This is a genomic window from Staphylococcus sp. ZWU0021, from assembly GCF_000798895.1.
GTDB classification, from domain to species: Bacteria; Bacillota; Bacilli; order Staphylococcales; family Staphylococcaceae; genus Staphylococcus; species Staphylococcus saprophyticus.
Genome location: NZ_JTLN01000005.1, coordinates 79,810 through 137,480, shown reverse-complemented (window position 1 = coordinate 137,480; position 57,671 = coordinate 79,810). Strand labels below are relative to the sequence as shown.

Genomic DNA, 57,671 nt, shown 5'->3' with positions numbered 1-57,671 from the left:
AAAACTTTTGGCAAGACGCTTGGGCACAGCTTAAAAGAAACAAGCTTGCCGTCGTAGGGATGATAGGTTTAATCATCATTATCTTACTAGCATTGATTGGACCTTTATTAAGTTCTCATGATTATGCAGAGCAAGATGTAGAGAGACGTAACTTACCTGCAAAAATTCCTGTATTGGATCAAATTCCATTTTTACCTTTTGATGGTGAAGGAGCACAGGGCGTAGATGCATATAAAGAAGCAGGTGTGAAAGAAAACTTCTGGTTTGGTACAGACCAACTTGGAAGAGATTTATGGTCTAGAACTTGGCAAGGTGCACAAGTATCCTTATTCATTGGTGTTGTAGCAGCGTTACTAGATATATTCATAGGCGTTGTATATGGGGCAATATCCGGTTTCTTTGGGGGACGGATAGATAATGTCATGCAACGTATTATTGAAGTAGTTGCGTCTATACCTACACTAATTGTTGTTATTTTATTCGTACTAATATTTGAACCGTCTATTTGGACAATTATATTAGCCATGGCAATTACAGGATGGATTGGCATGAGTCGTGTGGTTCGTGGTGAATTCCTAAAGTTAAAAAACCAAGAATTTGTATTAGCATCTAAAACTTTGGGAGCATCTAAAATAAAATTAATATTCAAACATATTTTACCTAATACATTAGGTGTTATCGTAGTTACATCTATGTTTACAGTACCTAATGCAATATTCTTCGAGGCTTTCTTAAGTTTCATTGGTATTGGGGTACCAGCACCTAGAACATCATTAGGTTCTTTAGTGAATGAAGGTAGAGCCATGTTATTAATTCATCCGCATGAATTATTTATTCCAGCACTTGTATTAAGTTTATTAATCTTATTCTTCTATCTATTTAGTGATGGATTACGTGATGCATTTGATCCTAAAATGCGTAGATAACAAAAGGGGGCAACATATATGTCAGAAAGAGTATTGGAAGTTAGTAATTTGCATGTTTCCTTTGATATCGATGCAGGGGAAGTGCAAGCGGTAAGAGGCGTGGACTTCTTTATCAATAAAGGAGAAACCCTTGCAATTGTTGGTGAATCTGGTTCTGGGAAGTCAGTTACAACCAAAGCGATCACTAAGTTATTCCAAGGAGACGCTGGACGTATTAAAAAAGGTGAAATTAATTTTTTAGGGGAAGACTTAGCTAAAAAATCAGAGCAAGAATTAATCAAATTACGTGGAAAAGACATTTCAATGATTTTCCAAGATCCAATGACATCATTAAATCCAACAATGAAAATTGGGAAACAAGTCATGGAACCACTTATGAAACATAAGAATTACAGTAAAACAGAAGCTAAAAAAAGAGCGTTAGACATATTGAATTTAGTTGGGTTACCAAATGCAGATAAAAGATTTAATGCATATCCTCATCAATTTTCAGGCGGACAACGTCAAAGAATTGTTATCGCAACCGCGCTTGCTTGTGAACCTAAAGTGCTTATTGCAGATGAACCAACAACAGCGCTTGATGTAACAATGCAAGCTCAAATATTGGAATTAATGAAAGAACTACAAGATAAGATTAGTACCTCCATTATATTTATCACGCATGACTTAGGGGTCGTTGCGAATATTGCTGACCGAGTAGCGGTCATGTATGGAGGACAAATGGTAGAAACAGGGGATGTGGATGAAATATTTTATGATCCTAAACATCCATATACATGGGGATTATTATCATCTATGCCAGATTTGACAACTGGTACAGAGACTGAATTATTAGCTATTCCAGGTACACCACCCGACTTGTTACATCCACCTAAAGGTGATTCGTTTGCAGAAAGAAGTCAATTTGCTTTAGATATTGATTTTAAAACGCCACCGCCATGGTACCAAGTGTCACCAACACATTTTGCAAAATCTTGGTTATTAGATGAACGCGCACCACATGTGGAACCACCGGAAATGGTGAAAAAACGTTTGCGTAACATGCCAAATAATTTCGATAAGCCACAACAGGTAGAAAGGGTGTCGTTAGATGGAAAATAAAAATGAACTGTTATTACAAGTGAAAAATTTAAAACAGTATTTTAACGAAGGTAAACGCAATGAAGTAAGAGCAATTGAAAATATTTCATTTGACGTTTATAAAGGTGAAACTTTCGGCCTAGTTGGAGAATCTGGTTGTGGTAAATCAACGACAGGTAAAGCGATTATTAAACTAAATGATATTACTGATGGTGAAATTTTATATGAAGGTATAGATATTCAAAAAATTAAAAATCGTAAAGATTCATTGAAATTTAATAAAAAGATACAAATGATTTTTCAAGATCCATACGCATCGCTCAATCCAAGACTTAAAGTAATGGATATTGTGGCAGAGGGGATTGATATTCATAAACTTTCTACAGGTGTCAAAGATCGTAAAAGACGTGTCTACGATTTATTAGAAACTGTGGGACTAAGTAAAGAACACGCCAATCGTTATCCACATGAGTTCTCTGGAGGACAAAGACAACGTATTGGAATTGCACGTGCACTTGCCGTTGAACCTGAGTTTATTATTGCGGATGAACCTATTTCAGCATTAGACGTTTCAATACAAGCACAAGTTGTAAATTTATTACTTAAATTGCAAAAAGAACGAGGCATTACGTTTTTATTCATCGCTCATGACCTTTCCATGGTTAAATACATTTCGGACAGAATTGCAGTGATGCACTTTGGTAAAATTGTCGAAATTGGTAGTGCGGATGAAATTTATAATCATCCTATGCACCCTTATACGCAATCACTACTGTCGGCTGTACCTCAGCCAGACCCAGAAAGTGAACGTGTGAGAAAGAGAACACTTTTTAAAGAAGACGAGACTAAAAATGACCAACGTACATTGCATGAAATCAGACCGAATCATTTTGTATTTACAACAGATGACGAAGCGGAAGATTTGAAATCACATACACAAGAAGCATCTGTATAACATGGGAAAGGGGGATTACGATGAGAAAATTCAAATTATTTATTATTCTGATTGCACTATCGGTTGTATTAGCTGGTTGTGGTAGTGCGGAAGGGGTATATTCTGATAAAGGACAAGTTTTTAGGAAAGTACTGCCATCAGATATTTCAACATTAGATTCTGCATTAGCTACAGATACGGTGTCATTCGATATTTTCAATCAAATATACGAAGGCTTATATACATTAGATAAAGATGATAAAGCACAACCAGGGGTAGCAAAAGCAATGCCAAAAGAAAGTAATGGGGGAAAAACACTTACAATCAAGTTACGTAAAGATGCCAAGTGGTCAAATGGGGATCCAGTAACGGCACATGATTTTGAGTACGCTTGGAAACGTGTGGTGAATCCAGATACGGCATCTGAGTATGCTTATATCATGTATGATTTGAAAAATGCTGAAGCAATTAATATGGGGAAAAAGGATGTCGATGAGCTAGGTGTGAAAGCGGTTGATGACCATACATTAAAAGTTGAGTTAACAAAACCGATTCCATATATTAATGAAATGTTCGCATTTGGTACGTTTATGCCACTGAACGAAAAAGTAGTGAAAAAAAATGGTGACCAATATGGGACAACAGCAGCAAAAACAGTATTTAATGGGCCGTTCAAAGTGAAAGAATGGAAAGTAGAAGATAAGATACAACTTGTAAAAAACGAAGATTATTGGGATAAAAAGCAAGTACACTTAGATCGTGTAAACTATAAAGTATTAAAAGATCAGCAAGCTGGTGCCTCACTTTATGATACTGGTTCAGTTGATGATACGACGATTACAGCAGATCAAGTGGATAAATATGCTGACAACCCAGGCTTGAAAAAACGTTTATTAGCAAGTACATTCTACATTAAAATGAACCAAGATAATGTACCTGAATTTAAAAATAAAGACTTAAGACTGGCAATTGCACAATCTATTGATAAAGAAGGATATGTTAATTCAGTTAAAAACAATGGGTCAGAAGCAACAAATGGTTTCACTGCGAAACTAACAGCAGAGACACCTGATGCTAAAGATTTTTCTGAGTCTATTGATTCGCCATTAACTTATAATCCAAAAGCAGCTAAAAAACATTTTGAAAAAGCTAAAAAGGATTTAGGCGTTAAAAATATAACCTTTACGATGAACACTGAAGATACACCAGATGCTAAAATATCTGCTGAATATATTAAATCACAGGTGGAAAGCACTTTACCTGGTGTTACTTTGAAAATTAAACAATTACCATTTAAACAGCGTTTAAATCAAGAATCAACAGAAGCGTTTGAAGCTTCATTATCTAGTTGGGGTCCTGATTATCCTGATCCACTAACATTCTTAAATATTATGACAACAGGTAACTCTAATAATAATACAGCATGGAGTAGTAAGGAATACGATAAACTTGTTAAAGATGCTAACGGAAAACTATTGAAAAAACCTGAAGAACGTAATGCAGCTATGAAACAAGCTGAAGAATTAATGTTAAATGATGCCCCAGTTGCACCAATTTATCAAAAAGGGGAAGCGCATTTAACAAATCCACAAGTTAAAGGTTTGGTATATCATCAAATCGGTGGTGATACAACACTTAAAGATGTAACCATTGATAAAGATATCGATCCTAAAACTGGTAAAAAGAAAGACTAATAAAAAATTAAAAAGTAACATAAAAGGAGCATCCAACTTAATGGATGCTCCTTTTTAACTTGCGGGATTTGAGATAAGTAACTTATCTTTTACGACCTAAGCCCATTGCTTTTTCCATTTTTTTCAACGTTTTGAATGATACTTGTTGTGCTTTGTCTCTACCATTATCTAAAATAGTGTCAAGTTCTTCTGAATTTAAATAGTATTCATATTTTTCTTGGAAAGCAGTTAAGAAATCACTCACGATTTCTGCTAAGTCTGCTTTAAACACACCATAATTCGAATCTTTGTATTTTTCTTGAAGCGCATCAATTGATTCGTCAGTTAAACTTGAATAAATAGATAATAAATTAGAGATACCTGGTTTATTGTCGCGATCGAATTTAATAATACCATCTGAATCAGTTACAGCACTTTTTATTTTTTTAGCCGCAACGCTTGGTTGGTCTAGTAAAGAAATGAAGTTTTTTTGATTATCATCACTCTTACTCATTTTTTTCGTTGGATCTTGGAGACTCATTACGCGGCCGCCAACTTTAGGCATACGAATCTCAGGCTTAACTAAAATGTCGTTGTAGCGAGAATTAAATCTATCAACTAAGTTTCTTGTTAATTCCATGTGTTGCTTTTGGTCATCACCAACGGGCACGATATTTGTGTTGTATATAACGATATCCGCTGCCATTAAAGGAGGATATGTTAATAAGCCGGCAGGGACACCTTCCGTTTGTTTAACGGCTTTATCTTTAAACTGAGTCATACGTTCCAATTCACCGATAGAAGAAATGGTTGTTAACATCCAACTTGCCTGAACATGCGCTGGCACTTCTGATTGAATAAATAAAGTTGATTTTTCTGGATCGATGCCAGAAGCTAAATAAATTGCAGCTAGTTGTCTTGTTTGTTTACGTAATTTCAAACGATCTTGTGGTACCGTAATTGCATGCTGATCTACGATACAAAAGAAACAATTGTAATCGTCTTGAACTTCACCGAATTGTTTTAAAGCACCAATATAATTACCAATTGTAGGAATACCACTAGGCTGGATACCCGAAAATAATGTTTCCATATTACAATGCCTACTTTCTTAAATTTAATTTTTTACATAATAGGTTTATTATAACAGTATTTCAATCATTTGTAAGTTATGTTAGACTATAGACATATCAATATTTTTAATTGAATTTATTGAGAAATACTTTTAATTTAAAATTTTTGAAAAAATTAGAGAATTCTCATTTAATTTTAATGTTGAAAGGGTATACTTTCATTGTAAGGTTAAGGAAGGCGAAATTACTTAAGCAATTTCTTAATCAAATAAATATTGAAATCAAATGAATTTACATTCATGAAAAATAGGAGAGTGAGATGTATGGTAACATTATTTACTTCACCAAGTTGCACATCTTGCCGTAAAGCGAAAGCATGGTTACAAGAACATGACATTCCGTATACGGAGCGTAACATTTTTTCAGAACACTTAACAATCGACGAAATCAAACAAATTTTAAAAATGACTGAAGATGGTACAGATGAAATTATATCTACACGTTCTAAAACTTACCAAAAATTAAATGTGGATATCGACGCATTACCACTTCAAGATTTATATTCAATTATTCAAGATAATCCTGGTTTATTACGTCGCCCAATTATTTTAGACGAAAAACGTTTACAAGTTGGTTATAATGAAGACGAAATTAGACGTTTCTTACCAAGAAAAGTTCGTACGTTCCAATTGCAAGAAGCACAACGTATGGTTGACTAATTAATACATTAAATACATGAACTAGACGAGCCATAAAGCAATATTTAAGCATGTTGCTTTGTGGTTTTGTTATATTTTTAACATAACAAACAATTAGGTATGCACGTCAAATGATAAGGTGATATCATCTTATTGTTATGAGGTGGCTAGCTATTTGTGAATAAGTAATGACATGATTGCAACAGCACTTTCTTAGTTTAGTGCTGTTTTTTTGGCTAATTCAAAGCTATATGTTAATATTAGAGACCAAATAGGATTTAGTAAAAATTAATCAAACAAATCAATTGTAATTCTTACTACGTTCTAATACAATATGATTACTATTCATCGACTGTAAGGAGTGAGATGATATGAGAATAGAGCGCGTTGACGATACAACTGTTAAATTATTTATAACTTATAGTGATATTGAGGCTAGAGGATTTAAACGAGAAGATTTATGGACAAACCGCAAACGTGGAGAAGAATTCTTTTGGAATATGATGGAAGAAATCAATGAAGAAGAAGACTTTGTAGTAGAAGGCCCATTATGGATACAAGTGCATGCGTTTGAAAAAGGCGTTGAAGTTACGATATCTAAATCTAAAAATGAAGATCTTATTAATATGTCAGATGAAGACAATGAACAACTTGATTATCAGGTAAATGATTTATTGTCACAAACATTTGATCAAGATGATAGTTTAGAAGATTTATTTGATCAACGTCAACAACAAAAAGATAACAAGCAAAATCAAGATCAAAATGAGCGCAATCGTCAAAATACACGTACTGTGATTGTTAAATTCAATGATTTAGAAGAAGTTATTGAATATGCACACTATAATAATCAAGTGACAGATGAGTTCGAAGATTTATTATATAGTCTTAACAATGTATATTATTATGCTGTCCATTATGATGAAACAGTAGATCAAGAAACAATTAATGATAGTTATAGTCAATTACTTGAGTTCGCATATCCTACTGATAAATCAGAAGTGTATTTAAACGACTATGCCAAAATTATCATGAGTCATAATGTTGCATCACAAGTACGTCGTTATTTCCCAAACACAGAAGCATAAAATACAAGTCAAAATTGACGTATTTAATTTATAAAAGCACGTTAGATAACAAATGCATTATAAGATGTTGAAACCAGCTATGGGTCATTACCCTTAGCTGGTTTTTTTATAGAGCAATTGCGTTTTTAAATAAATAGGCAATATTTTATCTAGTAGTAGAAGTAATTTATTGATTAATAAGGTGTAATTATTATGAGGTGAAGAAACGTGTTGTTAGCGTATGACCATCATAAGCATTTAGTTTTTGCAAACCATGCTGTTAAAGATGCCGAATATACATGTCCACATTGTAAAAGTAAAATGATTTTAAAAAAAGGTGAAATAATCACACCACATTTTGCTCATTTAAAAGTAGCTTCTATTTTTTGTAGTAAAGGTGAAACTCAGGCACATTACTCACTTAAATATCAGCTTGCACTGAAATTGTCATGTATCGGTTATCATGTACAAATCGAGCCTTATATTGCTGGGATTTATCAATATCCTGATTTAATTATTGATAAAAAGATCGCCATAGAAATACAATTTTCAAAAATCACAATTTCTAGTGTGAAAAAACGTAGTAACGGTTTGTTACATATTGGTTATAGATTAATATGGATTATTCCAAACCCATATTACGATAAACTTAGGCATATTTTAATATTAACGAAGTACGAAAGAACTTTTATAGATTTTAAATCTAAACGCTTGCTCACTTGGGACAGTAGTAACAAGCAGTTATATATGTATCAAATTTATAATTTTATTGGTGGCAATCGCTATATTGCACATAAATTTAAACTGGAGATTAAAGATTTTGAATATGTGTTTAGTCAAATTGAAACTGAAGATTTTACGCGTGATATCAAATTAAACAAAAATACGATTCAGCAATATATAAATCGTTGTCGATGTACACGCTCTGTTAAAGAACCAAGTTTAAGCGTTATGTATAATTTAGGTCTATCTGATAATTGGGTAAGTACGTATTTAGGAATCATATATCCAGAACAATTATACATTCAATCCCATCCTATTTATTGGCAATTGCAATTATTATATTTACTTGTTAAAACACCGCAAAATTTAAACGAATTTAATGAAAAAATAATGCTTAATCACTTTTATAACATAGAAAATATAAAGGATGTCATAGTTAATGAGCTTATAAATAAATTCAGAAATTCTTACAGTAAAATGGAATACAATAACGTGCAAAATTAGGCCGGACGTGAGAAAATTAAAGTATTGAAAAACATAGGAGGTTTACTAAAAATGACACAACAATTAACAAGAGAAGAACAAGAACGTAAATATCCTGAATATACATGGGATTTAACAACTATATTTGAATCAGATGAAGCTTTTGAACAAGCTTTCAAAGAGGTTGAGGATAACCTCGGTCAAGAGCAACAATTTCAAGGACATTTAGGAGATAATGCTGAAACTTTATATAAAGCGTTAGCATTAGAAGATGAACTAGGTTCAAAATTAGAAAAAGTATATGTATATGCACATTTAAAACAAGACCAAGACACTGCAAATGATAAATATACAGGATACGAATCACGTGCACATCAATTAATTATAAAATTTAGTTCAGGTTGGAGTTTCTTAGTACCTGAAATCTTACAAATAGATGAAGAAACAATTCAATCATTCATTGAAGAAAATGATGATTTAAAACAATATGCATTTGATTTGAAATTAATTAATGAAAAACGTCCTCATGTATTAACTGCAGATAAAGAAAAGTTACTAACAGAAGCGCAAGATGCATTATCAACACCAGATAATGTATATGGTATGTTTAGTAACGCTGATTTAGAGTTTGAAGACGCTGTCGATAAGGATGGTAATACGCATTCACTCACTCAAGGTACATTTATTAAATGTTTAGAATCAGATGATCGCGTGTTACGTAAATCTGCATTCGAAAACTTATACAAAGCATACGGCGCATACAATAATACGCTAAGTGCTACATTGGCTGGAGAAGTTAAAAAGAATGTATTTAATGCAAGAACACATCATTATGAATCGGCAAGAGCAGCGGCGTTAAGTAATAACCATATACCAGAGACAGTATATGATAATTTGGTGAAAACAGTCCATGAATACTTACCATTGTTACATCGCTATACCAAATTACGTAAAGAGTTATTAGGTTTAGATGATATGAAAATGTATGATCTTTATACACCATTAGTTAAAGATGTGAAATTTGAAATGCCATATGAGGAAGCAAAAGACTGGATGGTAAAAGCGTTGCAACCAATGGGTGAAGAATACATGAAAGTAGTACATGAAGGCTTAAACAATCGCTGGGTTGATGTGTTTGAAAACAAAGGCAAACGTTCAGGCGGTTATTCTTCAGGTGCGCACTTAACCAACCCATTTATTCTCTTAAATTGGTCGAATACAGTTTCTGATTTATATACTTTAGTGCATGAATTTGGACATTCAGCGCATAGTTATTTTAGTCGTCAAAATCAGCCTTCTAATTCAAGTGATTATACGATTTTTGTTGCTGAAGTTGCGTCTACTTGTAATGAAGCTTTATTGAGTGACTATATGGATAAGCATTTAGACGATGAAAGAAGACTATTGTTACTAAATCAAGAGTTAGAACGTTTCCGTGCTACATTATTTAGACAAACAATGTTTGCAGAATTTGAACATAAAATTCACCAAATTGAAGAGGCGGGTGAGCCGTTAACAGCTAATCGTATGAACGAAGAGTATGCAGAATTAAACAGATTATACTTTGGCGATTCAGTTGAAACTGATGAAGATATTAGTAAAGAATGGTCTAGAATTCCTCATTTCTATATGAACTATTATGTGTATCAATATGCAACCGGATACAGTGCAGCACAAAGTTTAAGTCATCAAATATTAACTGAAGGACAACCTGCTGTTGATCGTTATATTAATGAATTCCTGAAAAAAGGTAGTTCAAATTATCCTATAGAAATATTGAAAAATGCTGGGGTAGATATGACAACACCAGAACCAATTGAACAAGCTTGTAAAGTCTTTGAACAAAAATTAGACGCTTTTGAAAAGCTAATGAAAGCTTAATGTGAATGTATTCGTTTACAATATGACAAGTTTGTGACAAACTAAAATTATTTAATTCAAATGGTTGAAAGGTCTATTTTAGCGTGTTATATTATAAACATGAAATTAATCACATAACAAACATACCCCTTTGTTTGAAGTGAAAAATTTCTCCCATCCCCTTTGTTTAGCGCCGTGTAATCAGACACGGCGTTTTTTTATGCTCTCTTTTAAATAAATTTCCAAAATGCGTTTAAATGAATAACTATTCAATTGACTTTATTCCGAAAAAGCGTTATCCTAAACTTGTATCTAAAATAAATACAAGAAAGAAGTGTTTTCATGAAAATTGCAGTAGTAGCAGCAAATGGGAAAGCCGGTCAACTTATTACTAAGGAAGCGGTAGAAAGATCGCTAGATGTTACAGCAATTGTTAGAAGTGAGAATAAAACAGTTGCGCATCAAGTCATACAAAAAGATTTGTTTGATTTGACTAAAGAAGATATTGCACCTTTTGATGTCATTGTTGATGCATTTGGACAAATGAATAAAGATAAGTTGAATGAGCACAGTCAATCGCTAGAACATCTTAGTAATTTGGTTAGTGACAGTCAAAAACGACTCATTATTATAGGTGGCGCAGGTAGTTTATACGTAGATAAAGCACATACAGAAAGATTGATTGATTCTCCTGATATGCCAGAAGAAGTAAAACCTATTAGCATGGCGCAAGTCAAAACATTTGAAGAAATTAAAGAGCGTGATGATGTGCAATGGACTTTTGTGTGTCCAGCACCAGATTTTCAATTTGATGGTGAGAAAACAGGCGCTTATAAAGTGAGTGATGATGAAGTAATAGGTACACATGTAAGTTATGCAGATTTTGCTAAAGCAATTGTAGATGAGGCAATGAACCCTGAACATATTCAAAGTCGCTTTGCGGTATTTGCAAAGTAATTTTCAAAAAACAAAAAAGTAGTAAGTCATTCATAATAAAGCACTATCATAAATTGGACTGGTGAGCAAAAGCGCACTAGTCCATTTTTTATGAACATACTAAGTAGTGCAAATATCTCTGCAATTAAAAAGATGTCATCGTAATAAAGGAAAATAGTTTGACTATGAATAGCTTAATAACTAAATATTTGTAAGATTAAAGGACAAAATATAAGAATTCACGTTTTGTTTACATTAATATAATTTTCTAATGTATTAAGTAATCTTTTTACTATAGTGTCATCAGGACAATTTCAAGTTCTTATTTATGAATAGCGTGAAAATCAAGTGCATTTTAAATTGTATGTATTAATCGTTTCTACACGAAATCTTCACGTGCTGATATACAGAGAAATTGTATGAGTTAAGGACTATGGCTTGGTCTATATCTCTAGAGTAGCAAGTACAATCTAAATGGTGTAATGAATATAAAAAAAGAGGGCTAATCCATTTACATAGTGATTAGTCCTCTTTATTTGAACATGGGACTGTATGTCCCAACTTCATGTTTTTGAAATTAATACATTTATACTATATCGTACGTGTTAAAAAGATTAATTTTTTGCTTTCCAGAATTTGCCATCTGGTGATTTAAGTTTTTCAATTTTTTGCTGTAGTGCTAGCTTTTTAAGTTCTTTATTCATTAGTTTTTCCGGCCATTCATAAATCGTAAGTAGCTCTTCTTTGGTAACCAATTGTTGTTGTTGGATATAGTCTTCTAAACTTGGTGGTAATTCTTTTTCTATTGTTGAACCAATAAGCTCATTAATAATATATGTGTATATATGGTAAGGATATAAGCCTTCCACTTTTAAGCCTTCTTCGTGAACATCTTCATTAAAAAATACGAGAGAGGGCGCTTCCTCAATTTCCATTTCTCGAGCAATATGCAAGTCTACTTGTAAACTTTCTTTTAAGCAAGAACTATTTAAATCTTCTTTAAATACTTCGTAATCTAAACCTGCGTTACTGATACAACTATTTACCATTGATTCAGTAATAATATCACGCTTAGGAATAATTTCATTTTGAACGAGATGTATAAATCGTTCAGCACGAATACGTCCTTGAAGTTCCGCAGCCTTATAGGCTAATGCGATATTATCTAAATCAGAGGTGCTCTGAGCTTGGCATTTTGTTAAAACACGTAATGAAGGGTTCAATATATGTCTAATACTAATATATTGCTTATATTCAATACGTAATTTAGAAAGGATAGCCGATAGCTTAAAGCATTCCTTACTGAATGGATCGAAAAAGGAATAAATTTCTATCTTGCTCACAGGTGAAAGATTTGCATCTTCACGACTATTAGGTTGTATTAATCTTAATTCTTCAGTCATGTCTATTCCACCTACAATTAATTTTCGGAATTAACCATGTGATTTGCCGTTAAACGTAATCGTTCATATAAGTAATCACCAACACCAGCTGGAAATTGTGCATGCGCGATTGCATGTGCCATATTTTCAAGCCACGCATCTCGTTCGTGATTTGTGATTATGAAATCCATATGCCGTTTTTTTAGCATTGGGTGACCATGTTCCTGTGTATAAAGGTTTGGACCACCTAAAAATTGCGTCAAGAATTGCTTTTGTTTTCTACTCGTTTCTTCAAAATCCCCAGGAAACAAATGGTTAATTCTATCGTCGCGTTTAACTAAATAATAAAAATGATCAATCATCTTGTATAAGGCGTCATGTCCAATGATTTCATAAGGTGTTTGAGTCATAATATCACCGTATCCTGTTAATATATTACTAATATAACATGAATTTTTACATTTGGAAGTAATTCGACTTCTTGCTATTGTGCTTGATTAATTGCCAAATAAATTTGATTTACGTTTAAAAAATCTTTGGACTTTATTATCTGGTATTTCATGTTGCATATTAAATTGTTCAAGAATATTTTTAAATTGTTTGAACCCTTCATCGTAATCATCAACTTCAAATTCTAGTTCAAAATCTTCGAAATCAAGATAGCGACTTTTATCTAATACAAGTAAATTCCCATTAACTTCTTTTTCGAGTCGTTCTGTCGTTAATGCGCCAAGAATAACTAATTGATTTAAGTCAAAGTCCATTTTTTCAAGTTGTTCTATGATTTCAGCAGGCAACATTTGTGTCGTGATTGATTTGTTTAATTCAGGCACGACCCGAGTTTCAAAATTATATTCCATCAGACCAACTTCAGCAGGTATTTTTAAAGTCATCTCATTATAATCATCTTTCACACGAATTCTTAAGGCTGACTGGTGTGCCTTCAAGTCAAATTGTGGTGTATCAATATAGTAGTTGGTTTGACTAAAGGTACCGACATCCTGAAAATAGGTTTTATAAATGGATTGGTATTGTGATTGGGTTAATAATTGTTTAAATTCAATTTCATTATTCGTAGCCATGCATACACTCCTTTTTTACATATAATAACTTATTTTAAATCACTTTTTCCTTATTTTAAATTGAACTGCATTTGTAAAATTTGAATTAAGTAAAAGTTATGTATATATGTTGGTAAAACATGTAAGTTGTGACGTGTTATGTACGATAGAATTATGTTAAAATGATGAGGAATAAGGAGGAACAAGCATGCGTATTTATGTAAATGAAATTAAAGTTACAGAAGACAGTATAAATTGTTATACAGAGCAATCTACAGAAGGCTTACAAGAAGCAGGACAAATGCTTGTTGATAGCGATAATTATAGTTTTGCATATATTTTAGACGATGGACAATCATATTCTTATTTAATATTTGTCCAAGAAACTTGGTCTATGTTACATGAAAATAAAGGCAAGAAATTGATTATTAATGATGAACTAGAATTAAAACAATTCGAAAATGAATTTAACTATATATTGGATAACATACAAGGTAATTCAAATTATGGTAAGGAGTTTGTGTCCGTTGTTGAAAATACTTTCGAATTAGATTGAAGCGGAGTGAAGCACAATGAATCAGTGGGGTCAGTTTTTATCTCCATATAAGCAAGCAGTCGACGAACTGAAGATTAAATTAAAAGGGCTTAGAAAACAATATGAAGTAGAAGATAATGCTTCTCCTATAGAATTTGTAACGGGCCGTGTGAAACCAATGACGAGTATTATTGATAAGGCAAATAAGCGCCAAATATCATTTGATCGTTTACATGAAGAAATGTACGATATCGCTGGTTTACGTTTAATGTGTCAATTTGTTGATGATATAGATATCGTGGTTAATTTATTGAGACAACGTAAAGACTTTAAAGTTGTCGAAGAAAGAGATTATATTAGTAATACGAAACAAAGTGGTTATCGTTCATTCCATGTGATTATTGAATATCCTATAGAAACACTTAATGGAGAAAAGAGCATTTTAGCAGAAATTCAAATCAGAACGTTAGCGATGAATTTTTGGGCAACGATAGAACATACACTGAGATATAAATATGATGGAGACTATCCACCTGAGATTCAACATCGTTTAGAGCGAGCGGCAGAAGCAGCTTTCTTATTAGACGAAGAAATGTCTGAAATAAAAGAAGAAATTCAAGAAGCACAGAAATATTATTCTAAAAAGCGTGCGAAAAAGCATAATAATGACTAGGGGATGTTACGATGCGTTACACGATATTATCTAAAGGTGATTCAAAATCAAATGCTTTAAAACATAAGATGATTAACCATATGAAAGATTTTCAAATGGTTGAAGACCCAGATAATCCAGAGATTGTCATTTCTGTAGGGGGAGATGGCACATTGTTACAAGCGTTTCACCAGTATAGTTACATGCTTTCTCGTTGTGCATTTGTTGGGATTCATACAGGACATTTAGGTTTTTATGCTGATTGGCTACCACATGAAGTGGAAAAGTTAATTATTGAAATTAATAATTCCGAATTTCAAGTCATTGAGTATCCCTTATTAGAAATCATCGTTCGTTATAATGATAATGGTTATGAAACTCGCCATTTAGCTTTAAATGAGGCTACTATGAAAACGGAAAATGGTTCTACGCTTGTTGTGGATGTAAATATAAGGGGTAACCAGTTTGAGCGTTTTAGAGGTGATGGTTTGTGTATATCCACACCATCAGGTTCAACTGCTTATAACAAAGCGTTAGGTGGGGCATTGATACATCCTTCATTAGAAGCAATGCAAATTGCAGAAATCGCATCGATTAATAATAGAGTCTTTAGAACGGTAGGTTCTCCCTTAGTCTTACCTAAACATCATACGTGTTTGATAACACCAGTTAATCAGGACACAATTTTAACTACCATTGATCATGTGAGTATTAAACATAAGAATGTGAATGCAATACAATATAGAGTAGCCAATGAGAAGATACGATTTGCTCGATTTAGACCATTTCCTTTTTGGAAAAGAGTTCATGATTCATTTATTTCCAGTGGAGACGATGAATAATGAAGTTTACTTTTAATATTACTGCTTCAGAAATGTTACGTTCTTTTTTACAACGACATCATTTCTCTAAGCGAACGATAAGCGCCATTAAACATAATGGCGCTTTAGTAGTTAATGGTCAAACTGTTACGGTTAGAAAACAATTGGCTATTGGTGATATTTTGGAAGTATACCTTGGTAAAGAAATCCCAAGTACAAATCTTAAACCTTATCAACAACCATTAAATATTTTATTCGAAGATGACTATTTAATTGTTGTATCAAAACCACCGTATCAGAACTGCGCACCTTCAAGAGACCATTTGCATTATAGTATAGTAGAACAAGTATTAGGCTATTTAAATGAAAAACAGCCTGGCATCAATCCCCATATAGTGACACGACTAGATCGTAATACCTCTGGAATTGTTATATTGGCTAAACATGGGTTTATTCATCATTTAATGTCTAACCTTAATATAGATAAAAAATATCTTTGTATCTGTTATGGTAAGACTGAAAAAGAAGGCGTGATAGATGCGCCCATTGCAAGACACCCAGAAAGTATTATTCAACGTCGTGTCGATGCAGCTGGAAAAACAGCGCAAACACGGTTTAAGCGAGTGGAATATAAGGAAGGATTTAGTATGTGTGAAGTAACATTACTAACTGGAAGAACACATCAAATACGTGTGCACTTTCAGCATATCGGTCATTCTATCGTAGGCGATGCGCTTTATGGTGGCAAGCATGAAAGCTATCATCATCAACTATTGAGATGTACCCAGGTGTCATTCATACATCCTATAAAAAATCAAAATATTGTAATTAATGATAAATATGATGCAATAGAAACGCTATTTAATATGATATAATTTTAAACATACATGGAGGTGTACGAATGGCTAATGAGAAAGATTCAATCGTTTTAGAGGATGAACAAGTTTATGACCAAACATTATTAGACAATTTGTTGTTAAATAATCATATAGATGAATTTAGAGATGAATTCTTATCCATGCATACATATGAACAAAGTGAATACTTTGAGGATAGCAATGAAGATATACGCCAACGTATGTATGAAGTACTATCGCCAGAAGAAGTAGCGGATTTCTTTGAACAATTAGAAATTGATGAAGATGAATACGAATCACTTTTTGATGCGATGAATGCTAATTATGCAAGCAAGGTACTAGAAGAAATGTCTTACGATAATGCAGTTGACATTATGAACCAGCTATCTAAGCAAAAAATAGTTAGTCTCCTCACGTTAATGAATAGAGAAGATGCAAAAGAAATAAAAGCATTATTACATTATGATGAAGATACTGCCGGCGGTATTATGACAACTGAATATATTTCTTTAAAGGCAACCATGCCAGTAAAAGAAGCGCTCATGCATGTCAAAGAACAAGCGCCAGACGCTGAGACAATTTATGTTATTTTTGCAGTTAATGATAACAAACAATTGGCTGGGGTACTCTCTCTTAGAGATTTAATTATTGCTGAAAATGATGCATACATAGAAGACATAATGAGTGAACGTGTCATTAGTGCAAATGCTGCAGATGACCAAGAAGATGTAGCTCAAAAGATGAGAGACTATGATTTTATTGCAATGCCAGTTGTCGATTATCAAGATCATTTGCTAGGTATTATAACAATCGATGATATCTTGGATGTTATGGACGAAGAAGCCAGTGAAGACTACTCTCGTTTGGCTGGTGTATCAGACGTAGATGCAACAAATGATTCAGTGTTTACGACAGCTAAAAAGAGATTGCCATGGTTAATTATTTTAACATTTTTAGGGATGATTACAGCAACAATATTAGGTTCATTTGAAGATACTTTATCAAAAGTAGCATTATTAGCAGCATTTATTCCTATTATCAGCGGGATGTCCGGGAACTCTGGGACACAATCACTCGCCGTATCCGTACGTAATATTTCTACTGGTGAAATATATGAACAAAGTAAATTTAAAGTCGCTTTAAGAGAAGCGGGTAGTGGATTTTTAAGTGGTCTTGTATGTGCTTTGTTACTATTTATTATTATAATGGTGCTGTACGGACAAGCAATACTAGCTATCATTGTTGGTGGAAGTTTGACGATTGCAATGACGGTAGGTACTTTAGTGGGATCCATGATTCCCTTAGTAATGAATAAATTGAAAATTGATCCAGCGGTTGCTAGCGGACCATTTATCACAACAATCAATGATATTGTCAGTATGCTAATTTATTTTGGATTAGCTACATCATTTATGTCTTATTTAACTTAAGGGGGTTATATGGAATTTTTATCGCTTGTTGTCGTAGTGTTAGCGGCATTTTTTACACCAATATTAGTCAATCGACTCAGAATCACATTTTTACCTATAGTGGTAGCTGAAATTTTAATGGGCATTGTCATTGGGCACTCATTTTTAAATTTAGTAGAACGAGATGCAATGCTCAATATATTATCAACTTTAGGATTTATTTTCTTGATGTTCTTAAGTGGTTTGGAAATAGATTTTAAAGCTTTTAAAAGAGATAAAAGTTCAGCGAATAAAGAACAAAAATTGAAGAAACAAGAACCTGGCCATTTACAATTAGCAGTTGTTGTTTTCATGTTTATTATGATTATTTCTATTATTTTCGCATATATGTTTAAGTGGTTTGGACTTATTGATGATGTCTTACTAATGGTTATTATTATTTCTACGATCTCATTAGGCGTAGTCGTGCCGACACTTAAAGAAATGAATATTATGCGTACGACGATAGGTCAGTTTATCTTATTAGTAGCTGTACTTGCAGACTTAGTTACAATGATTCTATTAACAGCTTATGGTACATTACATGCTTCGGGTAATACATCGTTATGGCTAATTGGTAGTTTAGTCGTCTTTACCATTATTTTCTATTTGTTAGGCGGCATTTTCAAAAAAGCACAATTTTTACAGAAATTAATGGATGGTACGACTCAAATCGGTATACGTGCAGTATTTGCCTTGATTATTTTGTTAGTTGCTTTAGCTGAAGGGGTTGGGGCAGAAAATATTTTAGGTGCATTTTTAGCAGGTGTGGTTGTCTCATTACTTGGTCCAGATGAAGATATGGTTGAAAAGCTAGACTCTTTTGGCTATGGCTTTTTTATTCCAATCTTTTTCATAATGGTCGGCGTAGATTTGAATATTCCACAACTCATTAAAGAACCAGCATTATTATTAATTATTCCATTTTTAATTTTGGCATTTTTAATTTCTAAATTAATTCCATTGTTTTACATACGAAAATGGTTTGATATGAAAACAACGATTTCTTCCGCATTTTTACTAACATCAACTTTATCGTTAGTTATTGCTTCTGCAAAAATAGCAGAACAATTAGGTACAATTTCACCAGAAATTTCAGGTATTTTGATATTAAGTGCAGTGATTACATGTGTATTTGTACCTATTGTATTTAAAAAAATGTTTCCTATGCCTGATGAGGCCACTAGACAAATTGAAGTTAGTTTGATTGGGAAAAATCAATTAACGATTCCAATTGCCCAAAATTTATCATCACAACTTTATCAAGTATCGCTTTATTATAGAAATGATTTAAGTGATAAACGTAAATTGTCTGATGCCATTTCAATGATTGAAATTTCGGATTACGAAGAAGAGTTGTTAGAACGTCTAGGACTATTCGAAAGAAATATCGTAGTATGTTCTACAAATGATGATGAAATTAACCGTAAAGTAGCATTGATGGCTAAGGCGCATGGTGTGAAACGTGTTATCTGTCGATTGGAGTCTAGTTCGTCAGATGAAACGTTACAAAAAGCGGGTATTGAAATCTTCAGTAGTTATATGAGTAACAAAATTTTGTTAAAAGGTCTTATTGAAACACCAAATATGCTTAATCTTTTAAGTAATGTTGAAACATCATTATATGAAATTGCGATGTTAAATCATCAATATGATCAAATCCAATTACGTAATTTCCCATTTGGTGGAGATATTATCTTTGTACGAATTATTAGAAATAATGAATCTATCGTGCCACATGGTGATACACAATTACGTTACAGAGATAGAGTAATCGTTACTGGTTCAAAAGAATATGTAGACGAATTAAAACGCGAATTAGAATTCTATTATTAAGTTAGTGAAAAATAGAGTGAAGGACATTGCATGGTATGCAATGTCGTTTGCTTTATTTTTATGTTTTCTTTTGTACGAAAGCGCGTTATATTGACAAATTTGGAAGTGAAAACGTATTAAATTTATGAGTATAGTAAAATAAATTGTTTATTCAATCAAACCAATGTTAAAATAGGGAATGGTTATATTGGCATAGAGCAAAGTGATCGTTCGTAGCTTCATAACTACTCGAACCAATTAAAATGGAAATTTAAATAAAGGAGTTATATTCATGTTAAATTTAGAGAATAAAACATTCGTCATTATGGGTATTGCGAACAAACGTAGTATCGGTTTTGGTGTAGCTAAAGTATTGGACCAACTTGGTGCAAAATTAGTATTTACATACCGTAAGGATCGCAGTAAAAATGAATTAGAAAAATTAGTTGAACAATTAAACCAATCAGAACATCATATGTATCAAATTGATGTTCAACAAGATGAAGATGTCATTAATGGTTTTGCTAAAATTGATGAAGATATCGGACATATTGATGGCGTATACCACTCAATTGCTTTTGCAAATATGGAAGATTTACGTGGTCGCTTTAGTGATACATCACGTGATGGTTTCTTATTAGCGCAAGATATTAGTTCTTATTCTTTAACACTTGTAGCGCGTGAAGCAAAAAAATTAATGCCTGAGGGTGGTAGCATTGTAGCTACAACATATCTAGGCGGAGAATTTGCAGTACAAAACTACAATGTGATGGGTGTTGCTAAAGCAAGTTTAGAAGCAAATGTACGTTATTTAGCTTTAGACTTAGGTGAAGATAACATTCGTGTTAATGCGATATCAGCTGGTCCTATCCGTACATTAAGTGCGAAAGGTGTTGGCGGCCTTAACACTATCTTAAAAGAGATTGCAGAACGTGCGCCTCTAAAACGTAACATTGATCAAGAAGAAGTAGGTAAGACAGCGGCATACTTGTTAAGTGATTTTTCAAGTGGTGTAACGGGTGAAAATATCCATGTAGATAGTGGTTACCATATCGTTAAATAAAGAAACACAAAATACGCATGACCATCGTTACAATTCAACGATGGTCATGCGTATTTTTATATAAATGAGACCGAGACATAGATTGTTGTCTCGGTCTCAAACTTTATTTTCAAAAAAGGAAGATGAGGTCATTTTATATAACCATGAGTTCATCTTCCCACTTATTTTTGAATGATTATTCTTTTACATCACTATTCGCTTTTTCCATAATCTTTTCTCGATAATGGAATACATTACGAACAATTGTTTTAATGACTGCATATAATGGAACGGCAACTAGGATGAGTACGAAACCACCTAAATTACCAGCAGCAAGAATAACAACAATAATCGTTAGTGGGTGAATATTTAAAGATTTACCCATAACGTTTGGTGTGATGACATTACCTTCTAATTGTTGAGCAATTAGTGTAATGATACATACCCAAATGAAAATTGTAGGACTTTGGATAATACCAATAATACCTGCTGGTGCAAATGCCATCCAAGGACCTAAGAACGGTATCATATTGGCAACACATGCAAACATAACAAGTAATAATGTGTAATTTAAACCTACAATAGAATAGCCTATATATAAAATGATACCTAAGATAATACTTACTGTCACTTGACCTTGAATATAAGATTTTAAAGTATCATTTAAATCTTTTAATAAATCAACAATAAATACTTTTCTTTCGCCTTTAAATAATTTAGCGATAAATGGAATAAAACGTTCGTGATCTTTTAACATATAGATTAAGAAGAATGGCACCATGATGAGTAAGAATAAAGTTGAAATAAATGAAGTCAAGTAACTTAATGAGTTAGATAAAACATTTGCAGTACTATCACTCATAGATTGAACCATTTTATTAATTCTATCTGTGACATCATTAGGTAGTCTTTCCATTTGGTCTAATGAAAAGTTAATGATGTGTTGAACTTCGTGCTGTAATGCTGGAATTTGATTAATTAAATTTTCAATTTGCTCGGCAATCAGTGGTCCAATATAACCAATGACAACACCAATGATGATAATTAAGCCAATGAAAATTAAAGTGATACTTCCCCAACGAGGGATTTTATTTTTTTCAAGTATTTTTTGAAAAGGTAAGCAAATATAGAATAAGAAGCCACTTAATAATAGTGGTAACAACACCGATTGTAAAATAATAATAAATGGCGTGAACACACTATGGACTTCCATTACTAATTTGATTAGTAAAAACAGGATTAATAGTGCAATACCTGTTCTAAACCAAACCTTATTTAGCATAGAACGGTTCCTCCTAAAATTCATTATTTAAGTACAATTCAGTATATCTTAAATGAAGACATAACAAAAGATGAAATTAAAATTATTGAAGCCAATAGAGTATATTGTGACAAATAAAGAAATCTAAAAACGATATACGCATGACGTCATATTAAATAGTGTAAAATTATTTTCCTTTGATATAAAGTCATTGTAAATATTTTATATTAATTATAACTTGAAATATATAAATTGTGAAAATGATTACTTATGAAATACGTTGCACGGAATATTTTATAAGTGTATAATGATAAAAAATATATCATTTTACATAATGGTACTACAAGGGGGATACATTATGTTAGAGGGGTTACTTACTTGGTTTTATGATATTGTTTGGAGCAAACCGTTAGTTTATGGGTTACTGATTACAGGTGTACTTTTTTCATTAATGATGCGCTTTTTCCAAGTTAGGCATTTTAAAGAGATGATCAGATTAATGTTTCAAGGGGAAAAATCACCCACGGGGATATCGAGTTTCCAAGCCATTGCACTGTCACTCGCTGGCCGTGTCGGTACTGGTAACATAGTGGGTGTATCAACTGCAATCTTTATTGGTGGACCAGGTGCTGTATTTTGGATGTGGGCAACGGCTTTCTTAGGGGCAAGTAGTGCATTTATAGAATCAACACTAGGTCAAATATATAAGCGAGAAGAAAAGGGACAATACCGTGGTGGACCAGCATTCTATATTGAATATGGGATTAAGGGCAAATTAGGAAAAGTCTATGGCTTAATTTTTGCTATTGTCACAGTCATTTCTGTAGGACTCCTATTACCAGGTGTTCAGTCTAATGCGATTGCCAGCTCTATGAAAAATGCATTTAGATTGGAACCATGGATTATTGCAATATTTTTAGCGGTGCTTTTAGCCTTAATTATTTTTGGAGGTATTAAATGGATAGCGAATGCAGCAACCGCTATTGTTCCATTTATGGCAATTGCATATATTATAATGGCTGTTATCATTATATTCTTGAATATTGAACAAGTTCCAGGATTGATTGCACTTATTTTCAAATCTGCTTTTGGTATGCAAGCGGCTTTTGGTGGTATCTTAGGTGCCATGATTGAAATCGGTGTTAAACGTGGATTGTATTCTAATGAGGCTGGACAAGGAACTGGACCACATGCAGCTTCAGCAGCAGAGGTGTCACACCCAGCTAAGCAAGGGTTAGTTCAAGCGTTTTCTGTCTATGTAGATACATTGTTTGTATGTTCGGCAACGGCTTTAATTATATTACTTTCAGGTACATATAATGTGACAGATGGAGGGACAACCTCAAGTGGTAAACCAAGTATGATTAAAGATAATGGCATTTTTGTAGAAATGTCAAATGGTGATAAAGATTATTCGGGTACAGCGATGTATGCACAAGCTGGTATTGATAAGGCCCTTCAAGGTGGTAGTTATCATTTTGATCCTGCATTTTCAGGCATTGGCTCATACTTTATTGCATTTGCGTTATTCTTCTTTGCATTTACAACGATATTAGCGTATTACTATATTGCAGAAACCAATATTACTTATTTGACTCGGAAGGGAACAGGAAGGACAACATTCTTCTGGATTAATGTCACGAGAGTCGTATTAATTGCTGCCACAGTATATGGTGCAGTGAAGACGGCGGATATCGCTTGGATGATGGGTGATTTGGGAGTTGGTATGATGGCTTGGTTGAATATCATAGCTATTTGGATATTGCACAAACCAGCTATTCAAGCATTGAAAGATTATGAATTACAGAAAAAACAACTAGGTTCTGGTAAAAAAGCAATTTACAAACCAGACCCCAAAAAAGTACCAAATGCCGTCTTTTGGCTAAAAGACTATCCACAACGGTTGGCCAAACAAAAAATAGATGAGTCATAGAGGTATTTACACCATAAATAATAAGATTTCAACATTTTAAAATAATGCGTCTCTTGGTACAATGTCATTAAGACTACGAGGGGGCGCATTATTTATGTATGATTTTAAAACGGGATGTATCACTAAAATTAATTTTCCTAGTAAAATATTAGATAGAGATGTCACACTATCTATTTATTTACCAAAAGATTTTACCGAATTATTTAAATATAAAATCATATTTTGTTTTGATGGTGCTGATTTTTTCAGTTTTGGTAGAATTCATCGAACTTATGAGCAGTTACGAGAGGCCAATGAGGTAGAAAGAGCTATATTTGTTGGATTTCACTATGAAGATGTTGATAAACGGCGCGCAGAATTTCATCCACAGGGTGCACGTACACATTTAACTGTAAAAGCAATGGCCAATGAAATATTGCCATATATTGATCAAACATTTCCTACATTTAAAGTAGGTAACGCACGCATTTTATTAGGTGATAGTTTAGCGGGTAGTGCTGCGTTAATTACGGCGTTATCTTATCCGCGTATCTTCAGTCAAGTTGGTTTATTAAGTCCACAACATGATGAAGCGATTGAAATGTTAATTGAACGTTGTCAGTTTAAAGAACAATTATCCATTTGGCATGCTGTAGGATTAGAGGAAGAAGACTTTAAATTGCCAACAACAGGCAAATCTGCAGACTTTTTAACACCTAATCGAAAATTAAATCAAGTCATTGAAAAAAATGATTTCACATACCATTATTTAGAATTTGAAGGTGGCCATATGTGGAAGTCATGGAAACCATTATTAGGAGATCTGTTAAAATATTTTTTATCAGATAATATTTCTTTTTAATAATCTGAACTAAGATGACTTTAGAGTAACGAATTTTTCAGAAATTTGCTATAATGAAAATATGTTAAACAAAGGAGGAATTTAAATGATTTTAGGATTAGCATTAATTCCGTCAAAAGCATTTCAAGATGAAGTGAACGCATATCGTAAGCGTTATGATGCACATTATGCGACAATTATGCCGCACATTACGATTAAGGGGCAATTTAAAATAAACGATGGTGATTTAGAATCTGTTAAAGAGACAATTAAATCTAAAATCGAAGGCATTCCAACGATTGATATACATGCGACAAAAGCATCAAATTTTGCGCCAATCACTAATGTTATTTATTTTAAAGTTGAAAAAACTGAAACTTTAGAAAGACTATTTAATCAATTTAACAATGGTGATTTTTATGGTGTAGCAGATCATACATTCGTGCCTCACTTTACTATTGCTCAAGGCTTGACTAGTCAAGAATTTGAAGATATTTATGGTCAATTAAAGTTAGCGGGAATTGATTACAAAGAAACAATTGAGCAACTTTCTCTAGTTTATTATGATGAAAAAGAAGAAAAATGGAAAGTACTTGAGAACTATAACTTAGCTTAAGATTAAACTATAAAATATGAGTCATAACATACGATAAAAACTTGGAATGAATAAAAGCGCCACTCGCAATACTAGAAATAAATTTTCTAATATGCGAGTGGCGCTTTTTTATATTATTTAGTTAAGAAGTTTTAGTTTTATTGTTCACTTTTACAAAATAAATACCATAAAAGATGGCTAAGAATAAGAATACAAGTGCTGAGAAATAAAAAGTATTGTTAACTGATTTGGTGAATTCAGTAATGAGTCCACCTACAAGGGGACCGATCATTGAACCGAAACCTTGTACACTATTGAATACCCCCCAAGTTTCTTCTTGTTCATCTGAATGGATATGACTTGCCATAAACGTATTCCACGCTGGCAGTAAAATACCGTACATAAGACCTATAAATACTGCTAGCACCCAAACGATTGTAATATTTGTAATAAGTGAAAGTGCAAATATCATCAGCGTGTATAAGACAAAGCCACCAAAAATAACCCAGTACATAAATAAGGTGCCATGTTTATCTATTATTTTAGATAAGAAGAGCATTGAAATAGCACAACCGATCCCGCCGAACACAATTGCCATAGTATATTCTAATGTGGAGACACCAACAACTTTAGTAGCGTATGTAGGTAATATGGGTACCAATGCAGTGATTGAAGCACCTTGTAATAATATACCAGGGAATAATATCATGTGACGTTTAGTCACATCGACTATTTGCCCTAATTGTTGTTTGACTGGGCGTGTATTGTAATTCGTCAATCTTACTTTCACGAAGTAGTATAATATCCAAGCGATTAATACAACGAGTGACATTAAAAATGCAAATTGAGTTGGATGGAATTTAAAAATGACATTCATACCAACCATACCGACTAGCAGGCCTAACAGCCAAGAGAAATATACATATCCCATTTGCTTACCACGATTATTCTCATCTACACTTGCTAACATAATCACCCAAATTGGACTCACAGCGATACCAAGTAAAATGGCACTGGCTATTAAAACAAAGGGCGATGTAGGGAACCAAATGACTAAAAATAAACTTGCAAAGGCAAGTAAGAAACCTAGTGTTAGCACTAATTTAGTACCTAAACGCTTAAGTAAAAAGCCAATCACAAAATTGGTAGTTGCATCAGCAATAAAATGTATAGAAATAGCGATAGATGTAATACCTACCGCGATAGATGTTGCTGTTGGAAGTAGCGCTAAATAACTGAGTATGTACATACCGCGAGCGAATTCCATCAAGAATAAGATGATGAGCATGATTATGAAATTTTTATTTGAGTTGTAATTATTTAACGAAGAGCTTTGCATATAAAGGAACCTTTCCATATACTTCTTCATAATGAGATGAATGATTAAGTAAGTTTAATAAATCTTTACATAATTTATAAGTTGAATATGGAATTCTTGACGCGTCCATAGATTCTGACATCGAAGCTAATTTGGTCGGTGCATTCGTTAGAGCAGCGACTTGCTCAATAGCAGCTTCAGGTGTATTAGCAATACGACCATAGCCTTTTTCTTCAAAGTAAACTGCATTCTCAAGTTCTTGACCTGGCGCAGGATCTAAGAAAATCATAGGGATTTGTCGCGTTAATGCTTCTGAGATCGTGATGCCACCTGGTTTAGTAATCATCAACTGACTCGAAGCCATCCATTCATTCATATGTTTGGTATAACCTAAAATCAAGACGTTGTTAAAATCTTTAAATTGCGATGTTAATGAACGTTTTAAATCTTTATTTTTACCACATATCATGACAACTTGTGCATGCGGACTGCGATTTAAAATTTCTTGAATCATTTGACCAAAACCTTTAGAAACACCAAAAGCACCCGCAGACATTAGAATTGTCGGTTTGTCAGGGTCTAAGTGATTTTGACTTAGCCATGCTGTTTTATCAATGTCTGTTTCGAATTTATCAGATATAGGAATACCTGTAACCTTCAATTTATCTTTAGGAATGCCAATACTTGCAAACTCATCTTTCAGTTCCTCTGTAGCAAGATAGTATCGTTGAGAGAAAGGTGTAATCCAATTCTTTTGCATACGATAGTCAGTCATGACAGTAGCGATTGGTATATTCATATCAAATTGCTCAGTTAATACAGACATGACTGGTGTAGGGAATGTGAGTAAGATAAGGTCTGGCTTTTCTTTCAAAAGTAAATTCATTAATTTATTTAATCCGTAATATTTATAGAAACATTTATCTAATTGATCTGGTTGGCTATAATAAAAAGCTTTATACATATTTCTAAAGTATTTAAAGCTGTTAATGTACCATTTTTTACAAATAGAAGTGAGGATAGGGTGTGCTTCTAAAAATAAATCGTGTTCGATAACTGTTAAATTGTCTAGATTCATTTCTTTGAATTGGTTCACTACACTCTGAGTAACTTGTAAATGCCCATTACCAAAAGATCCAGTAATTATCAGTATTTTTTTATTTTGAGTAACCATTAAAAGCCACCCTCCAATAGATTATATTTAGCTCATGTTAAGTTTAACGTATTTTTTTAACGTGTGAAAGAAAAAACACAATTAATAATGATTATATCATTTTACAATCAGATAAGAAATGCTACATACTGTATTGGAAATTAATACATATTAAAATAAGATTGTTGTATATCTATACCATACCACTATTAATCTAGAAGTAAGCTTGCAAAATGGTAATTTAAGCAAATATATAGAAAATATTAACAATTATATAACATGGGGTTAATATTTAACAGATTTTAAATGTATAAAATAGCTATATACAATAGGAAGAAATTATTAGCATCTCATCTTTAGATTCTATAAAATAAGTTGAAAATGTGTATAATAGAACTATTGGAAATAAAGGAGCGATAAATGTTGGATGCAAATGTGTTGTTTGAAAAAATAAGAGTGAAACAAGTTATCGGCACACTAGAAAAAAATATAACAGATATAACGACCGATTCTCGTACGGCACAACATGGCAGTGTGTTTGTTGCCTCAAAAGGTTATACAGTGGATAGTCATAAATTCTGCCAAGATGTCGTTAATCAAGGATGCCAAGTGATTATCGTTAGCCATCAGCAAGAAATAACAGGCGATGTAACTCAAGTTATCGTACCTGATACTTTGCGTGTGGCTAGTTTATTGGCAAATACATTGTACAATTACCCTAGTAAACAATTGATAACTTATGGTGTAACTGGAACAAATGGTAAAACGTCAATTGCAACAATGATACACCACATATATAGAAAGTTAGGTAAAGGAAGTGCTTATTTAGGTACGAACGGCTTTCAAATTAATGAGGATAAATCAAAAGGTGCTAATACGACGCCTGAAACAGTCTCACTGACTAAAAAAATAAATGAAGCAGTAGAAAAAAATGCAGAAGCTATGACTTTGGAAGTGTCAAGTCATGGATTATCATTAGGTAGATTACGAGGCGTTGATTTTGACGTAGCAATCTTTTCAAACTTAACACAAGATCATTTGGACTTTCATGGTACTATGGAAGCCTATGGACATGCCAAATCATTATTATTTAGTCAATTAGGAGAAGACTTATCACAAGAAAAGTTTGTAGTATTGAATAAGGATGACGCTTTTTCAGAATATCTTGCCTCTGTTACACCATTTGAAGTATTTACATATGGAGTGACAAATGACGCACAATTTACAGCACATCATATCAATGAATCATTACAAGGTGTGCAGTTTACCTTTAAAACCCCTGAAGGTGAGTTTCAAGTGAAATCACCTTACGTTGGTTTATTCAATGTCTCTAATATTATGGCAGCAATGATTGCTGTGTGGAGTAAAGGTATTGCGTTAAATGATATCGTTGATGCGGTAGAAAATCTAGAACCAGTTGAAGGACGATTGGAAGTACTTGATCTGTCATTACCTATAGATTTGATTATAGATTATGCACACACGGCTGATGGTATGGATAAACTGATAGATGCGGTTAAACCATTTGCTAAACAAAAATTGATATTCTTATGTGGTATGGCTGGAGAACGAGATTTAACGAAGACGCCAGAAATGGGCCGGGTCGCTTGTCGTGCAGACTATGTTATTTTTACACCTGATAATCCAGCTAATGATGCCCCTAAGACACTAACTCAAGAATTAGCAAAAGGTGCTACACATGATAATTATATTGAATTTGAAGACAGAGCTGAAGGTATTCGTCATGCAATCAATATAGCGGAACCAGGAGATACTGTCGTTTTAGCTTCTAAAGGGCGTGAGCCTTATCAAATTATGCCTGGACATGTCAAAGTGCCACATCGCGATGATTTAATTGGTCTTGAAGCGGCTTATGATAAATTCGGTGGTGGTCCACTTGAAGATTAAAAATTTACATTTTAATGAAATAGCTGGTCATGTGTATATTTATGAAAACAAAGTGAATCAATGTATGTTAATCGCAATTCCTGATATGCATTGGTCATTAGAAATCGATTCATCTTTAAATGAAGATGATATGAACGAGGAACTTGTGATACACTTGTTTACGTTACTTGATGAGTCAACAGCTTCACAAATTGCTGATGACATCGTTAAATGGATATTTGAAAGTTAAAGGAGAGTATAAATGAGTATAAAGGAAGAAGTAGAATCAAGAAAAACCTTTGCGATTATATCTCACCCAGATGCTGGTAAGACTACATTAACAGAAAAGTTATTACTATTCGGTGGTGCGATAAGAGAAGCAGGTACGGTTAAAGGTAAAAAAAGTGGCAAATTTGCGACGAGTGACTGGATGAAAGTTGAGCAGGAGAGAGGGATTTCTGTTACAAGTTCAGTGATGCAATTTGATTATGACCACTATAAAATCAACATTTTAGATACGCCAGGACATGAAGACTTCTCAGAGGACACATATAGAACACTGATGGCAGTTGATAGTGCTGTAATGGTGATTGACTGTGCTAAAGGTATCGAACCTCAAACATTGAAACTATTCAAAGTATGTAAAATGAGAGGTATACCTATTTTCACATTTATTAACAAATTAGATAGAGTCGGTAAAGAACCTTTTGAATTATTAGATGAAATAGAATCTACATTAGAAATCGAAACATACCCAATGAATTGGCCAGTAGGTATGGGGCAAAATTTCTTTGGTATTATCGATCGTGAATCTCACACAATAGAGCCTTTTAGAGATGAAGAAAATGTACTGCATTTAAATGATGATTATGAGTTGGAAGAAGACCATGCAATGAAAAACGATAGTGCATTTACTCAAGCAATCGAAGAGTTAATGCTTGTCGAAGAAGCGGGCGAAACGTTTGATAATGAAGCATTATTAAGCGGTGACTTGACACCTGTATTTTTCGGGTCTGCACTAGCGAATTTTGGTGTTCAAAATTTCTTGAATGCTTATGTTGATCATGCGCCAATGCCGAATGCTCGTCAAACTAATGAAGATATAGAAGTTAGTCCATTTGATCTTGATTTTTCAGGATTTATCTTTAAAATTCAAGCTAATATGGATCCTAAACATAGAGATAGAATTGCATTTATGCGAGTTGTAAGTGGTGCTTTTGAACGTGGTATGGATGTAACCCTTCAACGTACACATAAAAAACAAAAGATAACACGTTCAACTTCGTTTATGGCAGATGATAAAGAAACCGTTAATCATGCTGTTGCGGGCGATATTATTGGACTTTATGACACAGGGAATTACCAAATTGGTGATACGCTCGTAGGTGGTAATCAGAAATTCAGTTTCCAAGAACTACCGCAATTTACACCGGAATTGTTTATGAAAGTTTCTGCAAAAAATGTTATGAAGCAAAAACATTTTCATAAAGGTATTGAACAGCTTGTTCAAGAAGGTGCTATTCAATATTATAAAGCATTGCATACAAATCAAATTATCATTGGTGCAGTTGGACAATTACAATTTGAAGTATTCGAACATCGTTTGAAAAATGAATATAATGTTGACGTAGTGATGGAACCGGTTGGTCAGAAAATTGCACGTTGGATTGAAAACGAAGAAGACATAAAAGATAAAATGAGTACATCACGTTCAATCTTAGTAAAAGATATATACGATAACTATGTATTCTTGTTTGAAAATGAATTTGCTACAAGATGGTTTGAAGAGAAGTTCCCAGAAATTAAATTATATGGATTGTTATAAATTTTATTTTTGTGTATAATAACTATATTAATAGAATACCTATGACTCAGTTGTCAGAGGGGAGTAACTTAACTTTAGTTGGAAATATATGAGTTTCGCATACAATCGTTTATATATGGAAAGTAATGCAACTTATTTATCTTTTAACTTAGTCATTTTATCGTCATTACGAAGTATCAAACTTCCGGTAAAGTGGGCAGAATAAAACTGTCGAGTGAGACCTTTGCTAATAGTGAATATGGATTGCCAGTTGGTTCTTAACATCATTATAGATGATGAAGACAAGTGCAAGTTACGTAAACACTAGCTTAGCTTAGGTCTCTATTTTTATGCTTAAAAAATTAAAGGAGTTGTCCTATATGGATCCAAGTTTGATTTTACCTTATCTGTGGGTACTATTAGTGCTCGTATTTTTAGAAGGTTTACTCGCTGCAGATAATGCAGTTGTAATGGCTGTTATGGTGAAACATTTACCACCAGAGCAACGTAAAAAAGCACTGTTTTATGGTTTGCTTGGTGCATTTGTATTTCGTTTTATTTCTTTATTCTTAATCAGTATCATAGCGCATTTCTGGTGGATACAAGCACTAGGTGCGATATATCTACTTTATATGTCAATACGGAACTTGATAACCTTCTTTAAAGAGAAAGATCAGCAAGAGCATGATGGTACCGACGATCATCATTTTGATGATGATGGAGAAGAAATTCATGCCAGTGCTAAATCATTCTGGGGTACAGTATTGAAAGTTGAATTTGCAGATATTGCTTTTGCAATAGACTCAATGCTTGCAGCACTTGCAATAGCAGTTACGTTACCAGCGGTTGGTATACACTTTGGTGGTATGGACTTAGGTCAATTTGCTGTGATGTTCTTAGGTGGTATGATAGGTGTTATCATTATGCGTTTTGCAGCAACATGGTTTGTCAACTTATTAAACAAATATCCAGGTTTAGAAGGCGCGGCATTTGCCATTGTTGGTTGGGTTGGTATTAAACTTGTTGTTATGGTGTTAGCGCACCCAGACATTTTAATTTTACCTGAACACTTCCCACACAGTATTTTATGGCAATCTATCTTCTGGACAGTTATGATATTATTAGTTCTAATTGGTTGGTTGACGTCAGTTCGTCAAAATAAAAAAGAAGAGAAAAAATAATCATTTATTATTAGACTGGAAAGCCATTGTGCTTTTCAGTTTTTTGTTTGCAGAAAATAGTTTATTTTAAATAATGATTGTTTAAGTAAATTTAAAAATATCTGCTTAAATTATTTAAAGAGAAAATGAGATAAAGTTAGAAATTTGTATAAAAAGAGCTTATAATCAAAGCTAAGGTATAAATGATAAAATATTTGAAAATATAATAGCTAAATAGTAAATTTGGCGATTTCTGCAATACATTTACACACTCAATCAAAATAGAATTCAGTATGAATATTTGTGTGTACTAGTAAAATAAATCGGAAAAATCCTTAATGATATGTCATAATGGATAGTATAGAAAAGATGTAGTTTAGGGGGCGTTTTTGTGGCGAATGATAAAAAACATGTGATCCCAAGAGAGAAATATGGTCGTAAAAGACGAGAATATTTTCACAATGAAGAACGGGAACAACGTGTCCAAATGGAACGTAAAGCTAGAAAACAACGGGCTGAAAAAGCGGAAAAATTAGCAAAGAATAACGAAGAACGTGTTAAAGAAAATTTAAGAAAAGCACGCATAGAAAAACTAACACAAGAAGAAATTCAGCAGCAACAAGCAATGGCTACGAAACGAAATAGCAGTAATTCAGAAAGTGAATTTGAACCATCTGAAGATAACGCTCTGAATCATGTATCTAAGCAACAACCAGAAGAAGTTTCGCCTACATCGGATATAGCCAAAGATGATGTTGAAGTGGCATCAACGACAAATGAAACAAATGGTTATTTAAAAACCAACGAAATATCAAATGATTCAGATATAGATGTAAATGCGTCTACTAACAAAGACCGTTTACATGATGATTATTTTTATTCTGAAGAAGCGCAACAGTCAAGGGTTAATCAGTATATTGAAGAAGATAACTCAGATAAGGTTCATAACAATATTGCCAGAAATCATAAGTCTGGACAGACAGATGATAAATCTGACCAACACAGACATAGTGACCAACCAACTTTAATAGATAAAGTTAAGTATTTCTTCAAAGAACACTGGGCGAAAGTACTAATTGTATTGGCAGTTATTTTGTTAATTATCTTAATTAATGCCATCTTTAATAATGTAGATCATAATGGAAACACGAAGGATAATATATTCCAAAGCAGCGATAATGCTAATAAAGAAAAAACATATACAGATACAATGAAAAGTGCGAATAGTGCCATTCATTCCATCGTAACAGTCGAAAATGATACAAGTAATAATAGTTCATCTGCGGAGAAAGAGACACAAGAAGCAGGAAAAGAAAATGAATTAGGATCAGGTGTCGTCTACAAAAAAGTGGGCGACTCTATTTTTATCATGACGAATGCGCATGTTGTAGGTGATAAAAAGGAACAAAAAATTACATACGGTAATAATGATACATCTATTGGTAAGGTCATTGGAACGGACAAATTTTCTGATATTGCAGTAGTTAAAACCAAAATAAAATCAGGTAGTGATGTTAAATCAATTAAAATGGGTGATTCCAGTACATTAGTCCTCGGTGAGCCTATTATTGTCGTAGGGAACCCACTAGGTGTTGACTTTAAAGGTAGTGTTTCAGAAGGTATTGTGTCTGGATTAAATCGTCATGTGCCAGTTGATATCGATAAGGATAATCAATATGATGTGCTCATGAGCGCTTTTCAAATGGATGCACCTGTTAATCCTGGTAATTCAGGTGGTGGTGTTATTGATAAAAATGGTAAATTGATTGGTATAGCTTCTTTAAAAATTGATATGGATCATGTTGAAGGAATTGCATTTGCAATCCCAGTCAATGACGCTGAATCTATTGCCAAACAACTTGAAGCAAAAGGTGAAGTTAAATATCCTAATACTGGCATAAAAATCGCGAATGTTAAAGATATGGATGAAGCTACGCATCAATCCCTTAACTTACCTGAAGAGGTTAATAAAGGTGTTGTCATTGGAGATGTAAAAGACAATAGTTTAGGTGAAAAATCTGGGTTGCAAAAAAATGATGTAATAGTAGAATTAGATGGTAAAGAAGTTGAAGATAATCTAAGATATAGACAGATTATTTTTAGTCATAAAGATGATTTAGATACATTGCCAGCAAAAATATATAGAGATGGTAAAGAGCAAGATATCAAGATTAAATTGAAGTAGCGTTGAGGTGAGTACGCGTTGTCCATTTTCAATCAATTATTTAAAAAATCAAGTCCTCAACAAGGTATTGTGATGTATTATATAGTCGCGATTATCGTGGCATTCTTACTGTTGAACTTACCTTATGTTCATAAAGCAGGTGTCTCTGTAGACCCAATCGATTCATTGTTTGTTGCTGTTTCAGGTGTGAGTGTTACAGGGTTATCACCAGTTAATATTGTAGAAACATATACGACGTTTGGACAAATTATCATCATGATCATCCTAAACATTGGCGGTATTGGTGTAATGGCAATTGGAACAATGTTGTGGGTAGTACTTGGTAAACATATTGGTATGCGTGAAAGACAGTTAATTATGTTGGATAATAATAAAGATACAATGAGTGGTACAGTTAAATTAATTCTCGATATCGTGCGTACCATTTTAATAATCGAAGTGGTTGGTGCAGCATTATTAACGTTCTATTTTTATCGAGATAACCCTGATTTGCAGTATGCTATCATGCAAGGGTTCTTTGTTGCAGTATCGGCAACGACGAATGGTGGTTTAGATATTACCGGTCAATCCTTGATTCCATATGCTAATGATTATTTTGTGCAAACCATTGTAATGTTTTTAATTATATTAGGTTCGATTGGCTTTCCTGTGTTAATTGAAGTGAAGGCATATATTAAAAATAGAATCCCTAATTTTAGATTTTCATTATTTGCTAAAATAACAACAGTAACGTATTTAGTACTATTTGTATTTGGTGTCATTATCATTTTACTATTTGAATATAACCATGCATTCCAAAATATGTCTTGGCACAAATCGTTATTCTATGCTTTGTTCCAATCTGCAACGACGAGAAGTGCTGGATTACAGACAATTGATGTAAGTCATTTTGGTGAAGGTACGAACGTGATTATGAGCATCTTGATGTTTATTGGGTCATCACCAAGCTCGGTCGGTGGTGGTATTAGAACAACAACATTTGCAATTTTAATCTTATTTTTATTGAACTTTAATAATAATAGCGAGAAATTGTCAATTAAAGCATTTAATCGTGAGATACATACAACAGATGTTCAACGATCATTTGCAGTGTTCACAATGGCAGGTATTTTAACTTTTGCAGCGACGATTTTTATATTAGTTGTTGAGAATGGTAAAATTTCATTTCTTCAAGGCTTTTTTGAGGTGATGTCTGCGTTCGGAACGTGTGGGTTATCATTAGGTGTCACTGGCGATTTTAATGATATGTCGAAAGTTACACTTATGATATTAATGTTTATCGGACGTGTAGGTTTAATTAGCTTTATTATAATGATTGGTGGACGTAGAGAACCAGATAAATTCCATTATCCAAAAGAACGTGTGCAAATTGGATAATGTGATGAGCATAGAATCCTAAAAAAACACTTAGTTGAACGACAAATCCAATTAAGTGTTTTTTAATTATCTATTTTTAATATAGTTATAAATAATGAAGATAAGATATTAGTATCGACGTAATTTAAAAACATGTTAAACTGTGATTAACGAGGAGAGAGGCATATGAAAAAAAGTGAAAAGATTGCAATTGATGTTATTGCTACTTCAGATATGCATAGTTATTTTCTAAATGGAGATAATGGTTCTAATATCTATCGAGCTGGTACGTATGTTAAATCGAAAAGAGAAGAAAATGAACATGTCATTTTACTAGATAGTGGCGGGAGTTTAGCGGGTTCTCTGGCTGCGTTTTACTACGCTGTGGTAGCGCCATATAAACGCCATCCAATGATAAAATTAATGAACGCCATGCAATATGATGCAAGTGGCATTAGTCCTAATGAATTCAAATTTGGATTATCCTTCTTTTCTAGAGCAGTTTCATTATCGAGATTTCCATGGCTTTCTGCCAATATTGAATATAAGAAAACACGTGAGCCTTATTTTTCAACGCCTTATACAATTAAAGAAATAGAAGGTGTTAAAATTGCAATCGTTGGATTAACTTCGGACGGTTTAATGGAGAGAGAGCATTTTGAAATGGAGAATGATGTACAAATTGAAAAAACCTTGCTGTCTTCTAAGCGATGGATTCGATTTATTCACGAAACAGAGATGCCAGAATTTCTAATTGTCATTTATCATGGGGGATTAGATCAGCTTAATAAGTCATCAAATGAACGTGAGCAAAATGTGAATGAAGCAGAAAAACTAATGCAAACCTTAGGTGTCATCGATTTGCTTATTACTGGTCATCAGCATCAAACATTTATTGGAAAAGATGAAAAAACTTTATATGTTCAAGCTGGCCAAAATGCAGAACAGTTAATCCACGTGAAAATCAATTTTAAAAAGCGAACGAATTCATTCGAATTAGAAAATGTAGAATCAAAAATCGTTGATTTAAATGAATATAAAGAAGATGAAGCGTTATTAGATTTAACTTATTATGATCGAAAAACAGTTGAACATTGGGGAAAAGAAATTTTAACAAATAAAGATATAGATGCACATATTGATGGGTTAGATGACGTGATTACCAAGCCCCATGCATTTACCCAACTATTACATGATAGTATACGTCGCAAATTTGATTATGATATTTCCTGTGTCCATTTGCCTACAAGCGGCGAAACTGGATTATCTGGACAAATTACTAATGAGGCATTATATAATGCATATCCTCATCCAGATGTACCAATTGATTTAACTTTGAAAGGTCAACAAATAAAAGAAATTTTAGAATATTGTTATGCACATATTGAATTTAGTGGAGGTTCGTTAAGCTTAACTATTGTGGATGAAACACTCTGTACATTTTGGCAAGGTGTGGACTATACAATTGATATGAATGCATTGCCATTTGAAAGAGTTCAATTAAATAATATAACATTAGATCATATGTATCGCGTAAGTATGACAGATTATTGCTACAGAAATTATAAACAATATTTAGAGCAAGCAGTTATTCATGAAACAGGTGAAATTACGATGGTTGAATTGATTTCACGAAATTTGAAAGATGACCAATATAAAATAAAACAAAAACAGACATTTGAAGTTTTAATATAAGCAGGTCTAGTATATAAGTAACTTTGACTAAAAATAAACGTCAATTTCTATTGAGATAATATAGAAATTGACGTTTTCTTTACTTTTTGCAAAATTATACGAAAGTATCTTTATTTAGAATATTAAATTAAAGATTATATGATGTTGTAACATCCTGACTCTCGGGCGCATTGTATAAATATCGTTTTGTATCGCTAACTTTCAATAGCTTGAATGAATCTCCAAAAGTGCAAAATGTTAATAACGAAAGGGGAGTGGGACAGAAATCAAATTTTTAAATAGAGATTTCGTAGTCCCACGTATGCAATCAAGGCAAGGATGACTAGGATTGAAATGTTTATCTGAGCTAAAGCCCATGCATAAGTCTCCTAGAATTTTATGCAGAATACATAAGCTTTGGCTTATGCATAAGAACTACTGATTTTCATAAATTGAAAAAGTAGTTCTTTAAATCAGTGAGACTTTACATTTTCAATTCAGTCATCTGCTGCCTAAATGAAAAAGAGTCTGAGACAACTATTTATGTCTCAGACTCCTTTTCATTTGAGAAGGGTATTGAAGTCCCAACGTTTATTAATAATCGTATAGGTTTATACGTTGAATATTAATAAGATAACAACTGCTACAATTTGAGCTACAACAGTTGTTGCTATTCTACGTGTATAGAAATAACTTAATGAAAGTGCCATTTGTACAATAAATACAAAGAAAACAATCCATAAGTTGTCAAGATAGTAAAATAATGAAGCAGAACATAATGCTGTAATTATAATACTTAACCAACTTGGGATATTTAATTTTATTAATTCTTTTTGTAAAACAGTTCTCATGTAAAGCTCATGACAAGGTATAACAAAGACTAATGTTACTAACATTTGCCATTTATAATAGACACCCGTACGTGTGAGTTCTTTGATTAATTCAGCATATTTTATATCAGAAGCAATTGCTGCGATAATAAGTTGAATAATAATCAATACAATACCAGTAATAATGCCCACACCTAGTGATGTGAGTAAACGTTTAGATTCAATATCTCTCTGATAAAAGATATAACTGATACCAGCAATTAGCATAATGCCCGTATAAAGATACCAATATTCTTGTTTCTCGCCCCACATTACCAAAAGAATAATGTGGAATACTATGAAACTTACGACAAACCAAATTAGTGCCTTAGAAATTCTATTCATTTTAACTATCCTTCTTGTTCGACGATTGTGTATCGTTTGTGATTAATGACAGTTTTTTCTGGCAAGTCTAGTTCTTCGAAGTTCTCCATAATTGTTAAATCAACAATTACTGAGTTGTCATTAATTTTTTCAACTCGACCTTTTAAGCCGTCATAAAATTCTACGATATTTCCCACTTCTGCAACAGTCATTTTTAGCCCTCCCTAGAAATGCTAACTAGATAGTATTATACAAAAAATCGGCAGACAAATAAACAAAAAACCATTAAATTGCATGATGTAAAACAATTTTCAATTTTTAGCAAAATATCAAAGTGAATGATTGGCAATTTTTGTGAAAATATAGCATAAATAGGGTAAGGGCATATATTTATGGAAAAGGAGTGCAGTAGATGAAGTTTATTAGTAACAACGACATTACAGATCCAACATTAAATTTGGCAATGGAAGAATATGTTTTAAAAAATATGCCAAAAGATGATAGTTATTTTTTGTTTTATGTAAATAGACCTTCGATTATTATTGGGAAAAATCAAAATACAATTGAAGAAGTGAATCAACCATATATAGACGAACACGGCATTGATGTCGTTAGACGTATATCTGGTGGAGGAGCAGTATACCATGACACAGGCAATTTAAACTTTAGTTTTGTAACTGATGATGATGGTAACAGTTTCCATAATTTCAAAAAATTCACAGAGCCGATTGTTGAGGCATTACAATCATTAGGCGTTGATGCTGACATGAGTGGTAGAAATGACATTCAAGTAGGTAGTGCAAAAATATCAGGTAATGCTATGGTCAAAGTAAAGGATCGTATGTTTAGTCATGGCACATTAATGCTAAATAGTGAATTGAATGAAGTCCAAAATGCATTGAAAGTTAATCCAGCAAAGATTAAATCGAAAGGTATCAAATCAGTAAGAAGCAGAGTAGCCAATATTTCTGAGTTTTTAGATGAACCTTTAGATATTGATCGATTTAAGGAAATAATTTTAAAAACAATTTTTGGAGAAGCTACGCAAGTAGAAGAATATATATTAACTGATGACGATTGGAAAAAAATTGAACAACTAAGTAATGAAAAATACCGTACATGGGAATGGAATTACGGTAGGAATCCAAAATATAATTTTGAAAGAGAAGAAAAATTTGAAAAAGGTTTCGTTCAAATAAAATTAGATGTAAAAAAAGGTCGGATTGAGCATGCAAAAATTTTCGGTGACTTTTTCGGTGAAGGGGACATAACTGAATTAGAAAATGCACTAGAGGGTACAATGCATGAATTCGATAGTATAGAAGAAGCACTTTCAAATTACGATATTTATCATTATTTTGGTGATATTGAACGCTACGAATTAATCAGATTAATGTCATAATAAATAACATATAAAAAGGTCTATTCTCTATCTTAATTTTAAGTAGGGAATAGACCTTATTTTAAGTAACAAAACAATAAATTAACCAACGAGAAATTCCTCCAAATTTTTGTATTCTTCAGTATAGCGTTTGAAATCATTCTCGTTTTTATTTTTTAAAGCATTATCAATGAGTTGTTCCAATTTTTGCTTACGGACGTTCCGCAATGATTCATCTATGATCAATTCAATGCCTAAATCATTAATCGTAGATACAAATGATTCTAGTGTATTGTACTTTACATGTGTATTATGTTTCATAATCAACACAGCCCCTCTATCTATATTTATATACAGTATACAAGGTTTTAATTTTTAAATCAATGAATATTCAGACTTTTCCGAAAAAATAAGTGTAAAATGCAACTTTACAAAAAATAAATTAATGCAAAAGTATAGATACTAAAAATTAATTGCAGAAAATTTATAAAAATTATTATTATATAAGTTGATTTTAAGATGTTTGTATTATATTATTTGATTGTCGCCATAATATATAAGGAGGTAAAAATATGATTCAACCCTATATCATTAAAAAAGGGGATATGGTTTTACAACCATGCAGTTTATCAACTGGTAAGTATGAAGGTAGTTATCTTTTAAAGTATAAGGATGACAGCAAAGTTCTAAAAGAACGTGTTCCAAAGATTATTGATCGATCGTGTAGATTTTATGGTAGTAGTTATAATTTTAAGAAAGAAGATACGATGAGAATTACTGGCATAAGCAGTAAACCCCCAATTTTATTTACTCCACTTTTTCCTACTTATTTTTTCCCAACGCACTCTGATAGAAAAGAAGAAAATACTTGGATTAATATTCATTATGTTCACCAAATCAAACCACTAAAAGAAAAGAAATGTAAAGTGACATTTGTAGATAATCAAACAATTGTAGCTAACATTTCAGCACATAGCATGCATCATCAATACCTAAATGGTATTTATTATTACTATATGATGGATAGGGCAGCAAGAGTTGCTACCTTTGATCCAGAATCTCCTATTGATTATACAAAACCTCAATTAAATATTTATGAAGCATTAGCAAAATATTCATTATTTGAAAATAAATCATAGTAAATTTGGCGACGTAAGCATGTAAAAATGATATATGTGGAATATTATATTAATTTAGTGTAAATATTACGCATATTTTTTTACGTTTACTACTTGAAAATTTAACGAGAGTTGATATAATAATATTTGTGCTTGATTAGAGCAACCCATTATTCCACAGTAGCTCAGTGGTAGAGCTATCGGCTGTTAACCGATCGGTCGTAGGTTCGAGTCCTACCTGTGGAGCCATTGGAAACGTACTCAAGTTGGCTGAAGAGGCGCCCCTGCTAAGGGTGTAGGTCGCGAGAGCGGCGCGAGGGTTCGAATCCCTCCGTTTCCGTAATATAAAACTTTGTTTTAAACACCGTAATCCTTTTTGGGATTGCGGTGTTTTTTTGTGCGTTTAAAGTAAGTGAATTAAGTAGTGTTTGCAATTCTATAAAATAGCTCAAATCATATTTTTGTTAATCACAAAAAAATAATGTTATATTAATAATGAATTAATGTTGATTGTATAAAAAAATAATATAATTTTAAAAGGAGATTTTAAGATGGTCAAACCTTTATATGAAACAAAAGTGATTAGCAATGGTGGAAGAGATGGTAAAGTATTTAGTGAAGATAATACATTTTATCAGGATTTAGCAGTGCCGAAAGAGATGGGTGGTAATGGCGTAACAGAATCTAATCCCGAGCAGCTATTTGCAGCAGGTTACAGTGCATGTTTTAACAATGCACTTATGCATATTTTAAAAAGCGATAGTAAAGGCACGATTGAACCAGAAGTAAGTGTGACAGCTTATTTATTACCAGACAAGAATGACGGTGGTGTTAAATTAGCTGCAGAATTAGATGTAACGTTAACTGATATGACTCAGGAAGAAGCAGAAACTTATGTTGAAAAAGCGCATAACTATTGTCCATATTCTAAGGCTTTAAAAGAATCAATCGATATTGAAATTCAAGTCAGTGTCAACTAAATTAACGAAGATAGAAAAAGCTTATAACCCTTAAAGTACAAGGCGTTATAAGCTTTTTTGATTTATACAATTTGCGATTAGCTTTATTATTTATTTTTACTTATTAAATTTCTAATTGCTTTAACAATATAACCTACAGCTAAAGCTCTGAATACACGTTGAATAATATTTTTCATCCTAAGACCTCCCAAAATACAATTGAAATGTTTTAATTTGCGTTATTTTCTATTTACCCAATTTTAAGACAAAATATAGATGATTTTGCAAATTCATAAATTTTATAAGAGGTTAAAGTCTATTTCTCGAGGATAATCAATCCATCTTCATCAGCTTTGTTGAAAAATATTGTTAACAATCCACTAATAATCGCAATGATATAGGGGATACCAGTCCAAAAGAAAATAAGGTGAAGTATTCCTTGTAAAAGCTGATTTGAATAAAATTTGTGTATACCACACCAGCCTAAAATAAACGCAAGTACGACGTAAATGACTTTATTTACTTTCATTATTCCATATCCTTTCATAAATTATAGTTAATACGGTAATTATCTCTTATCTTTTACGATACAACAATTGATTTAAAAGAGAAAAATTAAATAGTATTAACTTCGAAATTTTAGATTTTATCATTTATAATTAAAATAAATAATTAATGAAGCTGAGGAGATTATATATGATTAGAAAAGCAAATCCAAACGATATTCAAAAAATTGCAGAATTGTGTTACATCATTTGGCAAGAACTAGAAGTTGATATGGTAAAAGGTATTGAAAAGGAACGTTTACTGAAAGTAATGGAGCAAAGTATGATTGAGGTACCTTACAGAGGTCATTATAGCAATACATGGATATATGAAATAGATGGAGAGGTAGCAGGGTGCTTAATTGCATATCCTGGCAATAAGGAATTAGAAATGGAACGTGCGTGGCTAGATATGACGTTAGACGATGATATTAGAGCATACGGATCGCCGATGCCGATGAAAGAGGCTAATAATGATGAATGGTATATAGAGACGGTCGCAACATTTCCACAATATCGTGGAAGAGGTGTTGCCACACAGTTAGTTAAACATGTGCTAAATGCATATAAAGATGAAAAATGGAGTTTAAATTGTGATGTAACTAATGAAGGCGCATTAAGTGTGTATAAAAAGTTGGGATTTGAAGCGAATAGTAAATTTGATCTATATGGTCATATACATTATCACATGGTTTATAAAGCGAATTAAAAAAGCCGAGACATGAATATATGTCTCGACTTAATTCAGCTTATTTACAGTGGTTAACAGGGACGAAAATGTATACGTCCGAGTCATGGGAATGTGACACTAGCACGTTCTTAAATACCACCAAGTAATGCGCTAATATAAATACCTAATGCATATAGTAAACCAAAGAATGTATTGGTTTTACCTGTCGCTGCCATCGCTGGCATCATTGTTTGAGGTGTATCGTTTTTCTTGAATCTACGCACGGCTTTAATTGGCATTGGGAATGAAAGTAATGCTAATAAAAAGAAGATTGAACCACCAGGGATAAAGAAAGTGATATAAATAACAAGTACATAGGCAATAATATACATGAGGCCTAAGAAGCGTACTGAATTATTTTTGCCTAATAAGATTGGTAGTGTCTTTCGACCACTTTCTTTATCTTTAACACGATCTCGAATATTGTTGGCCATATTGATAAGACCAATAGTGATTACAATTGGAATGCTTATCCAAACAACAAAGCTTTGTAAATTGCCAGTTTGAATAAAGAATGCAATTAATATAATAATCATACCCATAAACACACCAGAAAACAGTTCGCCGAATGGTGTCCATGAGATTGGTAAAGGACCACCAGTATACAAATAACCAACTGCCATACAAACTAGACCAATTGGCAGTAACCAGAATGAGCTTTGTATTGCAATGAAAATACCTAATAAAGCGGCTATAATATAGAATGCAATGGCTAAATTCATTACTAATTTGGGACTCATACCATTTCGAACAATGGCGCCTCCGATGCCAACTGAAGTATGGTCATCTAAGCCTTTTTTGAAATCATAGTATTCGTTGAACATGTTCGTTGCAGCTTGTATTAATAGACAGGCAATTAACATAGCTAATAAGAGACTTAGTTTTAAATGATCTTCACTCCCCAGTAAGAAGAGCTTAGCTGAAGCAGTACCAACGAGTACAGGTACGACAGCAGCAGTCAATGTATGTGGTCTCATTAACTGCCAGTACTTTTTGACAGTTGAATATTGTTGATATTGAGATGACATAATGATTTACCTCGAATTCTTTAAATTTATGATATTTTTTATCTAATATATTTTAATAGAATAAGGTGTAAAGGTCAAATTACGTAAAAATTTGTAGTAACGAAATAAGCTAGAAACCATACACACATTGTGAAAAGTGGTACAATATTATAATGAGTGTAAACTGATAAATGAAAGAAGTGAAATAGATGACATTAGACCTCAGGGAAAGTGAAATTGTCGAAGCGGTATACGAAAGTAATCATACTTGGGTTTCAGTAGAAGCAAAAATAGACTATGAATTAGATCCTACAGTATTATTCCATTTGACTGAAGAAAATGCTGGAGACCGTTTTTATTACAAGAAAAATGACAACAAAACTTCATTCTTTGGCTATCATGCTATTACTAGATTTAAAAATGATTTTGAAAATAAACAATCTATTTTTCGAGAATGGCAAAAATACAAAAGTGATATTGAATTAATACATCCGAGCTCCGATAAACATCATCTGAAGATTTGCGGAGGTTTCCAATTCTCAATGCATAAATCTGGTGATGAGTGGCGAGAATTTGGTATTAATCATTTTATACTACCAGAAGTATTAATAACTATGGAAAATGGTGTTTCTTATATTACTTATACTGTAAAAGCAGAACAATTTGAAATTGAACAATTTAAAGCGTTGATTGCACATTTAACTCAAAATACAATAGATTCTGAGTTTGAAATTGGTAATATTAAACGCATTGAAGATATATATAAAGATGAATGGCGTGATTTAGTTAAGGATACAATTGATGTATTAGATGAACATAAAAAAATTGTATTAGCGAGAAAACGTTTGGTTATGTTTGATAAAAATATCAATATACCGTATATCTTACAAAAAGCATCACAAGGTGAACATAATAGTTACTTATTTGTCTTAGAGTCACAGGATAGTATATTCTTCTCGCAAACACCGGAACAATTAATGGAAGTTAACAATGGTATATTATCTACCAAGGCTGTTGCTGGAACAATCAAACGTACACATCAAGATGAAGTAGATAAAGAAAATATACAGGCTTTCTTAAATGATGATAAAAATTTAAACGAACATCGTTTCGTAGTAGAAAGTATATTAAACGATATAGCACCTTATGTTAGAGATATTACTTTTAACGAAACACCGCAGATATTAACCAATGATCATTTATATCACCTATATACAAAAATTAAGGGTCAATTAGAAAATGATTCATATATTGGATTGTTAGACAATTTACATCCAACACCAGCGCTTGGAGGCTATCCAAAAGCTGAAGCAATTGAATACATTGAACAAAATGAATTCGGTACGCGTGGATTATATGGTGCACCTGTTGGATATATAGATATGAATGATGATTGCGAGTTTATTGTAGCAATTAGATCCATGCTAATTAAGAAAAACCAGGCCACATTATTTGCTGGTTGTGGCATTGTGAAAAATTCTGATGCGGATAGTGAAGTCGAAGAAACTGCAGTTAAATTTAACCCTATGATGAAAGCTTTAGGAGTCGAGGAATATGAATAATCATACAGATGCATTAACAAAGCAGGTCTTTACAATTGTTTCTGAATTATATGCTTATGGCATTAGAGAAGTAGTTATAAGTCCTGGATCGCGTTCTACACCACTAGCAATTGCTATAGAAGCGCATCCCAAATTGAAATCGTGGATTCATCCAGATGAAAGAAGTGCAGCCTTTTTTGCAATGGGTTTGATGAAAGGTAGTGAAAAACCAGTCGCTATCCTTTGTACATCAGGAAGTGCAGCTGCTAACTATACACCTGCGATTTCCGAAAGCAGTTTGAGTCACTTACCATTAGTTGTACTTACAAGTGATCGACCTCATGAATTAAGAGGCATTGGTGCACCTCAGGCAATAAATCAAACGAATATGTTTGCTAATTATGTGCAGTATCAGTTTGATTTTCCAATTGCTGAAAAGAATGATAATGAAGATATAATGGCGAATACAATTAAATTCCAATTGCAAAAAGCGAGTCAATTTCTTTATGGCCCACATCGAGGACCCATACATCTTAATTTACCTTTTAGAGAACCATTAACACCAAATACTGAAAAAGTAGAATGGTTAACTTCAGATACAAAGATATTGCCACACTATCAAAAAACAACGAGTTTAAATGAAATTAGTGCAATGATGAAAAAAAGAAAAGGTTTAATCATTGTTGGTGATATGCAACATCAAGATGTGGATCAAATTCTTACATTTTCAACAATCCATGATATGCCAATTTTAGCTGATCCATTGAGTCAATTAAGACGTGAACACCATCCGAATGTGGTTACGACTTATGATCTATTGTTGAGATCAGGTTTAGAATTAGAGGCTGATTTTGTCATTCGTGTTGGTAAACCTGTAATTTCGAAAAAATTAAATCAATGGTTAAAAGTAACAGAAGCATTCCAAATATTAGTACAAAATAATGATCGTCCGGATGCATTTCCGATCACCCCACACGTATCATATGAAATGTCTGCTAATGATTTCTTTAGACAATTATCAGAGATGCCAACAGTTGAGCGTAAGCAATGGTTAGAGAAATGGCAAACAGTGGAAAAACATGCAATAGTAGAAATCAAAGATCATTTAAGAACTGCTACAGATGAAGCTGCTTATGTGGGTAATGTATTAGATAAATTAACCAAGGATGATGCTATATTTGTGAGCAATAGTATGCCAATTCGTGATGTTGATAATCTATTTATTGATTGTGAGGCAGAAGTATTCGCGAATCGTGGTGCGAACGGTATAGATGGTGTCACATCTACGGCGTTAGGTATGGCCGTGCATAAAAAGATTACATTGTTGATTGGAGATTTAGCATTTTACCATGATATGAATGGCTTATTAATGTCTAAATTGAATGATATACAACTCAATATCGTCTTACTTAATAATGATGGTGGCGGTATCTTTTCATATTTACCTCAAAAAAATGAGGCAGATGCATATTTTGAAAGATTGTTCGGTACACCAACTGGATTGAATTTTGAACATACGGCGTTATTATATGATTTTGCATTTGATCGATTTGATACGATTGAAGCCTTTAAATATGCAGATTTATCGCAATTTGGTTCACATATTTACGAAATCATGACACATCGAGAAGATAACAAACAGCAACATCTTAAACTCTATAAAAAGTTGAGTGATATTATCGATGTTACATTATAAATTTCATCAATCAACCGTACCAACAGACAAATTGTTAGTCATGTTGCATGGCTTTATTAGTGATCAACAGACATTTGATCAACATATTCATAGTCTAAATAAAAATATAAATATTTTAACTATTGATTTACCGGGTCATGGTGCAGATCAGTCTGATTTAGAGCATAAATGGGATTTTCCTTTTATAAGTCATGAGTTAGATCAAACGTTGCGATTATTTACAAATTATCAAATTTACTTACATGGTTATTCTATGGGTGGTAGAATTGGACTTTACTATGCTTTATATGGTCAAGCGCAATTAACAGGGCTTATACTAGAAAGTACATCTCCTGGAATTGAAAACAGTGATGAGCGACAAGAAAGACAGCTAGTTGATCAAGCTAGAGCAAAAGTGCTTGAAATAGCTGGCTTAGAGGTGTTTGTGAATGATTGGGAAAAATTACCGTTGTTTTATACGCAGTATGAGTTAGATAAATCAACAAGAAACGCAATTCGTGATATGAGATTACGTCAAAATCCAATGCGTTTAGCCAAAGCTTTGCGTGATTATGGAACTGGACAAATGCCGAACTTATGGCCACAATTAAATCAAATTCAAATACCGACGTGTATCATAGTAGGTGAATTAGATGGTAAGTTCTGTAAAATAGCTAAAAATATCGTTTCAGTTATGCCAAATTTTGAAATGCATGTTGTTGCTAATAGTGGACATACAATTCATGTGGAAGAAATGGCAGAATTTGATAGAATAGTAATAGGTTTTATTAATAAGGAGGAGCAAAATGACTAGACAGTGGGAAACAATTAGAGAATATAAAGAAATTAAATATGAATTATATGATGGTATTGCAAAAGTTACAATTAATCGTCCTGAAGTACGTAATGCATTCACACCAAATACGGTACAAGAAATGATTGATGCATTTACAAGAGCACGTGACGACCAACGTATTTCTGTCATTATTTTGACAGGTGAAGGAGATAAAGCGTTTTGTTCTGGCGGAGACCAAAAAGTCCGTGGCCATGGTGGTTATGTAGGCGATGATCAAATTCCACGTTTGAACGTTTTAGATTTACAAAGACTTATTCGTGTAATCCCTAAACCTGTAGTTGCAATGGTTAGAGGTTATGCTATCGGTGGCGGTAACGTATTGAACGTTGTATGTGATTTAACAATTGCTGCAGATAATGCTATCTTTGGCCAAACAGGACCTAAAGTAGGTTCGTTTGATGCTGGCTATGGTTCAGGTTATTTAGCTCGTATCGTAGGACATAAAAAAGCACGTGAAATTTGGTACTTATGTCGTCAATATAATGCTCAGGAAGCATTGGACATGGGCTTAGTCAATACGGTTGTTCCTTTAGATCAAGTTGAAGATGAAACAGTACAATGGTGTCAAGAAATGAAACAACATTCTCCTACAGCATTAAGATTCTTAAAAGCAGCTATGAATGCTGATACGGATGGATTAGCTGGTTTACAACAAATGGCAGGAGACGCTACTTTACTTTATTACACAACGGATGAAGCTAAAGAAGGTAGAGATGCATTTAAAGAAAAACGCGATCCTGATTTTGATCAATTCCCTAAATTCCCATAAAAATTTAGGATGTGAAATTAGTGTATAAGGATTACCTGAGCTAAAGCTCAAGCATAAGAACTACTTATTCACATATAATGTGAAAGTAGTTCTAAGTTGTACTTTATATCTACTGGTAATTAAGAAAAGAGTCTGGACATTTTGACATGTGCCAGGCTCTTTTTTATTAATTTTAGAATATCAATTGTATTTAATAATTAATAATAATATTAATATTCAAGCGTACTAATATTGGTAGATTATGATTTGTTATTGTGAGTTAGTTAAAAATTTTAGAATGTAAATTCAAAATATTTACCTTAATGTTTTAGTGTTTCTTTTCAAAATAATAAATGGTGGTATACCTTTATATGTGAAAACTTTTTTACAATTAATTATTAAATTTGACTATTATTAAAACATCTATTAATATTATTATTAATAGATTGGGGGAGACAGATGACTTCAAACGATTATGATCAAATGAGAAAAGAAATGTGCTATTTATTTTATATTACTAGCAAAGAAGTAGTAAATAGATTTAATAAGTATTTAAAGCAATTTGATATTAGCTTTCCGAATTATATTGTCTTACTTTATATTGAAAATGATAAACCTATATATATTAAAACCTTATGTGATGAACTTTATTTAGATTCAGGTACAATCAGTCCAATTATTAAACGTTTAGAAAAAAAATCACTTATTGAGCGTATGAGAACGGAAGAAGATGAGCGCAGAGTGAAGGTTCGATTAACTGAAAAAGGATTAGAATTGAAAGATTATTTTCCAAAAATATCAGAGGATGTCATTCAACAGTTTAATATGAAGAGGGAAGATTCTCTTGCTTATTATGAAATTTTAAAAACGTTCGCTGAACAAAATATATATATAAATGATGAAGAAAGATAAATATAACAAGATTGAATAGCTGACGAGCAGCACTTGTTTATAAAAAAACCGAGTAAAAGTTATTAATAGACATAACTTTTACTCGGTTTTTAATTTAATTATATTTATTTTTAAGGTAATCTTCTAATCTTCTCATGGCTTCTTTTAAAGCATCAAGTTCGTATGCGTAAGATATACGAACATGCCCCTTTCCAATATCAGTAAAAGATGAACCAGGTACAATTGCAACATGAGCATTTTCCAGAACATCTACACAAAAGTCAAAATCGTTTTCTGTAAAGCGTTGAATACTTGGGAAAATATAAAAAGCACCTTCAGGTTTGGCATCGAGTTCAAAACCTAATGATTCAAGTTTTTGTATAAGGAAATTACGGCGTTCAATATATGCTTCGTTCATATATTGTGGTGCTTCAAGTCCTTCGTTCAATGCAGCGATACAAGCAATTTGTGCTGGTACATTTGCACAAATACAATTGTAGGCATGCATAAAAGTTAATTTTTCAATAAGATATTCTGGACCTATTAAGAATCCAATGCGAATACCTGTAGCAGAGTGAGATTTACTTAAACCACCAACTAATAATAATTGTTCTCTAATAGATGGGAATTCAGCGAATGATGTATGTTTGCCAGTAAAAGTGTTTTCAGCATATATCTCATCACTAATAACAAATATAGGCATATGCTTTAAAGTTTCAGTTAGTGCTTGAACCTCATTGTGGTTCAAAATGACGCCCGTTGGATTAGTAGGGTAGTTTAGTAATATGGCTTTGGTCTTCGCAGTTAAATGTGCCTCTATAGCTTCAGGTGTGACTTTATAATTCGTCTCTGTGGTATCAATATAAACCGGCACGCCACCTAATGTTTTGATAAGTGGAATATAGCCAGAATATACTGGACCTGGTATTAATATTTCATCACCTTCATCAATGATGCTTCTTAATGCAGTATCTAATGCTTCACTAGCACCGTTGGTAATAATAATTTCTTCGGAACTATATTTAAATCCATAACGTTGATGGAAATATTGGCTAACTGCATTTCTTGTTTCCACTAGACCTTTATTATGTGAATAGCTTGTTTGATTTTCATTTATTGCCTGGATATAAGCAGATTTAACAACATCAGGCATTGGAAAATCTGGTTGACCAATTGTTAAATTAATACAGTCTTTTATACCGCTAATACGGCTTGAAAATTGACGAATACTTGGTGCACTTAAATGTTTTGAATTATTATTTAATGATAGTTTCATTGTATAAATCACCTCAAGATTTAAAAATACCAAATTTAATTTTATATGTAGAGTTAGAGCGAGAATCAAAGATAGCTTTGGCTTTTGATTCTCGCTCCACAAGCATGTCGATATAAAGTTATAATGGATAGCAAAAATTTATATCATGCTTATTTTTTAATGATACTTGCTATAAAGCGATTGCGTTAATTAATGGTTACGCATCATTACTTTAAATATATCATATCGCGTTTCACAGTACCTTTATTCTTTGAATTTAGAAGGGGATTGTAGATTAATAATTGGATTTGTCCATTTTGATACAAAACGTGTTGATAATGCATAGACAATAATCGTCGTAAAGAGCAGTAAATAGACATAAGTTAATATCGATACTGAATCTTTAAATGGATAAATACCGAATCCACGTATAACCCCGATGACTAAACCATGTAATAAATAAACATACATTGTTCTACGTCCAATATAAGTGTAAAACTTTTCTTTTTCTGGTATTAGATTTAAGAAAGAGAAAAGTGTTATTAAAATTATGAAATAAAGTAATAACCTTTTAATAGGACTGTATAAGTCTTGTTTACCTTCGAGTGACATATAGGGTGAGTCACCTAATAACCTATCTGCATTAATAGGATGATATGTATAAGTAACATAAAATACAATCAAAATGATGATAGAGATTGGAACAAGTTTTTTATTTTTTAAAGTTTGGATATGCTTATTCGTAAACAGATAACCTAAATAAAATATTGGAAAGAACATGATGGTTCTTGAAAAGCTTAGATAATTATCGATATTTGATGAATAACCCGCAAATAATGAGATAATTATGGCAATCGGTAAAACATAGTATGGTTTATAATCCTTCACGATTACTAATATAACGTGGAAAAAGAATAATGTAAGTAAAAACCATAATGCAAATACTGGATCGAATGGATCAAATTTCACACTATCTTCTTTACCAGTTAAATAATAGTAAAAAGAGAAAAAGCCAAAGAAAATAACGTAAGGAATTAATAGTTTTTTAGAGACTTTTTCTAAATAACCAGCTTGGCCTGCTTTTTTTGCAAAATAACCAGAAATAAATAAAAAGCCCGGCATATGAAAGCTGTATATTGTTAAATACAATGAAGAAAGATGTTTACTGGCTTCTGTATATGGCTGTAATAAATGGCCAAACACAACAAGAAAGATTAACATTGCTCTAGCATTATCGAAAAAGTAATCTCTCTCTTTCAATTGTGACATTATTTTGCTCCTTTTATATATGCGCTACTTCTAATTTATTATAAAACATATGAGAAATGCAACAAAATAGTACAATTTGTCTTTTATTATTGTATATTAGGAAGAATACTATTATAATATTAGAAAATAAAATAGTGTATTTAACCTCTTAAGAATTTAATTTAAAGTAGTGGAGATGACCAACATGTATAAACAACTAGAACAATTAATTACACTGACGAGCAATGATCTTAATTTAGTAAGTAGACGATTTGGACAACGTACAGATTTAACTTCAGAGCAATTGGAGATGCTAAGAATTTTATATAATTATAAAAAGTTATCTCAATATGATTTAACAATGAAGATTAATAAAGAACAATCTATCGTATCACGTTGGATCAAGAAGTTATGTCAAATGGGTTATATCACGAGCAAACAATCCAATAAGGATTTGAGATGCAAAGATTTAATGGTGACAGAGAAGTCAAAAGCTTTAGTCGAACAAATAAATGAAGTTAGGATAGCGCTAATCGAAGCACGATGTCAAAATTTAACAGCTAAAGATATTGAAAGCTTAAATCAGTTATTAAAAAAATTAAATGCACATCATACATATTTTATTAAATGAAATATAAAATAAACGAAGCGTAGGTGATATATAGCACTTTTTTGAAAAGTGATGTATTACCTACGCTTCGTTTAATATCTTTTGTTATTTATAAAGCATAAAGTGATTTTTACTTTTTAGTCATCAAATACCAAAAATTGGGATACAGGTAAAGCTGATAAACATTTAATAATGCCTCTAAAAAGTAGTACGATTATTTATAAGTATCTACGTCGAAGTATTTACCTAATTTACCCATTGAATCATAAAACCCTTTAATACGTGTAGCATTATGTGCTGCCCATGCTACATCTGTTGCATATTGATGAACACCTGGATTTTCAGGGTTCCAACGCATTTTGTAAAGTGTGTTTTGACCTTGATTGATATATGAGCCAGCGATGAATTTAGCACCACCAACAATTGCTTTTTTAACAGTATTCCAACCATTATTCTTGGCTGTAGCGAAACCTTGTTTAACAGCATCGCTATCAACAGCACCAATACCAAACATATTATAGTATTTATCTTTGCCATTAGTTACGACTTTACCGTTAACAACATCTCCGCCATTAGCTAGTTTAGATGTACCATTACCAGTTTCAAGTAGGGCATGTGAAATTAAATATACTTCATTGATATTATAAGCTTTGGCAGCTTCGCTAAATGCTTCACCTTGGCCTTCTAAAATACCTTTACCAACTAATAGTTTATCCAAATCAGCTGAAGAAATATTTTGTGATTTATCTAAACGTAAGAATTGATATTTTTGAGTTGGATCTTTAATTAATTTGCTAGAATCCATAGCATTTTTAATTTCAGTTGCAGAAGCATCTTCCCATTTACCAGCTGTATGTTGAATTTGTGGTTTGAATTTCAATCCTTTTTGGATAGCAACTGCTTGATCAAGTGTAAGACCTGATTTGTAATATTTCACTAATTCTTTACGTAAGTCATCTTCTTTTACCCAAACGACTTTACCATTAGCTAATTTACCATGGTACCAAGTGACACCATTAATGACTTGTTTTTCATATACAGTGAAAATACCTTCATAAAAGTCTTTCAATGAACCAGCAGCTTTTCCTGTTAATGGATCAATATAATAACTACCTTTTTGGTTATGAATGATGTAATCATATTTGATAGGTGTTACAGCTGATTTTGTAACGCTAGGTGTCTTCGTGGTACTATTTAAATCTTTTGCAGCAATCCAACCAGTTTTATTATTAACAATACCGTAGATATATTCATCTTTGTCAACGTAGACTGATTTTGATGCATTAAATTGATTGTTTTTTACATTTTTTAAAGTATCTAGTTGTTGTGATTTTGTACCCCAAGGGACAGCATAAAGACCATTATTTGTAGCTTTAACAGTATATTGACCATTTTTAGCCGTTGTCTTACTTAAGTTACGTGTATTGATATCTTTTGTATTAACCCAACCGATTGGTGTGTTTTGATTTGTATTTTGGATTAAGACATATGTGTTATTGCCTTGTGTACGTTGTTTAGTAACAGTAAATGTTTTACCTGAGAATTTAGATGCATCTTTACCTTTTGGATCATAAACTGTTGTTTTAATTCCAGAATTAGTAGCATTTAATTGACCAATCTTACTTACAGTTTGTGTTTGAGTTGCTGCTGGTTTCTTAGCAGTCTCTTTAACTGTTATATCTCCAGTTTGCATCCAACCTAAATTAGTATTGGTTTTATTATCAGTAATTAAATAAAATGCATTGCTACCTAAAGTTGCTTTTTTACTTAATTTGTATGTTTGACCATTCACATATGATTTTTGTACACCTTGCTTATCATATACAGATGTATATACACCATGATTAGATTTAGCAACTGTACCTTGTTGATTAGTTAAATTAGATACAACTAACTTGGCAGTCGTAGACGGCTTGCTTGGCGTCGTAGATGGTGCTGTTAATTTACTTAAGCTAACCCATCCAGTTAAATTATTTACAGTACCATAAATATAGTTTGTTTTACCAATTTGTTGTTGCTTAGTTGCTTTAAATGTTTGAGCTGATTTACCTGAAACAGAACCTGCTTTTTGACTACTTGTTCCCCAAGGAACTGTATAAATCACTTCTCCAGGATTAATTTTATAAGTTTTATTGATTTTTGCAGCGGCTTTAGCGGCGTTATAACTCACATCACCTTGATGTACCCAACCAATTAAAGTGCCTTTGTTATAGTCAGAAACTAAATAGTATTGTTCTTTACCTAAAGTAGCAGATTTAGTAACTTTAAGTGTTTGGTTTACACGATCAGTCTTTTTACCTTTTTGGTCATAAACGGTTGTGTATAAACCATCATTTTTTGAGTTGATACGGCCTACGCCATTATTTTCAGTAACTTTAACGGTACCTGATTTTGATGGGGGAGTTGTGCCTGTGTTTCCAGAACCAGTGCTACCGCCAGTACCACCTGTACTGCCAGAAGAAGTAGTACCCCATGCTGCTGCTTGACCAGTTTTAATTAAATATTTTTCATAAATTAAATCGTAAAGTTCATCATAGCTATAATTATGTGCTGCTAAGTAACCATGAGGGTCAGAGTGGTCAGAACCACCTAAATAATTGCTGACTGCTTGGTGAGTCCATACCGTACCAACACCATCATATTCAGCACTGTCTGGGACTAAACCATAATATTGTAGGTTAGTTGCTGCGTAGTCGGCATAATTATTTATTGAACGTGCAAAAGAGTCATAGTCATGCGTATGAACTAATTCAACATGTATAAAACGATCATTTGCTTGTGGACCGGCACCCCATGCTAAGTAGTCAGTATTTGCAGTTTCAATAATACGATCACCATCTACATATGCATGAACAAAAGCGCTCGTGTAATTATTCTTCATATAGTTAATCTCACCAGTGATAGTTGAATTATCATTAGCAGTATCATGCATTACAATACCTTCAGGTTTGCCATAACGGTAATTATATTGAGGTAAGTAATTTGCTATATCTTGTTCGTAATTTGGTGCTTTAAAATTATTTTTACGAATATAGTTATTAATTGATGAATTAACTTTTGGTGAATATTTAGGTAATGCCGTACGTGTTGTTGCTTCTTTAGTTACTGCAGAACGTGTTGCTACTGCAGTATTAGCACTAGTAGTAGCTACTCTAAGCTTAGGTGTTACTTTTGCACTAAATGTAGCTGGCTGTACTTTGTTTTCTGCTGTAGAAGCTTCTTTAGATGATGTAGATACTTTGGCATTATCTTGCTTGTCATTAGAAACAACGTCATCTTCTTTAGAAGTTGCTTTGTCATCTTGAGTGGCAGATTCATTTTGATCTGCTATATCAGAAGCGTTAGCGTCACTATGAGTGTCGTCTTGTTTATCACTAGAAGCAACGTCTTCATTAGAAGTTTCTGCTTTATCATTTTGAGCAACAGATTCGTTTTGATCTGCTATATCAGAAGCGTTAGCGTCACTATGAGTGTCGTCTTGCTTAACATCAGAAGAAGCAACGTCATCTTCATTAGAAGTTTCTGCTTTATCATTTTGAGTTTCAGATTCGTTTTGATCTTTCACATCATCAGAAGTGTTAGCGTCACTATGAGTGTCGTCTTGATTAACGTCAGAAGAAGCAACGTCATCTTCATTAGAAGTTTCTGCTTTGTCATCTTGAGTTTCAGATTCATTTTGATCTGCTACATCAGAAGTGTTAA

Annotated in this window: 52 protein-coding genes and 2 tRNA genes (1 of these 54 running past the window's edge); 38 read left to right on the top strand and 16 right to left on the bottom strand. The window is 32.8% G+C overall.

All coding sequences use genetic code 11. The features are described from left to right. The 4 genes in view from opp3C to L987_RS01265 are tightly spaced (at most 20 nt apart) and all read left to right on the top strand, a layout consistent with a single transcriptional unit that may run on beyond the window. Positions 1-926, top strand: partial view of an oligopeptide ABC transporter permease gene (opp3C, locus tag L987_RS01280; RefSeq protein ID WP_002483770.1) — the 3' portion only. Its footprint begins 142 nt before the window's first position; 926 of the gene's 1,068 nt are visible here — the last part of the coding sequence; its start codon lies beyond the left edge, outside the window; its stop codon occupies positions 924-926. Between the two features lie 18 nt (positions 927-944). Continuing rightward, complete coding sequence (locus L987_RS01275) at positions 945-2,027, top strand: ABC transporter ATP-binding protein (RefSeq protein ID WP_011303490.1); 1,083 nt, start codon at positions 945-947, stop codon at positions 2,025-2,027. Further along, entirely contained in the window at positions 2,017-2,961 is a 945-nt protein-coding gene (locus L987_RS01270; RefSeq protein ID WP_011303489.1) for an ABC transporter ATP-binding protein, read from the top strand. The genes L987_RS01275 and L987_RS01270 overlap by 11 nt, the downstream gene beginning before the upstream one ends. Before the next feature lie 20 nt (positions 2,962-2,981). Further along, positions 2,982-4,634 carry a peptide ABC transporter substrate-binding protein gene (locus L987_RS01265; protein WP_047502514.1) on the top strand — a complete coding sequence of 551 codons (1,653 nt, stop codon included), beginning with the start codon at positions 2,982-2,984 and terminating at the stop codon, positions 4,632-4,634. Between the two features lie 82 nt (positions 4,635-4,716). Here L987_RS01265 and trpS read toward each other — a convergent pair whose 3' ends face one another. Then, positions 4,717-5,706, bottom strand: coding sequence for a tryptophan--tRNA ligase (gene trpS / locus L987_RS01260; protein ID WP_002483766.1), 990 nt, complete (start codon positions 5,704-5,706; stop codon positions 4,717-4,719). Positions 5,707-6,009: 303 nt separating this feature from the next. Between trpS and spxA the strand changes: the two genes are divergently transcribed. The 5 genes from spxA (at position 6,010) to L987_RS01235 (ending at position 11,474) form a co-directional block, all read left to right on the top strand. After that, positions 6,010-6,405 (top strand): transcriptional regulator SpxA, encoded by a 396-nt coding sequence (gene spxA / locus L987_RS01255; RefSeq protein ID WP_002483765.1) that lies wholly within the window; start codon positions 6,010-6,012, stop codon positions 6,403-6,405. 350 nt (positions 6,406-6,755) lie between these two features. Then, entirely contained in the window at positions 6,756-7,472 is a 717-nt protein-coding gene (gene mecA / locus L987_RS01250) for an adaptor protein MecA (protein ID WP_011303487.1), read from the top strand. A 207-nt stretch (positions 7,473-7,679) separates the two neighbouring features. Further along, a complete protein-coding gene (locus L987_RS01245) occupies positions 7,680-8,678 on the top strand; it encodes a competence protein CoiA (protein WP_047502509.1) in 999 nt (332 codons plus the stop codon). Between the two features lie 51 nt (positions 8,679-8,729). Next, positions 8,730-10,538: an oligoendopeptidase F gene (pepF, locus tag L987_RS01240; protein WP_002483762.1), complete on the top strand. Its 1,809-nt coding sequence runs from the start codon at positions 8,730-8,732 to the stop codon at positions 10,536-10,538. Positions 10,539-10,859: 321 nt separating this feature from the next. Further along, on the top strand, positions 10,860-11,474 hold the full coding sequence (locus tag L987_RS01235; RefSeq protein ID WP_011303485.1) for an NAD(P)-dependent oxidoreductase: 615 nt from the start codon (positions 10,860-10,862) through the stop codon (positions 11,472-11,474). 593 nt (positions 11,475-12,067) lie between these two features. On the opposite strand, the gene yjbH is transcribed toward L987_RS01235, so the two are convergent. From yjbH to L987_RS01220, 3 genes are all read right to left on the bottom strand, one after another. Continuing rightward, positions 12,068-12,856, bottom strand: coding sequence for a protease adaptor protein YjbH (yjbH, locus tag L987_RS01230; protein ID WP_011303484.1), 789 nt, complete (start codon positions 12,854-12,856; stop codon positions 12,068-12,070). Positions 12,857-12,873: 17 nt separating this feature from the next. Next, the gene (locus tag L987_RS01225) at positions 12,874-13,245 is read right to left on the bottom strand and encodes a truncated hemoglobin YjbI (protein ID WP_002483759.1); all 372 of its coding nucleotides are present in this window, start codon (positions 13,243-13,245) and stop codon (positions 12,874-12,876) included. Between the two features lie 87 nt (positions 13,246-13,332). After that, positions 13,333-13,917, bottom strand: a complete 585-nt coding sequence (locus tag L987_RS01220; protein ID WP_011303483.1) for a CYTH domain-containing protein — start codon at positions 13,915-13,917, stop codon at positions 13,333-13,335. Between the two features lie 187 nt (positions 13,918-14,104). Here L987_RS01220 and L987_RS01215 point away from each other — a divergent pair, with 187 nt between their 5' ends. The 7 genes from L987_RS01215 (at position 14,105) to fabI (ending at position 21,087) form a co-directional block, all read left to right on the top strand. Beyond that, positions 14,105-14,452 carry a hypothetical protein gene (locus tag L987_RS01215; RefSeq protein ID WP_002483757.1) on the top strand — a complete coding sequence of 116 codons (348 nt, stop codon included), beginning with the start codon at positions 14,105-14,107 and terminating at the stop codon, positions 14,450-14,452. Positions 14,453-14,468: 16 nt separating this feature from the next. After that, positions 14,469-15,104 (top strand): GTP pyrophosphokinase, encoded by a 636-nt coding sequence (locus L987_RS01210; RefSeq protein ID WP_011303481.1) that lies wholly within the window; start codon positions 14,469-14,471, stop codon positions 15,102-15,104. Between the two features lie 11 nt (positions 15,105-15,115). Continuing rightward, entirely contained in the window at positions 15,116-15,925 is an 810-nt protein-coding gene (locus L987_RS01205) for an NAD kinase (RefSeq protein ID WP_011303480.1), read from the top strand. Next, on the top strand, positions 15,925-16,779 hold the full coding sequence (locus L987_RS01200) for an RluA family pseudouridine synthase (protein ID WP_047502506.1): 855 nt from the start codon (positions 15,925-15,927) through the stop codon (positions 16,777-16,779). The genes L987_RS01205 and L987_RS01200 overlap by 1 nt, the downstream gene beginning before the upstream one ends. A gap of 26 nt (positions 16,780-16,805) precedes the next feature. Further along, the gene (mgtE, locus tag L987_RS01195; RefSeq protein ID WP_002483753.1) at positions 16,806-18,191 is read left to right on the top strand and encodes a magnesium transporter; all 1,386 of its coding nucleotides are present in this window, start codon (positions 16,806-16,808) and stop codon (positions 18,189-18,191) included. Between the two features lie 9 nt (positions 18,192-18,200). Beyond that, complete coding sequence (locus L987_RS01190) at positions 18,201-20,045, top strand: monovalent cation:proton antiporter family protein (protein WP_011303479.1); 1,845 nt, start codon at positions 18,201-18,203, stop codon at positions 20,043-20,045. 271 nt (positions 20,046-20,316) lie between these two features. Beyond that, the gene (fabI, locus tag L987_RS01185) at positions 20,317-21,087 is read left to right on the top strand and encodes an enoyl-ACP reductase FabI (protein ID WP_011303478.1); all 771 of its coding nucleotides are present in this window, start codon (positions 20,317-20,319) and stop codon (positions 21,085-21,087) included. A 175-nt stretch (positions 21,088-21,262) separates the two neighbouring features. Here the strand turns inward: fabI and cozEa are convergent, their stop codons facing one another. Further along, positions 21,263-22,348 carry a lipoteichoic acid biosynthesis protein CozEa gene (gene cozEa, locus L987_RS01180; protein ID WP_011303477.1) on the bottom strand — a complete coding sequence of 362 codons (1,086 nt, stop codon included), beginning with the start codon at positions 22,346-22,348 and terminating at the stop codon, positions 21,263-21,265. Between the two features lie 337 nt (positions 22,349-22,685). On the opposite strand from cozEa, the gene L987_RS01175 reads away from it, so the two are divergent. The 3 genes from L987_RS01175 (at position 22,686) to L987_RS01165 (ending at position 25,696) form a co-directional block, all read left to right on the top strand. After that, the gene (locus L987_RS01175; protein ID WP_011303476.1) at positions 22,686-24,260 is read left to right on the top strand and encodes an alanine/glycine:cation symporter family protein; all 1,575 of its coding nucleotides are present in this window, start codon (positions 22,686-22,688) and stop codon (positions 24,258-24,260) included. Positions 24,261-24,354: 94 nt separating this feature from the next. After that, the gene (locus tag L987_RS01170) at positions 24,355-25,101 is read left to right on the top strand and encodes an esterase family protein (protein WP_047502503.1); all 747 of its coding nucleotides are present in this window, start codon (positions 24,355-24,357) and stop codon (positions 25,099-25,101) included. 85 nt (positions 25,102-25,186) lie between these two features. After that, the gene (locus tag L987_RS01165; protein WP_002483746.1) at positions 25,187-25,696 is read left to right on the top strand and encodes a YjcG family protein; all 510 of its coding nucleotides are present in this window, start codon (positions 25,187-25,189) and stop codon (positions 25,694-25,696) included. A gap of 121 nt (positions 25,697-25,817) precedes the next feature. On the opposite strand, the gene ltaA is transcribed toward L987_RS01165, so the two are convergent. Next, positions 25,818-27,014 carry a lipoteichoic acid biosynthesis MFS flippase LtaA gene (gene ltaA, locus L987_RS01160; RefSeq protein ID WP_011303474.1) on the bottom strand — a complete coding sequence of 399 codons (1,197 nt, stop codon included), beginning with the start codon at positions 27,012-27,014 and terminating at the stop codon, positions 25,818-25,820. Then, positions 26,992-28,167 carry a diglucosyl diacylglycerol synthase gene (locus L987_RS01155; protein ID WP_011303473.1) on the bottom strand — a complete coding sequence of 392 codons (1,176 nt, stop codon included), beginning with the start codon at positions 28,165-28,167 and terminating at the stop codon, positions 26,992-26,994. The genes ltaA and L987_RS01155 overlap by 23 nt, the downstream gene beginning before the upstream one ends. Before the next feature lie 402 nt (positions 28,168-28,569). Here L987_RS01155 and L987_RS01150 point away from each other — a divergent pair, with 402 nt between their 5' ends. The 7 genes from L987_RS01150 to L987_RS01120 all read left to right on the top strand — a co-directional run bounded on the left by L987_RS01150 (position 28,570) and on the right by L987_RS01120 (position 38,233). Beyond that, the gene (locus tag L987_RS01150; RefSeq protein ID WP_047502898.1) at positions 28,570-30,054 is read left to right on the top strand and encodes a UDP-N-acetylmuramoyl-L-alanyl-D-glutamate--L-lysine ligase; all 1,485 of its coding nucleotides are present in this window, start codon (positions 28,570-28,572) and stop codon (positions 30,052-30,054) included. Beyond that, on the top strand, positions 30,044-30,283 hold the full coding sequence (locus tag L987_RS01145) for a YueH family protein (protein WP_011303471.1): 240 nt from the start codon (positions 30,044-30,046) through the stop codon (positions 30,281-30,283). Before L987_RS01150 ends, L987_RS01145 begins: the two co-directional genes overlap by 11 nt. A 12-nt stretch (positions 30,284-30,295) precedes the next feature. After that, positions 30,296-31,858, top strand: a complete 1,563-nt coding sequence (locus L987_RS01140) for a peptide chain release factor 3 (protein WP_002483741.1) — start codon at positions 30,296-30,298, stop codon at positions 31,856-31,858. 359 nt (positions 31,859-32,217) lie between these two features. Continuing rightward, complete coding sequence (locus tag L987_RS01135) at positions 32,218-33,018, top strand: TerC family protein (protein WP_047502499.1); 801 nt, start codon at positions 32,218-32,220, stop codon at positions 33,016-33,018. A 370-nt stretch (positions 33,019-33,388) separates the two neighbouring features. Further along, positions 33,389-35,182 carry a trypsin-like peptidase domain-containing protein gene (locus L987_RS01130; RefSeq protein WP_047502496.1) on the top strand — a complete coding sequence of 598 codons (1,794 nt, stop codon included), beginning with the start codon at positions 33,389-33,391 and terminating at the stop codon, positions 35,180-35,182. Positions 35,183-35,200: 18 nt separating this feature from the next. Next, positions 35,201-36,559 (top strand): TrkH family potassium uptake protein, encoded by a 1,359-nt coding sequence (locus tag L987_RS01125; RefSeq protein WP_011303468.1) that lies wholly within the window; start codon positions 35,201-35,203, stop codon positions 36,557-36,559. A 165-nt stretch (positions 36,560-36,724) separates the two neighbouring features. After that, positions 36,725-38,233 (top strand): bifunctional metallophosphatase/5'-nucleotidase, encoded by a 1,509-nt coding sequence (locus L987_RS01120; protein ID WP_011303467.1) that lies wholly within the window; start codon positions 36,725-36,727, stop codon positions 38,231-38,233. A 590-nt stretch (positions 38,234-38,823) separates the two neighbouring features. On the opposite strand, the gene L987_RS01115 is transcribed toward L987_RS01120, so the two are convergent. Both L987_RS01115 and L987_RS01110 read right to left on the bottom strand, forming a co-directional pair. After that, a complete protein-coding gene (locus L987_RS01115) occupies positions 38,824-39,426 on the bottom strand; it encodes a CPBP family glutamic-type intramembrane protease (protein WP_002483736.1) in 603 nt (200 codons plus the stop codon). Positions 39,427-39,431: 5 nt separating this feature from the next. Further along, positions 39,432-39,617 carry a YkvS family protein gene (locus L987_RS01110; protein WP_002483735.1) on the bottom strand — a complete coding sequence of 62 codons (186 nt, stop codon included), beginning with the start codon at positions 39,615-39,617 and terminating at the stop codon, positions 39,432-39,434. Positions 39,618-39,817: 200 nt separating this feature from the next. Here L987_RS01110 and L987_RS01105 point away from each other — a divergent pair, with 200 nt between their 5' ends. Beyond that, positions 39,818-40,807 carry a lipoate--protein ligase gene (locus L987_RS01105; protein WP_002483734.1) on the top strand — a complete coding sequence of 330 codons (990 nt, stop codon included), beginning with the start codon at positions 39,818-39,820 and terminating at the stop codon, positions 40,805-40,807. An 81-nt stretch (positions 40,808-40,888) separates the two neighbouring features. Here L987_RS01105 and L987_RS01100 read toward each other — a convergent pair whose 3' ends face one another. Beyond that, on the bottom strand, positions 40,889-41,107 hold the full coding sequence (locus L987_RS01100; protein ID WP_011303465.1) for an IDEAL domain-containing protein: 219 nt from the start codon (positions 41,105-41,107) through the stop codon (positions 40,889-40,891). Positions 41,108-41,358: 251 nt separating this feature from the next. Between L987_RS01100 and L987_RS01095 the strand changes: the two genes are divergently transcribed. From L987_RS01095 to L987_RS01080, 4 genes are all read left to right on the top strand, one after another. Then, the gene (locus L987_RS01095) at positions 41,359-41,925 is read left to right on the top strand and encodes a competence protein ComK (protein ID WP_011303464.1); all 567 of its coding nucleotides are present in this window, start codon (positions 41,359-41,361) and stop codon (positions 41,923-41,925) included. A 153-nt stretch (positions 41,926-42,078) separates the two neighbouring features. Beyond that, a tRNA-Asn gene (locus tag L987_RS01090) sits at positions 42,079-42,153 on the top strand. 2 nt (positions 42,154-42,155) lie between these two features. Beyond that, positions 42,156-42,244 (top strand) — tRNA-Ser (locus L987_RS01085). Between the two features lie 211 nt (positions 42,245-42,455). Further along, on the top strand, positions 42,456-42,884 hold the full coding sequence (locus L987_RS01080; RefSeq protein ID WP_002483731.1) for an organic hydroperoxide resistance protein: 429 nt from the start codon (positions 42,456-42,458) through the stop codon (positions 42,882-42,884). Between the two features lie 86 nt (positions 42,885-42,970). On the opposite strand, the gene L987_RS14270 is transcribed toward L987_RS01080, so the two are convergent. After that, positions 42,971-43,060 carry an SAR1012 family small protein gene (locus L987_RS14270; protein WP_011303463.1) on the bottom strand — a complete coding sequence of 30 codons (90 nt, stop codon included), beginning with the start codon at positions 43,058-43,060 and terminating at the stop codon, positions 42,971-42,973. A gap of 119 nt (positions 43,061-43,179) precedes the next feature. Beyond that, entirely contained in the window at positions 43,180-43,392 is a 213-nt protein-coding gene (locus L987_RS01075; RefSeq protein WP_011303462.1) for a TM2 domain-containing protein, read from the bottom strand. 167 nt (positions 43,393-43,559) lie between these two features. Here L987_RS01075 and L987_RS01070 point away from each other — a divergent pair, with 167 nt between their 5' ends. Continuing rightward, positions 43,560-44,117 (top strand): GNAT family N-acetyltransferase, encoded by a 558-nt coding sequence (locus L987_RS01070; protein WP_047502492.1) that lies wholly within the window; start codon positions 43,560-43,562, stop codon positions 44,115-44,117. A 110-nt stretch (positions 44,118-44,227) separates the two neighbouring features. Here L987_RS01070 and L987_RS01065 read toward each other — a convergent pair whose 3' ends face one another. Beyond that, positions 44,228-45,166 carry a 1,4-dihydroxy-2-naphthoate polyprenyltransferase gene (locus L987_RS01065; protein WP_047502489.1) on the bottom strand — a complete coding sequence of 313 codons (939 nt, stop codon included), beginning with the start codon at positions 45,164-45,166 and terminating at the stop codon, positions 44,228-44,230. A 188-nt stretch (positions 45,167-45,354) separates the two neighbouring features. On the opposite strand from L987_RS01065, the gene L987_RS01060 reads away from it, so the two are divergent. The 5 genes from L987_RS01060 to L987_RS01040 all read left to right on the top strand — a co-directional run bounded on the left by L987_RS01060 (position 45,355) and on the right by L987_RS01040 (position 50,877). Next, positions 45,355-46,707 carry an isochorismate synthase gene (locus tag L987_RS01060; RefSeq protein ID WP_011303459.1) on the top strand — a complete coding sequence of 451 codons (1,353 nt, stop codon included), beginning with the start codon at positions 45,355-45,357 and terminating at the stop codon, positions 46,705-46,707. After that, positions 46,700-48,382: a 2-succinyl-5-enolpyruvyl-6-hydroxy-3-cyclohexene-1-carboxylic-acid synthase gene (gene menD, locus L987_RS01055; RefSeq protein WP_011303458.1), complete on the top strand. Its 1,683-nt coding sequence runs from the start codon at positions 46,700-46,702 to the stop codon at positions 48,380-48,382. Before L987_RS01060 ends, menD begins: the two co-directional genes overlap by 8 nt. Further along, positions 48,369-49,175 carry a 2-succinyl-6-hydroxy-2,4-cyclohexadiene-1-carboxylate synthase gene (gene menH, locus L987_RS01050; RefSeq protein WP_011303457.1) on the top strand — a complete coding sequence of 269 codons (807 nt, stop codon included), beginning with the start codon at positions 48,369-48,371 and terminating at the stop codon, positions 49,173-49,175. The genes menD and menH overlap by 14 nt, the downstream gene beginning before the upstream one ends. Then, positions 49,168-49,986: a 1,4-dihydroxy-2-naphthoyl-CoA synthase gene (gene menB / locus L987_RS01045; RefSeq protein ID WP_002483725.1), complete on the top strand. Its 819-nt coding sequence runs from the start codon at positions 49,168-49,170 to the stop codon at positions 49,984-49,986. Before menH ends, menB begins: the two co-directional genes overlap by 8 nt. A 438-nt stretch (positions 49,987-50,424) precedes the next feature. Continuing rightward, positions 50,425-50,877, top strand: coding sequence for a MarR family winged helix-turn-helix transcriptional regulator (locus L987_RS01040; protein WP_047502485.1), 453 nt, complete (start codon positions 50,425-50,427; stop codon positions 50,875-50,877). 94 nt (positions 50,878-50,971) lie between these two features. On the opposite strand, the gene L987_RS01035 is transcribed toward L987_RS01040, so the two are convergent. Beyond that, positions 50,972-52,132, bottom strand: coding sequence for an aminotransferase class I/II-fold pyridoxal phosphate-dependent enzyme (locus L987_RS01035; RefSeq protein ID WP_037538858.1), 1,161 nt, complete (start codon positions 52,130-52,132; stop codon positions 50,972-50,974). 243 nt (positions 52,133-52,375) lie between these two features. After that, entirely contained in the window at positions 52,376-53,380 is a 1,005-nt protein-coding gene (locus tag L987_RS01030) for an acyltransferase family protein (protein ID WP_011303454.1), read from the bottom strand. 184 nt (positions 53,381-53,564) lie between these two features. Here L987_RS01030 and L987_RS01025 point away from each other — a divergent pair, with 184 nt between their 5' ends. Beyond that, complete coding sequence (locus L987_RS01025; RefSeq protein WP_047502482.1) at positions 53,565-53,990, top strand: MarR family transcriptional regulator; 426 nt, start codon at positions 53,565-53,567, stop codon at positions 53,988-53,990. A 193-nt stretch (positions 53,991-54,183) separates the two neighbouring features. Here the strand turns inward: L987_RS01025 and L987_RS01020 are convergent. Then, on the bottom strand, positions 54,184-57,671 hold a 3,488-nt coding region (locus tag L987_RS01020; RefSeq protein ID WP_052190928.1), incomplete at its 5' end, for a GW dipeptide domain-containing protein.

Coding starts and splice junctions, on each gene's coding strand:
- L987_RS01135 (WP_047502499.1), top strand. CDS start 32,218: ATGGATCCAAGTTTGATTTTACCTTATCTGTGGGTACTATTAGTGCTC.
- pepF (WP_002483762.1), top strand. CDS start 8,730: ATGACACAACAATTAACAAGAGAAGAACAAGAACGTAAATATCCTGAA.
- cozEa (WP_011303477.1), bottom strand. CDS start 22,348: ATGCTAAATAAGGTTTGGTTTAGAACAGGTATTGCACTATTAATCCTG.
- L987_RS01115 (WP_002483736.1), bottom strand. CDS start 39,426: ATGAATAGAATTTCTAAGGCACTAATTTGGTTTGTCGTAAGTTTCATA.
- L987_RS01095 (WP_011303464.1), top strand. CDS start 41,359: ATGATTCAACCCTATATCATTAAAAAAGGGGATATGGTTTTACAACCA.
- L987_RS01140 (WP_002483741.1), top strand. CDS start 30,296: ATGAGTATAAAGGAAGAAGTAGAATCAAGAAAAACCTTTGCGATTATA.
- L987_RS01070 (WP_047502492.1), top strand. CDS start 43,560: ATGATTAGAAAAGCAAATCCAAACGATATTCAAAAAATTGCAGAATTG.
- yjbH (WP_011303484.1), bottom strand. CDS start 12,856: ATGACTGAAGAATTAAGATTAATACAACCTAATAGTCGTGAAGATGCA.
- L987_RS01080 (WP_002483731.1), top strand. CDS start 42,456: ATGGTCAAACCTTTATATGAAACAAAAGTGATTAGCAATGGTGGAAGA.
- L987_RS01270 (WP_011303489.1), top strand. CDS start 2,017: ATGGAAAATAAAAATGAACTGTTATTACAAGTGAAAAATTTAAAACAG.
- L987_RS01205 (WP_011303480.1), top strand. CDS start 15,116: ATGCGTTACACGATATTATCTAAAGGTGATTCAAAATCAAATGCTTTA.
- L987_RS01165 (WP_002483746.1), top strand. CDS start 25,187: ATGATTTTAGGATTAGCATTAATTCCGTCAAAAGCATTTCAAGATGAA.
- L987_RS01110 (WP_002483735.1), bottom strand. CDS start 39,617: ATGACTGTTGCAGAAGTGGGAAATATCGTAGAATTTTATGACGGCTTA.
- mgtE (WP_002483753.1), top strand. CDS start 16,806: ATGGCTAATGAGAAAGATTCAATCGTTTTAGAGGATGAACAAGTTTAT.
- L987_RS01275 (WP_011303490.1), top strand. CDS start 945: ATGTCAGAAAGAGTATTGGAAGTTAGTAATTTGCATGTTTCCTTTGAT.
- menB (WP_002483725.1), top strand. CDS start 49,168: ATGACTAGACAGTGGGAAACAATTAGAGAATATAAAGAAATTAAATAT.
- ltaA (WP_011303474.1), bottom strand. CDS start 27,014: ATGCAAAGCTCTTCGTTAAATAATTACAACTCAAATAAAAATTTCATA.
- L987_RS01075 (WP_011303462.1), bottom strand. CDS start 43,392: ATGAAAGTAAATAAAGTCATTTACGTCGTACTTGCGTTTATTTTAGGC.
- L987_RS14270 (WP_011303463.1), bottom strand. CDS start 43,060: ATGAAAAATATTATTCAACGTGTATTCAGAGCTTTAGCTGTAGGTTAT.
- L987_RS01200 (WP_047502506.1), top strand. CDS start 15,925: ATGAAGTTTACTTTTAATATTACTGCTTCAGAAATGTTACGTTCTTTT.
- L987_RS01035 (WP_037538858.1), bottom strand. CDS start 52,132: ATGAAACTATCATTAAATAATAATTCAAAACATTTAAGTGCACCAAGT.
- menD (WP_011303458.1), top strand. CDS start 46,700: ATGAATAATCATACAGATGCATTAACAAAGCAGGTCTTTACAATTGTT.
- trpS (WP_002483766.1), bottom strand. CDS start 5,706: ATGGAAACATTATTTTCGGGTATCCAGCCTAGTGGTATTCCTACAATT.
- L987_RS01235 (WP_011303485.1), top strand. CDS start 10,860: ATGAAAATTGCAGTAGTAGCAGCAAATGGGAAAGCCGGTCAACTTATT.
- L987_RS01040 (WP_047502485.1), top strand. CDS start 50,425: ATGACTTCAAACGATTATGATCAAATGAGAAAAGAAATGTGCTATTTA.
- L987_RS01210 (WP_011303481.1), top strand. CDS start 14,469: ATGAATCAGTGGGGTCAGTTTTTATCTCCATATAAGCAAGCAGTCGAC.
- L987_RS01265 (WP_047502514.1), top strand. CDS start 2,982: ATGAGAAAATTCAAATTATTTATTATTCTGATTGCACTATCGGTTGTA.
- menH (WP_011303457.1), top strand. CDS start 48,369: ATGTTACATTATAAATTTCATCAATCAACCGTACCAACAGACAAATTG.
- L987_RS01170 (WP_047502503.1), top strand. CDS start 24,355: ATGTATGATTTTAAAACGGGATGTATCACTAAAATTAATTTTCCTAGT.
- L987_RS01215 (WP_002483757.1), top strand. CDS start 14,105: ATGCGTATTTATGTAAATGAAATTAAAGTTACAGAAGACAGTATAAAT.
- L987_RS01060 (WP_011303459.1), top strand. CDS start 45,355: ATGACATTAGACCTCAGGGAAAGTGAAATTGTCGAAGCGGTATACGAA.
- mecA (WP_011303487.1), top strand. CDS start 6,756: ATGAGAATAGAGCGCGTTGACGATACAACTGTTAAATTATTTATAACT.
- L987_RS01155 (WP_011303473.1), bottom strand. CDS start 28,167: ATGGTTACTCAAAATAAAAAAATACTGATAATTACTGGATCTTTTGGT.
- L987_RS01025 (WP_047502482.1), top strand. CDS start 53,565: ATGTATAAACAACTAGAACAATTAATTACACTGACGAGCAATGATCTT.
- L987_RS01120 (WP_011303467.1), top strand. CDS start 36,725: ATGAAAAAAAGTGAAAAGATTGCAATTGATGTTATTGCTACTTCAGAT.
- L987_RS01225 (WP_002483759.1), bottom strand. CDS start 13,245: ATGACTCAAACACCTTATGAAATCATTGGACATGACGCCTTATACAAG.
- fabI (WP_011303478.1), top strand. CDS start 20,317: ATGTTAAATTTAGAGAATAAAACATTCGTCATTATGGGTATTGCGAAC.
- spxA (WP_002483765.1), top strand. CDS start 6,010: ATGGTAACATTATTTACTTCACCAAGTTGCACATCTTGCCGTAAAGCG.
- L987_RS01105 (WP_002483734.1), top strand. CDS start 39,818: ATGAAGTTTATTAGTAACAACGACATTACAGATCCAACATTAAATTTG.
- L987_RS01100 (WP_011303465.1), bottom strand. CDS start 41,107: ATGAAACATAATACACATGTAAAGTACAATACACTAGAATCATTTGTA.
- L987_RS01175 (WP_011303476.1), top strand. CDS start 22,686: ATGTTAGAGGGGTTACTTACTTGGTTTTATGATATTGTTTGGAGCAAA.
- L987_RS01030 (WP_011303454.1), bottom strand. CDS start 53,380: ATGTCACAATTGAAAGAGAGAGATTACTTTTTCGATAATGCTAGAGCA.
- L987_RS01065 (WP_047502489.1), bottom strand. CDS start 45,166: ATGTCATCTCAATATCAACAATATTCAACTGTCAAAAAGTACTGGCAG.
- L987_RS01190 (WP_011303479.1), top strand. CDS start 18,201: ATGGAATTTTTATCGCTTGTTGTCGTAGTGTTAGCGGCATTTTTTACA.
- L987_RS01220 (WP_011303483.1), bottom strand. CDS start 13,917: ATGGCTACGAATAATGAAATTGAATTTAAACAATTATTAACCCAATCA.